The 57,671-nt window shown below is 59.8% G+C and carries 51 protein-coding genes and 1 pseudogene (1 of these 52 cut by a window edge); 30 read left to right on the forward strand and 22 right to left on the reverse strand.

What is annotated here, in order from left to right; translation table 11 throughout:
* Positions 1 to 79 precede the first annotated feature (79 nt).
* Entirely contained in the window at positions 80 to 313 is a 234-nt protein-coding gene (locus J3D60_RS18560) for a hypothetical protein (protein WP_253492302.1), read from the reverse strand.
* Between the two features lie 41 nt (positions 314 to 354).
* Entirely contained in the window at positions 355 to 861 is a 507-nt protein-coding gene (locus J3D60_RS18565) for a hypothetical protein (RefSeq protein ID WP_253492304.1), read from the reverse strand.
* Between the two features lie 620 nt (positions 862 to 1,481).
* Between J3D60_RS18565 and J3D60_RS18570 the strand changes: the two genes are divergently transcribed.
* From J3D60_RS18570 to J3D60_RS18590, 5 genes are read left to right on the forward strand one after another with little or no spacing between them, the layout of a single operon-like run.
* Positions 1,482 to 4,175, forward strand: a complete 2,694-nt coding sequence (locus J3D60_RS18570) for a DEAD/DEAH box helicase family protein (protein WP_253492306.1) — start codon at positions 1,482 to 1,484, stop codon at positions 4,173 to 4,175.
* Positions 4,176 to 4,190: 15 nt separating this feature from the next.
* The gene (locus tag J3D60_RS18575) at positions 4,191 to 5,930 is read left to right on the forward strand and encodes a type I restriction-modification system subunit M (protein WP_253492308.1); all 1,740 of its coding nucleotides are present in this window, start codon (positions 4,191 to 4,193) and stop codon (positions 5,928 to 5,930) included.
* Positions 5,927 to 7,525 carry a restriction endonuclease subunit S gene (locus J3D60_RS18580; protein WP_253492310.1) on the forward strand — a complete coding sequence of 533 codons (1,599 nt, stop codon included), beginning with the start codon at positions 5,927 to 5,929 and terminating at the stop codon, positions 7,523 to 7,525. Before J3D60_RS18575 ends, J3D60_RS18580 begins: the two co-directional genes overlap by 4 nt.
* The gene (locus tag J3D60_RS18585; RefSeq protein WP_253492312.1) at positions 7,522 to 9,300 is read left to right on the forward strand and encodes a restriction system-associated AAA family ATPase; all 1,779 of its coding nucleotides are present in this window, start codon (positions 7,522 to 7,524) and stop codon (positions 9,298 to 9,300) included. The genes J3D60_RS18580 and J3D60_RS18585 overlap by 4 nt, the downstream gene beginning before the upstream one ends.
* Positions 9,300 to 10,388: an HNH endonuclease gene (locus J3D60_RS18590; protein ID WP_253492314.1), complete on the forward strand. Its 1,089-nt coding sequence runs from the start codon at positions 9,300 to 9,302 to the stop codon at positions 10,386 to 10,388. Before J3D60_RS18585 ends, J3D60_RS18590 begins: the two co-directional genes overlap by 1 nt.
* Before the next feature lie 327 nt (positions 10,389 to 10,715).
* On the opposite strand, the gene J3D60_RS18595 is transcribed toward J3D60_RS18590, so the two are convergent.
* Positions 10,716 to 11,141 (reverse strand): VOC family protein, encoded by a 426-nt coding sequence (locus tag J3D60_RS18595; protein WP_027605927.1) that lies wholly within the window; start codon positions 11,139 to 11,141, stop codon positions 10,716 to 10,718.
* Between the two features lie 111 nt (positions 11,142 to 11,252).
* On the opposite strand from J3D60_RS18595, the gene J3D60_RS18600 reads away from it, so the two are divergent.
* From J3D60_RS18600 to pqqE, 10 genes are all read left to right on the forward strand, one after another.
* Positions 11,253 to 12,122: a LysR family transcriptional regulator gene (locus J3D60_RS18600; protein ID WP_065938226.1), complete on the forward strand. Its 870-nt coding sequence runs from the start codon at positions 11,253 to 11,255 to the stop codon at positions 12,120 to 12,122.
* Between the two features lie 36 nt (positions 12,123 to 12,158).
* Positions 12,159 to 12,605: an Lrp/AsnC family transcriptional regulator gene (locus J3D60_RS18605; RefSeq protein ID WP_032883895.1), complete on the forward strand. Its 447-nt coding sequence runs from the start codon at positions 12,159 to 12,161 to the stop codon at positions 12,603 to 12,605.
* A 168-nt stretch (positions 12,606 to 12,773) separates the two neighbouring features.
* Entirely contained in the window at positions 12,774 to 14,456 is a 1,683-nt protein-coding gene (locus tag J3D60_RS18610) for an NAD(P)/FAD-dependent oxidoreductase (RefSeq protein ID WP_253494021.1), read from the forward strand.
* Between the two features lie 10 nt (positions 14,457 to 14,466).
* On the forward strand, positions 14,467 to 15,261 hold the full coding sequence (locus J3D60_RS18615; RefSeq protein ID WP_065938225.1) for a carbon-nitrogen hydrolase family protein: 795 nt from the start codon (positions 14,467 to 14,469) through the stop codon (positions 15,259 to 15,261).
* Between the two features lie 48 nt (positions 15,262 to 15,309).
* Positions 15,310 to 17,679, forward strand: a complete 2,370-nt coding sequence (gene pqqF / locus J3D60_RS18620) for a pyrroloquinoline quinone biosynthesis protein PqqF (protein WP_253492317.1) — start codon at positions 15,310 to 15,312, stop codon at positions 17,677 to 17,679.
* Between the two features lie 159 nt (positions 17,680 to 17,838).
* Positions 17,839 to 17,913 (forward strand): pyrroloquinoline quinone precursor peptide PqqA, encoded by a 75-nt coding sequence (gene pqqA / locus J3D60_RS18625; protein WP_003194766.1) that lies wholly within the window; start codon positions 17,839 to 17,841, stop codon positions 17,911 to 17,913.
* A gap of 71 nt (positions 17,914 to 17,984) precedes the next feature.
* A complete protein-coding gene (gene pqqB, locus J3D60_RS18630; protein ID WP_010207003.1) occupies positions 17,985 to 18,896 on the forward strand; it encodes a pyrroloquinoline quinone biosynthesis protein PqqB in 912 nt (303 codons plus the stop codon).
* Positions 18,897 to 18,907: 11 nt separating this feature from the next.
* The gene (gene pqqC / locus J3D60_RS18635) at positions 18,908 to 19,660 is read left to right on the forward strand and encodes a pyrroloquinoline-quinone synthase PqqC (protein WP_065938223.1); all 753 of its coding nucleotides are present in this window, start codon (positions 18,908 to 18,910) and stop codon (positions 19,658 to 19,660) included.
* The gene (gene pqqD, locus J3D60_RS18640) at positions 19,657 to 19,932 is read left to right on the forward strand and encodes a pyrroloquinoline quinone biosynthesis peptide chaperone PqqD (protein ID WP_027605935.1); all 276 of its coding nucleotides are present in this window, start codon (positions 19,657 to 19,659) and stop codon (positions 19,930 to 19,932) included. Before pqqC ends, pqqD begins: the two co-directional genes overlap by 4 nt.
* Complete coding sequence (gene pqqE / locus J3D60_RS18645; RefSeq protein ID WP_253492322.1) at positions 19,904 to 21,055, forward strand: pyrroloquinoline quinone biosynthesis protein PqqE; 1,152 nt, start codon at positions 19,904 to 19,906, stop codon at positions 21,053 to 21,055. The genes pqqD and pqqE overlap by 29 nt, the downstream gene beginning before the upstream one ends.
* Positions 21,056 to 21,060: 5 nt before the next feature.
* Here the strand turns inward: pqqE and J3D60_RS18650 are convergent, their stop codons facing one another.
* The 4 genes from J3D60_RS18650 to J3D60_RS18665 all read right to left on the reverse strand — a co-directional run bounded on the left by J3D60_RS18650 (position 21,061) and on the right by J3D60_RS18665 (position 23,477).
* Positions 21,061 to 21,219, reverse strand: coding sequence for a YqaE/Pmp3 family membrane protein (locus tag J3D60_RS18650; protein WP_024077743.1), 159 nt, complete (start codon positions 21,217 to 21,219; stop codon positions 21,061 to 21,063).
* A 95-nt stretch (positions 21,220 to 21,314) separates the two neighbouring features.
* A complete protein-coding gene (locus tag J3D60_RS18655) occupies positions 21,315 to 21,635 on the reverse strand; it encodes a DNA-binding transcriptional regulator (protein ID WP_027605937.1) in 321 nt (106 codons plus the stop codon).
* Positions 21,619 to 21,984 (reverse strand): type II toxin-antitoxin system RelE/ParE family toxin, encoded by a 366-nt coding sequence (locus J3D60_RS18660; protein WP_065938221.1) that lies wholly within the window; start codon positions 21,982 to 21,984, stop codon positions 21,619 to 21,621. The genes J3D60_RS18655 and J3D60_RS18660 overlap by 17 nt, the downstream gene beginning before the upstream one ends.
* A gap of 224 nt (positions 21,985 to 22,208) precedes the next feature.
* The gene (locus J3D60_RS18665; RefSeq protein WP_141156155.1) at positions 22,209 to 23,477 is read right to left on the reverse strand and encodes an aspartate aminotransferase family protein; all 1,269 of its coding nucleotides are present in this window, start codon (positions 23,475 to 23,477) and stop codon (positions 22,209 to 22,211) included.
* Between the two features lie 209 nt (positions 23,478 to 23,686).
* Here J3D60_RS18665 and J3D60_RS18670 point away from each other — a divergent pair, with 209 nt between their 5' ends.
* Positions 23,687 to 24,586 (forward strand): LysR family transcriptional regulator, encoded by a 900-nt coding sequence (locus tag J3D60_RS18670; protein WP_027605940.1) that lies wholly within the window; start codon positions 23,687 to 23,689, stop codon positions 24,584 to 24,586.
* A 240-nt stretch (positions 24,587 to 24,826) separates the two neighbouring features.
* On the opposite strand, the gene J3D60_RS18675 is transcribed toward J3D60_RS18670, so the two are convergent.
* The 10 genes from J3D60_RS18675 to bioB all read right to left on the reverse strand — a co-directional run bounded on the left by J3D60_RS18675 (position 24,827) and on the right by bioB (position 37,020).
* On the reverse strand, positions 24,827 to 26,605 hold the full coding sequence (locus tag J3D60_RS18675; protein ID WP_253492325.1) for an acyl-CoA dehydrogenase C-terminal domain-containing protein: 1,779 nt from the start codon (positions 26,603 to 26,605) through the stop codon (positions 24,827 to 24,829).
* Positions 26,606 to 26,727: 122 nt separating this feature from the next.
* On the reverse strand, positions 26,728 to 28,497 hold the full coding sequence (locus J3D60_RS18680) for an acyl-CoA dehydrogenase C-terminal domain-containing protein (RefSeq protein ID WP_253492327.1): 1,770 nt from the start codon (positions 28,495 to 28,497) through the stop codon (positions 26,728 to 26,730).
* 90 nt (positions 28,498 to 28,587) lie between these two features.
* Positions 28,588 to 29,877 carry a diguanylate cyclase gene (locus J3D60_RS18685; RefSeq protein ID WP_115485663.1) on the reverse strand — a complete coding sequence of 430 codons (1,290 nt, stop codon included), beginning with the start codon at positions 29,875 to 29,877 and terminating at the stop codon, positions 28,588 to 28,590.
* 204 nt (positions 29,878 to 30,081) lie between these two features.
* On the reverse strand, positions 30,082 to 31,887 hold the full coding sequence (locus J3D60_RS18690) for a phenylacyl-CoA dehydrogenase (RefSeq protein ID WP_027605944.1): 1,806 nt from the start codon (positions 31,885 to 31,887) through the stop codon (positions 30,082 to 30,084).
* 254 nt (positions 31,888 to 32,141) lie between these two features.
* Entirely contained in the window at positions 32,142 to 32,423 is a 282-nt protein-coding gene (locus J3D60_RS18695) for a pyrroloquinoline quinone biosynthesis protein PqqE (protein WP_065938217.1), read from the reverse strand.
* Positions 32,424 to 32,529: 106 nt separating this feature from the next.
* The gene (gene bioD, locus J3D60_RS18700) at positions 32,530 to 33,210 is read right to left on the reverse strand and encodes a dethiobiotin synthase (RefSeq protein WP_065925413.1); all 681 of its coding nucleotides are present in this window, start codon (positions 33,208 to 33,210) and stop codon (positions 32,530 to 32,532) included.
* The gene (gene bioC, locus J3D60_RS18705; RefSeq protein WP_253492330.1) at positions 33,207 to 34,019 is read right to left on the reverse strand and encodes a malonyl-ACP O-methyltransferase BioC; all 813 of its coding nucleotides are present in this window, start codon (positions 34,017 to 34,019) and stop codon (positions 33,207 to 33,209) included. The genes bioD and bioC overlap by 4 nt, the downstream gene beginning before the upstream one ends.
* Positions 34,012 to 34,743 carry an alpha/beta fold hydrolase gene (locus J3D60_RS18710; RefSeq protein WP_253492333.1) on the reverse strand — a complete coding sequence of 244 codons (732 nt, stop codon included), beginning with the start codon at positions 34,741 to 34,743 and terminating at the stop codon, positions 34,012 to 34,014. Before J3D60_RS18710 ends, bioC begins: the two co-directional genes overlap by 8 nt.
* Entirely contained in the window at positions 34,736 to 35,917 is a 1,182-nt protein-coding gene (gene bioF / locus J3D60_RS18715) for an 8-amino-7-oxononanoate synthase (RefSeq protein WP_253492335.1), read from the reverse strand. Before bioF ends, J3D60_RS18710 begins: the two co-directional genes overlap by 8 nt.
* A 47-nt stretch (positions 35,918 to 35,964) precedes the next feature.
* Complete coding sequence (bioB, locus tag J3D60_RS18720) at positions 35,965 to 37,020, reverse strand: biotin synthase BioB (RefSeq protein ID WP_253492337.1); 1,056 nt, start codon at positions 37,018 to 37,020, stop codon at positions 35,965 to 35,967.
* A gap of 92 nt (positions 37,021 to 37,112) precedes the next feature.
* Between bioB and J3D60_RS18725 the strand changes: the two genes are divergently transcribed.
* The 4 genes from J3D60_RS18725 (at position 37,113) to J3D60_RS18740 (ending at position 41,785) form a co-directional block, all read left to right on the forward strand.
* Positions 37,113 to 37,850: a ComF family protein gene (locus J3D60_RS18725; protein ID WP_065938212.1), complete on the forward strand. Its 738-nt coding sequence runs from the start codon at positions 37,113 to 37,115 to the stop codon at positions 37,848 to 37,850.
* A 52-nt stretch (positions 37,851 to 37,902) separates the two neighbouring features.
* Entirely contained in the window at positions 37,903 to 38,667 is a 765-nt protein-coding gene (locus tag J3D60_RS18730; protein WP_027605953.1) for a TOBE domain-containing protein, read from the forward strand.
* 79 nt (positions 38,668 to 38,746) lie between these two features.
* Complete coding sequence (locus J3D60_RS18735) at positions 38,747 to 40,645, forward strand: PhoX family phosphatase (RefSeq protein WP_253492338.1); 1,899 nt, start codon at positions 38,747 to 38,749, stop codon at positions 40,643 to 40,645.
* 165 nt (positions 40,646 to 40,810) lie between these two features.
* The gene (locus J3D60_RS18740; RefSeq protein ID WP_015886213.1) at positions 40,811 to 41,785 is read left to right on the forward strand and encodes a serine/threonine protein kinase; all 975 of its coding nucleotides are present in this window, start codon (positions 40,811 to 40,813) and stop codon (positions 41,783 to 41,785) included.
* A gap of 16 nt (positions 41,786 to 41,801) precedes the next feature.
* Here J3D60_RS18740 and J3D60_RS18745 read toward each other — a convergent pair.
* Positions 41,802 to 41,888: pseudogene (locus tag J3D60_RS18745) on the reverse strand (outer membrane lipoprotein carrier protein LolA); the annotation flags it as partial.
* 85 nt (positions 41,889 to 41,973) lie between these two features.
* Between J3D60_RS18745 and rarD the strand changes: the two are divergent.
* Positions 41,974 to 42,858 (forward strand): EamA family transporter RarD, encoded by an 885-nt coding sequence (rarD, locus tag J3D60_RS18750; protein ID WP_027605956.1) that lies wholly within the window; start codon positions 41,974 to 41,976, stop codon positions 42,856 to 42,858.
* A 222-nt stretch (positions 42,859 to 43,080) separates the two neighbouring features.
* Here rarD and J3D60_RS18755 read toward each other — a convergent pair whose 3' ends face one another.
* Positions 43,081 to 43,593, reverse strand: a complete 513-nt coding sequence (locus tag J3D60_RS18755; RefSeq protein WP_027605957.1) for a glycine cleavage system protein R — start codon at positions 43,591 to 43,593, stop codon at positions 43,081 to 43,083.
* A gap of 266 nt (positions 43,594 to 43,859) precedes the next feature.
* On the opposite strand from J3D60_RS18755, the gene J3D60_RS18760 reads away from it, so the two are divergent.
* Positions 43,860 to 46,037 (forward strand): malate synthase G, encoded by a 2,178-nt coding sequence (locus J3D60_RS18760; protein ID WP_253492340.1) that lies wholly within the window; start codon positions 43,860 to 43,862, stop codon positions 46,035 to 46,037.
* Positions 46,038 to 46,106: 69 nt separating this feature from the next.
* Here J3D60_RS18760 and J3D60_RS18765 read toward each other — a convergent pair whose 3' ends face one another.
* Both J3D60_RS18765 and J3D60_RS18770 read right to left on the reverse strand, forming a co-directional pair.
* Entirely contained in the window at positions 46,107 to 46,538 is a 432-nt protein-coding gene (locus J3D60_RS18765) for a hypothetical protein (protein ID WP_253492342.1), read from the reverse strand.
* A gap of 118 nt (positions 46,539 to 46,656) precedes the next feature.
* Entirely contained in the window at positions 46,657 to 47,103 is a 447-nt protein-coding gene (locus J3D60_RS18770) for a response regulator (RefSeq protein WP_027605960.1), read from the reverse strand.
* A gap of 246 nt (positions 47,104 to 47,349) precedes the next feature.
* On the opposite strand from J3D60_RS18770, the gene J3D60_RS18775 reads away from it, so the two are divergent.
* The 8 genes from J3D60_RS18775 (at position 47,350) to J3D60_RS18810 (ending at position 56,167) form a co-directional block, all read left to right on the forward strand.
* Positions 47,350 to 49,272 carry a putative nucleotidyltransferase substrate binding domain-containing protein gene (locus tag J3D60_RS18775; RefSeq protein WP_253492344.1) on the forward strand — a complete coding sequence of 641 codons (1,923 nt, stop codon included), beginning with the start codon at positions 47,350 to 47,352 and terminating at the stop codon, positions 49,270 to 49,272.
* The gene (locus J3D60_RS18780) at positions 49,269 to 49,976 is read left to right on the forward strand and encodes a 3'-5' exonuclease (RefSeq protein ID WP_253492346.1); all 708 of its coding nucleotides are present in this window, start codon (positions 49,269 to 49,271) and stop codon (positions 49,974 to 49,976) included. The genes J3D60_RS18775 and J3D60_RS18780 overlap by 4 nt, the downstream gene beginning before the upstream one ends.
* A 100-nt stretch (positions 49,977 to 50,076) precedes the next feature.
* Complete coding sequence (locus J3D60_RS18785) at positions 50,077 to 50,595, forward strand: RNA polymerase sigma factor (RefSeq protein WP_027605963.1); 519 nt, start codon at positions 50,077 to 50,079, stop codon at positions 50,593 to 50,595.
* Positions 50,592 to 51,572, forward strand: a complete 981-nt coding sequence (locus tag J3D60_RS18790; protein ID WP_253492349.1) for a FecR family protein — start codon at positions 50,592 to 50,594, stop codon at positions 51,570 to 51,572. Before J3D60_RS18785 ends, J3D60_RS18790 begins: the two co-directional genes overlap by 4 nt.
* 86 nt (positions 51,573 to 51,658) lie before the next feature.
* Positions 51,659 to 54,097 (forward strand): TonB-dependent siderophore receptor, encoded by a 2,439-nt coding sequence (locus tag J3D60_RS18795; RefSeq protein ID WP_253492352.1) that lies wholly within the window; start codon positions 51,659 to 51,661, stop codon positions 54,095 to 54,097.
* A gap of 63 nt (positions 54,098 to 54,160) precedes the next feature.
* Complete coding sequence (locus J3D60_RS18800) at positions 54,161 to 55,264, forward strand: PepSY domain-containing protein (RefSeq protein ID WP_253492354.1); 1,104 nt, start codon at positions 54,161 to 54,163, stop codon at positions 55,262 to 55,264.
* Positions 55,261 to 55,431, forward strand: a complete 171-nt coding sequence (locus tag J3D60_RS18805) for a DUF4175 domain-containing protein (protein ID WP_253492358.1) — start codon at positions 55,261 to 55,263, stop codon at positions 55,429 to 55,431. The genes J3D60_RS18800 and J3D60_RS18805 overlap by 4 nt, the downstream gene beginning before the upstream one ends.
* Positions 55,432 to 55,537: 106 nt before the next feature.
* Positions 55,538 to 56,167 (forward strand): glutathione S-transferase, encoded by a 630-nt coding sequence (locus J3D60_RS18810; RefSeq protein WP_253492361.1) that lies wholly within the window; start codon positions 55,538 to 55,540, stop codon positions 56,165 to 56,167.
* A gap of 186 nt (positions 56,168 to 56,353) precedes the next feature.
* Here J3D60_RS18810 and creD read toward each other — a convergent pair whose 3' ends face one another.
* Positions 56,354 to 57,671, reverse strand: partial view of a cell envelope integrity protein CreD gene (gene creD, locus J3D60_RS18815; RefSeq protein WP_253492365.1) — the 3' portion only. The gene runs 56 nt beyond the window's last position; only the last 1,318 of its 1,374 coding nucleotides appear in the window; its start codon lies beyond the right edge, outside the window — the gene reads right to left on this strand; it ends in the stop codon at positions 56,354 to 56,356.

Consider the following 57,671-nt stretch of genomic DNA (forward strand, 5'->3'; position numbering starts at 1 on the left):
CAGGGCTTAACGTACGATTTCCCCGAATTCTGTGGACCCCCTAGCTCAGCGAGAGGCTGCCAAACCAGGTCCAGACTCATTAGGCAATAGGGATTTTTTTGCTGAGCGTTCGAGATGCCGGCGATGGAGCAGCAACCAGAAGAGCCTGGCGGCCATCCCCGCCGACGCGCTGTACGCTATCAACCACTTCGGCAGTTTTTGCTTTGCGCAAAATCCTAGAGCTGTTGTTTTCTTCAATGGCTTGCAACACGGCATCGCCCATCAGTTTGAGGGCGCATTCACGGCCGATGGAATCAATTAGTGATTGACGCATGTCTGATACCCCCTAAGGACAAAAACCGTCCAGGCCATGAGCTAACGATACAGCTCGTCGAAAGGCAGCGTAGCGCGGGCGCTCTCAAGAAACCTATGCTCGTGATCAAACTTTTCACGCACGTACTCACCTTCACGATTTCGATAGCCTAGAGCAAGGTCTGTCAGATGCTCTCGATGGATCATGTATGCCGCTGTAGCCCTGGCTTCGCTAGCGTACTCCGAGCCCTGAAAAAGCCTCAACCCTCCCATGGCCAAATCGCTGATTTCGTTTTGCTTTCGCAAGAAGTCGATGAAAAGCTGCTGCCGTTCAGCCAGCTCCGCTTTGACGCCGCGTGGTCGGCCATCCTTGTGCTCGATCCCGAAAATGAAGGCGGCCCCGTTGGACTCAACAAACATTACATCCTTGAACACCTGACACTTGCCGCCAGGCGAACATGCCTTGATATCAGCCACCCATAGCTCGTCGGAACTGCTATCAGGAAATTCGCCAGCAGAGCGTGGGCTAGACGCCGCATAGATTGATGCGGCCTGCATAGATTCAGCCATATGCAATTCTCCTCTTGAGCGGTTCACTGCCCCACAATTGTAGTCTCAACTCAGGCATGTGCGGACATTGCTAATGCATGTGCCCTAACCGCTTCAAAGGTGGGATCCATACCTTGCTCTACCAGGGAGTGGCCAACTTATGAAGCCACTACAAAACATCATCTGGGCGAGCTCCCTGGAATAAACCGCATGCAACGTCATTCTGCCTGCGGGCGCAGTATCCATCTCTGACGCAACACTGAGATGCTTGTGTCAAAAAATGGACGTGAGAAGGGGCGCATGGCTCCGTAAAGGCGCGCACGGCTAACTTGCTCAAACTGCGATCAATTGCACCCAGTTACGTTAGAATCAGCAGCTAGCTGCAGCAGGGTAGGCTCGGTCGTTCTGTATGGGCAGAGGTATCCATGACCTAGATGAACACCCAAATCCGAACAGACCAGCTCCAGCTGCCCATGCGCAAATCTGTAGCTCTGGGCGGTGCATCCGCCGACGGCTTGATCTCACAGTCGCTAAATTGGAAGAGGCGATAAAGAATGTTTCAATCGGAAGCGCAAACAAGATCAGAGCTTGTAGACCAGCAGCTTGCGCAATCTGGCTGGAACGTCAAAGACCCCACACAGGTGGTTGAAGAGTTCAACATCGGCGTGACTCAACCACGCACGACTTACGAAGGTCATCAATTCAGTGACTACGTTTTGCTGGGCAAGGATCGCAAGCCGCTGGCCGTCATTGAGGCCAAGAAGACCAGCCGAGACGCCGCCACAGGCCGCGAGCAGGCCAAGCAGTACTGCTACAACATTCAAAAGCAGTTGGGCGGCGAACTGCCGTTCTGCTTCTACACCAACGGTCACAATATCTACTTTTGGGATCTGGAAAACGCTCCGCCGCGCAAGGTCATCGGCTTCCCCACGCGCGACGATCTGGAGCGCTTCGCCTATATTCGCCGCAATCGCAAGCCGCTGACGCAAGAGTTCATCAACACTTCGATTGCAGGTCGTGATTATCAGATCCGCGCCATCCGTTCCGTACTCGAAGGCATCGAGCAGAAAAAGCGCGATTTTCTGCTGGTGATGGCTACTGGCACCGGAAAAACCCGCACCTGCATCGCCATGGTCGATGCTCTGATGCGCGCGGACCACGCCGAGAAGGTGTTGTTTCTAGTCGACCGTATTGCCCTGCGCGAGCAGGCACTGGCGGCCTTCAAGGAGCACATGCCCAACGAGCCGCGCTGGCCCAATATGGGCGAAAAGCTGATTGCCACGGACCGACGCATCTACGTTGCTACCTATCCCACGATGCTCAACATCATTCGGGATGAGACGCAGCACCTGTCGCCACACTTCTTCGATTTCATCGTCGTCGATGAAAGCCATCGCTCCATTTACAACACCTTCGGCGAAGTACTCGACTATTTCAAAACCATCACCTTGGGTTTGACGGCTACGCCAACCGACATCATCGATCACAACACATTTCAGCTTTTTCATTGTGACGACGGCCTGCCGACCTTTGCCTACACCTTCGAAGAAGCCGTGAACAACGTACCGCCTTACCTCTCCAACTTCCAGGTAATGAAGATCCAGACCAAGTTCCAGATGGAGGGCATTAGCAAACGCACCATTTCGTTGGAAGACCAGAAAAAGCTGATCCTGCAGGGCAAAGAGGTTGAAGACATCAATTTCGAAGGCACCCAGCTCGAAAAGCAGGTCATCAACAAGGGCACCAACACCCTGATCGTCCGCGAGTTCATGGAAGAAGCCATCAAGGACGCCAACGGCGTGCTGCCAGGCAAGACCATTTTCTTTTGCGCCACCAAGGCGCACGCCCGGCGCATGGAAGAAATCTTTGACAAGCTCTACCCACAGCACAATGGCGAGCTGGCCAAGGTGCTGGTGTCGGACGATCCGCGCGTCTACGGCAAAGGCGGTCTGCTCGACCAGTTCACCAACAACGACATGCCGCGCATCGCCATCAGCGTGGACATGCTCGACACGGGCATCGACGTGCGCGAAATCGTCAACCTAGTGTTCGCCAAACCAGTCTATTCCTACACCAAGTTCTGGCAGATGGTCGGGCGCGGCACGCGCTTGTTGGAAACCAGCAAGCCCAAGCCCTGGTGCCTGGAGAAAGATGTGTTTTTGATCCTCGACTGCTGGGACAACTTCGAATACTTCAAGCTCAACCCCAAAGGCAAAGAACTCAAGCCGCAATTGTCGCTGCCGGTGCGACTGGTGGCTCTGCGACTCGACAAGATCGAGAAGGCCAACGACAGCGGCCATGCAGACATTGCCAGTCGTGAAATCACCAAGCTCCGCCTGCAGATTACTGCGCTGCCCAAGGAATCCGTGGTGATCAAGGAGGCCGCCGCTGCCCTAGCAAGGTTGGACGACGACAACTTCTGGATCAGCCTCAGCCACGACCAACTGGAATTCCTGCGCGCGGAAATCAAGCCGCTGTTCCGCACCGTCTCCGAGGCCGACTTCAAGGCCATGCGTTTCGAGCGCGACCTGCTCGAATATTCGCTGGCCATACTGAACGAAGACAAGGGACAAGCGGAAACTATCAAGGAGGGCATCGTCGAACAGATCAGCGAGCTGCCGCTCTCGGTCAGTTTCGTGAAGCAGGAAGAAACCATGATCCGCGCCGCGCAAACCAGCCACTACTGGGCCAAGGCCGATGAAGACGTCTTAGACAATATGGTCGCCAAACTCGGCCCGCTGATGAAATTTCGAGAGCAGAGCACTGGCCAGGAGCAAACCCACCTTGATCTGGCCGATGAACTGCACAAGAAGGAGTGGGTGGAATTCGGCCCGCAGCACGAGGCCGTTAGCATCACCCGCTACCGTGAAATGGTAGAAAGCCTGATTGCGGAACTGACCGAGCGCAACCCAGTGCTGCAAAAGATCAAGAACGGTGAAGCAGTGAGTGCAGATGAGTCCTATGAGCTAGCCCACATACTCCACGAAGAGCATCCGCATATCACCGAAAACTTACTGCGCCAGGTCTATAGAAACCGTAAGGCGAGCTTTATCCAGTTCATCCGCCATATCCTGGGCATAGAAGTGCTCAAGAGCTTCCCGGACGAGGTCAGCGCGGCCTTCGCCCAATTCATCCGCGCCCACACCACGCTCAGCAGCCGGCAGATGGCGTTCCTCAACCTGCTGAAGAACTTCATCATCGAGCGCGAAAAGGTGGAGAAAAAAGACCTCATCAACACCCCCTTCACGGTCATTCACCCACAGGGCATCCGTGGCGTGTTCAGCCCGGCCGAAATCAACGAAATCCTGCAGCTGACCGAACGGTTGTCTGCCTAAATAACAGGGCAACTCATGCTACAGAACAACCGCGACCTCAAAGGCAAGATCGATCTGCTCTGGGACAAATTCTGGAGCGGAGGGATCAGCAACCCGCTCACCGCCATCGAGCAGATCACCTACTTGCTTTTCATGAAGCGGCTAGACGAACTCGATCTCAAGCGCCAATCCGATGCAGAATGGACAGATGAAAAGTATACATCCAAATTTGAGGGTGTATGGGTTCCACCGGAACATAGAACCAAGCGCAGTGGTCGTGAGAGCGCGACGGAGTTAGTCGAAATCCTTGCACATGACCGACACCAGCACGGCATTGATAAACGTACTCTGCGCTGGAGCGAGTTCAAGCGCATGCAGGCCGAAGAAATGCTGCAGCATGTGCAGGGCAAAGTATTTCCCTTTCTCAAAGACCTGAACGGCGCGGAATCCAACTTCACCCATCACATGAAAAACGCGGTATTCATCATCCCCAAGCCCGCTTTGCTGGTGGAAGCGGTGAAGACTATCGACGACATCTTCGCGGTGATGGAGCGCGACTCGCGCGAGAACGGCCAGGCCTTTCAAGACATACAGGGCGATGTCTATGAAATGCTGCTGTCAGAGATCGCTACCGCCGGTAAAAATGGCCAGTTTCGCACCCCACGTCACATAATCAAATTGATGGCCGATTTGGTGCAGCCTCAACTGGGTCACAAAATCGCCGACCCGGCCTGTGGTTCCGGTGGCTTTTTGCTTGGTGCTTACCAGTACATCGTCACGCAGTTAGCCATCAATGCCGGCGCCAAAAACCTCGCGCCTGATGAAGACGGTTTCGTCCGTACCTCAGTAGCCTCAGCCCTCACCGAGAACGCTCAGGCCATTCTGGCCAGCTCACTGTGGGGATACGACATAGACGCCACCATGGTGCGCTTGGGACTGATGAACCTGATGATGCACGGCATCGAAGAACCACACATCGACTATAAGGACACACTCAGCAAGAGCTACACTGAGGAATCCGAATACGACATCGTACTGGCCAACCCACCTTTCACCGGCAGCATCGACAAGGGCGACATCAACGAACATCTTAAACTGGGCACAACCAAGACCGAGCTGCTGTTTGTCGAGAACATCTACCGCCTGCTAAAAAAAGGCGGCTCCGCTTGCGTGATCGTGCCACAGGGTGTGTTGTTCGGCTCCGCAAGTGCGTTTAAAGCCTTGCGTCAGTTGCTGGTCGAGCGTTGCGATCTCAAAGCTGTTATCAGTATGCCCAGCGGCGTGTTCAAACCCTATGCCGGTGTCAGCACCGCCATTCTGCTGTTTACCAAAGTATGGGGGCGGGAAGAAAAGGTTACTCAGCCTGCCACCGGAAATGTCTGGTTTTACGAAATGACTGCAGACGGCTATTCGCTGGACGACAGACGCAGCAAGCAGAAAACACCTGATGGCGACGACAGTTGGGGCGACCTGCAAGACATTATCACCCAATACCATGCTCGCAACTTGGACGCTGTCTCTGATGACAAGAGTGACCGCACTGCTAAGTGCTTCATGGTGCCGCGCACCGAGATCGCTGACGACAAGAATAATTACGACCTCTCGCTCTCACGCTACAAAACGGACGTATTCGTGGAAGTGCAATACGACGCGCCGAGCATGATTCTGGATCGGCTGATTCAGGCTGAGGTGGGCGATATGGACGAGGCAGAGCTCACCAGGTTGCAAAGCGGTATCGTGCGAGAGTTATTGCAGCTTCGGGAGTTGGTAGGATGAAGATGATCCCCCTATCTCAGGCTGTACAAATTAATCCTCGATTGCCAAAGGGCTTCGAGGATTCGAGAGAAATTTCGTTCATCCCAATGGCATCCGTCTCTGAAAACGGAGGAATAACGCATCAGGAAACGCGTAACTTCGGTGAAGTCAAAAAGGGATTTACATATTTTCAGCGGGGCGACGTCTTGCTGGCAAAAATTACTCCATGCTTTGAAAATGGAAAGTCCGCACTTACCGATAATCTTGAGCGTCCAATCGGCTTCGGCTCGACCGAATTTCATGTAATACGCTCTATCCCGGGAAAGTCAGACTCGCGCTTTCTTTATCACCTAGTGCGTAGCAATAAGCTCATGTTCCTCGGTCAAAAATCGATGAAAGGCGCCGCAGGTCACAAGCGCGTGCCGGCTGATTTTTTAGAAGACTTTGAATTTCCAGATTGGTCCACTGACGAACAAATTCGAATTGCCCATTTGCTCAGTAAAGTGGAAGGGCTAGTTGCCCAACGTAGACAACACCTACAACAACTCGACGAGCTGCTCAAGAGCGTGTTTCTGGAATTTTTCGGGGATCCAGTTCTGAATCCCCATCAGTTCCCTATAAAACGGCTTTCGAAGTTTTATGTAGACTCTAAGGATGGCACCAAATGCGGCCCATTCGGAAGCGCTCTGAAGAAAGAAGAACTGGTCGATTCTGGCGTGCCCGTCTGGAACATGGACAACATCACCGCTGACGGTCAAATGTTGCTACCTTTCCGCATGTGGATCACGGAGGAGAAGTACAAAGACCTCTCCGCGTATTCCGTACGGGATGGCGATATCATCATTTCACGAGCCGGTACGGTAGGAAAAATGTGTGTGGCTCGCATGAACGGCCAGCCTGCGGTCATTAGCACTAATCTCATTCGCCTTCGCCTAGGCGCTGAGCTACGGCCCCATTACTTCGTTTCACTGATGCTGTACTGCAAAGGTCGAGTGGGTCGCTTAAAGACCGGCGCTGACGGCGCGTTTACGCACATGAACACAGGAGTTCTGGATTCACTGGAATTCCCGTATCCATCCGTCGAGCTTCAAGACCAATTCGGGAAAATTGCCAGCAAGGTAGAGGGTGTCATATCCCGCTATCAACAAAGTCTCTGCGATCTGGAATGCCTTTACGGTGCTCTGAGCCAGCAGGCATTCAATGGCGAGCTGGATCTGTCACGCATGCCCATGCCGGACAGCCAACTAGAGGAAGAGATAGCCGTGGTAGCAGAAACTTCACACCCTCGCGCCGGCCAAGACCTAGGCATCAACTTGCCCGCCCCCACTAACTTGCTCGATGCGCTGGAAAACTCAGAGCGACGAACGGCATTAATCTCGCAGTGGCTGGAGGCCTACCGTGGCCAGCTGGGGGAGACGCCGTTTTCGGCGCAGCACTTCATGGCGGCGGCGCAAAACCGCTTGGAGGAACTGGACCCGGACAACGACGTCAAGCTGGGCATTAATGACTTCGAGCACATCAAGACGTGGGTGTTCGAGGCACTGGCAGCTGGCAAGCTGATGCAGGCTCTCAACGACGCACGTAACCGTATCGAACTCAAGGCTGTGCATGTATGAAACTGCTGCGCATCAAGATCACCGACCTGGCAGGTTTTCGCAGTTTACCCTGTGGCTTTGAACACCACTTTCGCACTAACCGGACACTCCAGGACGAGCTGGCCGAGCCTGAAGACTTTGCACCTTTCGTCTGTGCAGGTCGCAATGGCAGCGGCAAATCAAACTTGCTTGAAGCGCTGGCAGCGGTCTTTTTCCAGCTTGAAATTTTGCGTGTACGCCGTAGCTTTCTACCAGAGATACTCCAGAACGCAGGTGAAGATTTCTCGCCTGTGGCGTTTGAGTTGGACTACCTGATCCGCGTGCCCGCAGAATACATCCAGCCCGATGGCCCCGTGTGGGCCCAGGTAGGTGTCTGGAAAAATCCCGGCGAATCCGTACGTTTCCAATGGCATAACCAAGGCAACTTCAACACAAGCGTTTACGAAGCATTTGATGGCGACCACGCCGACATTCTGATGCCGCAATACGTGCTTGGCTACTCGTCAGGCGAGAACGAGATTCTCAGTCTGCCGTTCTTTAAGCTGCGCTTCGTGCAGTTCGACGAGTATTGGAATTCGCTGACTCAACAGCTGAGCTATCCTGGACACCCGGAAACACGGCTGGCTTATCTGGACAACGGATTTAGTCAGGCAATTCTGCTCTGCAATCTGCTTTTCCAAGACGATACAAACCTGCAACCATTCCGCGAAGATGTAGGAATCGAGGCGCTTAGGCAGTTTCGCATCATCCTCAAGTTGAGCATTGAGGTGCCTGCTAACCACGCAGCAGAATTGACTTCCGGTGACTACTTTTCCCCTGGATATTCAGAGGATCGCTACTCCACAGACAACCCCGCAATATCACTTGATGCACAAACGGGAGCCTACACAGTCAACCTAATGAGTCTTCTAGAAGGTGATGAACGATCATCAATAATAGAGAAGCTCAAACGTTGCGCCACTTTGAGCCATCAAGATGAAGCATCAGACACACTGTTTCTCGATTACTGGGTAAACGAGGCTACCAGAGAGGCATTTCGCGATAACTTCGACGGAGACCCTCTGAACTTATTTCAAGCTTTTCAAGTGCTACTAGTATTAAACCTTCACTCTGTGAGTAATAGCCTCAAGACCGACATCTATCAATCCAAAAGTTACTACGTGAGTGAAACGGTACCTACGCTGGCTTCAGACGAACGCGCTATGCGTTTCAAAGAAGTTTACCTAAAAAAGCAGAACGTGGTCAAACCAATGCTTCTCAAAGAGCTGTCGGATGGCGAGCACCAATTATTGCACAGCCTTGGGCTGTGCCTACTATTTCGGAATACCAATAGCCTGTTCCTGTTGGATGAACCCGAGACGCATTTTAATCCAGCGTGGCGAGCGAGTTTCATCAGCCGCCTACGTAAATGCTTACAAGGACAAGCCGAAAGTAGTCAGGAAATGCTGATTACCACTCACTCGCCTTTCCTGATATCAGACAGTAAGCCCGGCAAAGTAATGATTTTCGACAAAGACTTGGATAGTGGTGCCGTCAACATTTCTCATCCCGAGTACAACACACTGGGCGCATCGATCAACAAGATTACCATGACAACTTTCGGCAAGCGCGAAACCATCGGTGGACATGCTCAGTCAATCCTCACTGGATTACGGGAACGCTTCGAACGTGGAGAGGAGGTGTCAACTCTAATTACCGAGCTAGATAGAGAACTTGGCGACTCGTTAGAAAAAGTATTGCTTGTCAACACCATGCTCGGCCATGCTCCGCAGGACCGAGAGAAGGGGCAAAACTGATGTTGTTCCCTTATACCTATGTGCCACATCAAATGGAGAAGATGCAAGAGTTCATCGACTACATATTCTTTGGCGTCTGGTGCAAAGCGCCATCTGAAGGTCCGTTCGGTCTGCACCTGTTCGATGGCAACGTTGAACTGCGTGAGGTGATGGAGGCATTTTACTATTCAGATAAAAAAAACGCAGACTTTTTTTATGGTCACGTCGAGAAGATCTTCAAAGGTTTTAGTAATCTAAATCAAAAACAGATTCGGCGGCTGAAATGGTGGTACTGCAGCAATAACAACATCGAACAGCTATGCACCAACCACTCTGGAAGTCATGCCACTCGACATTCTGACATTGAGAGTAAGTTTCCCGTTATCGCTGGCGACATACGCGCGTTCTTTGTCGGCCTCTATGACTTCGATGCTGCGGCCATGACAAAAAAAACTGGCGATATCAATGATCATTATAGGCAATTCGTAAGTACCAATAGCAATGATAAATGTCCCTTTTGCGGCATTAGCGATCTCTTGGGGAAAGACCATACCAAGCGCGAAGCATACGACCACTACATGCCGAAGTCGATCTACCCATTCAACTCTATAAACTTCAAAAATTTGGTCCCAGCCTGCCAACATTGCAACAGTAGCTATAAGAGCAGTAAAGACACGGCGTTTACCGCCAAAGACCCCTGCGGCCTGCAGGAGCGCCGCAAGGTGTTTTACCCATTTTCGACCATACCTTACACAATTAGTTTGCATGTGCTCATCCGGCACGCTGACCACGACAAGCTGACTACTGCCGACATAGGCCTGAACTTCGGCCCAGCGGAGCTGAACGAGCAAATCGAAACTTGGAAAGAAATCTATAGCATTGAAGAGCGCTATCGCGCGAAGCTATGCAGCTTAGATGCAAAGGCATGGGTCGTGGAAGTTATGGATGAATGGCGTTGGCACCAGGAATCAGCAGGCGCGGAAGGTAGAGGCCCTGAAGCGTACCTGCGAGCTGTAGCCCGCCACACAGCCAAATCACCATATACCAATGAGAACTTTTTGAAGTATGGATTTCTGCAAGCCTGTAAAGCAGCTGGAGCTTTTGGTTAAAAAATTAACGCGTATCGCTATCTGCGATAGCTCCAGCCTTGGTCTATGGTAAAAACGGCTGTACCCCGAGGTACGCCAGCGGTACAGTACAGACCTTCGGTTTCTTTCACCAGATTACGCTCAACACCTTTACCTATGATGTTTTCAGCTTTTTGTACCTGCGCTAACCTAAGGCAGGTTTATCTAGATATATCGGGTCGCCCAGCAACTCATAATCCTTTGGTCCACGGTTCAAGTCCGTGTGGGCCCACCAACTCCAAAGCCGCGCATTGCGCGGCTTTTGTGTGTCTGGCCTAGACGTTTTGCGTGGGTGGGTTGCCCACAACCTTACTTCGCAAACAACTGCCCAATATCCCTGAATGCCTTGAACTCCAACGCATTGCCGCACGGGTCGAACAGGAACAAGGTCGCCTGCTCCCCCACCTGTCCCTTGAACCGAATATGCGGTTCCAACACAAACGTCGTCTGCCGCGCCTGTAAACGGTCTGCCAGGGCGTGCCAATCTTCCCAGCCCAGCACCACGCCAAAATGCGGCACGGGTACGTCGTGGCCGTCGACGGCGTTGGTGTGGGCGGCTTCCTGGGAGGCGGTTTTCGGGTGTTCGTGGATCACCAGTTGATGGCCGAAGAAGTTGAAGTCGACCCAGTGTTCGCTGGAGCGGCCCTCCTCCAACCCAAAGACGTCGCCGTAGAAGTGCCGTGCAGCGGCGAGATCGAATACCGGAATTGCCAGGTGAAAGGGCGCGAGTGTCATCAGTTCAAACCTCTATGGGCGTTAGTAAGCCGAGTTTAGCCTTGCTCCCAACGATGAAAAGACGATAGTTTTTGCGTCGAGCTCAAAAAAATTTGATGAATCGGGACATCCATGCTGCGTGAATTGAAGACCTTTATTGCGGTAACGCGCCACGGGACGTTTGCGGCAGCGGGCATGCATATCGGGCTGACGCAGTCAGCGGTGAGTGCCCAGATTCGTCAGTTGGAGCAAGCGCTGGGCGTGCAGCTGTTCGACCGCACCGGCCGCCAGGCCACCCTGAATGCCGCCGGTTTGCGCGCATTACCCTTGGCCAAGGAGATTCTGGAAACCTTCAACCGCATGGCGGTGCCGGTGAATACCAATGAATACCGGGGTGAGTTGAAAGTCGGTGCTATCACTACGGCTCAAACCGGTTTGCTGCCCCAGGCGTTGGTGCGCTTGCGCCAGGCCGCGCCAACGGTTGAGTGCAAGTTGGTGCCTGGTGTCTCCCTGGAACTGTTGAACCAGGTCGACGCTGGAGAGTTGGATTCGGCAATCATCATTCGACCGCCCTTCGACCTGCCCAAGGAGTTGTATGTGCAGGTGCTGCGCAAGGAGCCGTTCGTGTTGGTCGTGCCGAACACATTGGTGGGCGACGACCCTTTGCACCTACTCAACACCCAGCCCCATGTGCGCTATGACCGTGCTTCGTTTGGCGGCCGACTCGTGAGCCGGTTTCTGCGCGAGCAGAAGCTTGAGGTGCAAGTGGCGCTGGAGCTGGATGAACTCGAAGCCATCGTCAGGATGGTGGAGTGTGGCCTGGGCGTAACGTTGATTCCAAAGGCAGGCTTGTGGCTGGAGCGCTCGCCCCAAGTAAGAATAATCCCGCTGGGCAAGCTGACTTTTTTCCGCGAGATCATCCTGCTGGGCCGCTACAGCCAACGTCACCTGCCGGTACCACAACTGTTTGCCCGCTGCCTGCTGGCCGATCCAAGCCTGTAACATGCGTTCCCATTGCCGCCCGTCACGGAGCCCCACGTGCCTGTTCTAGATGAAATCGATCGCCAGTTGATCGCCGCCTTGCAGATCAATGCACGCGAAAGCGTGGCCATGCTAGCCCGGCAGTTGGGCATTGCGCGCACCACGGTGACGTCGCGCCTTGCGCGCCTGGAGAAAACCCAGGTGATCACCGGTTATGGTGTGCGCCTGGGTCAACGCGTGGCAGATGGCGGCTTGCAGGCCTATGTGGGGATCACCGTGCAACCGCGGTCGGGCAAAGAAGTGCTGCGCAGGCTGAGCGCCATGGCCCAGGTTCAACAATTGTGCGCGGTCAGCGGCGAGTTCGATTACGTGGCCTGGTTGCGCACCGATTCGCCGGAACAGCTCGATCAATTACTGGACCAGATCGGCAGTGTCGATGGCGTGGAGAAAACCACCACATCGATCATCCTCAGTAACAAATTGGATCGCGGCCAACCAATCTGACCACCTAATTCGTCACTATGACTAAAAACAATTCATTCCGACGACACTTTGCGTCTTATTAACGAACGCAACGCTCCCTAAACTGGCTGCCATCTTTTCCTATACTCAGCGGGTTACTTCCCGCCGAGTCGTCAGCAAGGGCCCGCCATGAGCATTCCGTCCAGCACTATCAGCAAGACCAATCGCCACCCTGCCGACGGTAAAAAACCCATCACCATCTTTGGCCCGGATTTCCCGTTCGCCTTCGATGACTGGATCGAACACCCCGCCGGACTCGGCAGTATCCCCGCCGCCAATCATGGTGCAGAAGTGGCCATCGTCGGCGCCGGTATCGCCGGGCTGGTCGCCGCCTACGAGTTGATGAAGCTGGGCCTCAAGCCCGTGGTGTATGAGGCCTCGAAGATGGGCGGCCGTTTGCGTTCCCAGGCCTTCGAAGGCGCCGAAGGCATCATCGCCGAGTTGGGTGGGATGCGTTTTCCGGTGTCATCTACCGCGTTCTATCACTACGTCGACAAGCTGGGCCTGGAAACCAAACCCTTCCCCAACCCGCTGACGCCGGCTTCCGGCAGTACGGTGATCGATCTCGAAGGCCAGACCCACTACGCACAAAAGCTGTCCGATCTGCCTGCGCTGTTCCAGGAAGTGGCTGACGCCTGGGCCAACGCCCTGGAAGCCGGCTCGCAGTTCGGCGATATCCAGCAAGCCATCCGCGACCGTGATGTGCCGCGCCTCAAAGCGCTGTGGAACAAGCTGGTGCCCTTGTGGGACGACCGCACCTTCTACGACTTCGTCGCGACCTCCAAGGCTTTCGCACAGTTATCGTTCCACCACCGCGAGGTGTTTGGCCAGGTAGGTTTCGGCACCGGTGGCTGGGACTCGGATTTCCCCAACTCCATGCTGGAAATATTCCGCGTGGTCATGACCAACTGTGACGATCACCAGCACCTGGTGGTCGGCGGCGTAGCCCAGGTGCCGATGGGCATCTGGCGCCATGTGCCGGAACGATGCGCCCACTGGCCCGCCGGTACCAGCCTGAGCTCGCTGCACCGCGGTGCACCACGGGCCGGGGTAAAACGCATCGCCCATGCTGCCGAGGGCCGTTTCGCGGTGACCGACAACTACGGCGATACCCGCGAATACGCGGCCGTGCTCACCACCTGCCAAAGCTGGCTGCTGACCACCCAGATCGAGTGCGATGAAACCCTGTTCTCGCAAAAGATGTGGATGGCCCTGGACCGTACGCGCTACATGCAATCGTCAAAGACCTTCGTGATGGTCGACCGCCCATTCTGGAAAGACAAAGACCCGGAGACCGGCCGCGACCTGATGAGCATGACCCTCACCGATCGCCTCACGCGCGGCACTTACCTTTTCGACAACGGCGACGACAAACCAGGGGTGATCTGCCTGTCGTACTCGTGGATGAGCGACGCGCTGAAAATGCTCCCGCAGCCCATCGACAAACGGGTGAAACTGGCGCTGGACGCCTTGAACAAGATCTACCCGAAAGTCGACATCAAGGCGCGCATCATCGGCGACCCGATCACCGTGTCCTGGGAAGCCGACCCGCATTTCCTCGGGGCCTTCAAAGGCGCGTTGCCAGGTCACTACCGCTACAACCAGCGCATGTATGCGCACTTCATGCAGAAGGACATGCCCGCTGAACAACGCGGGATTTTTATCGCCGGTGACGACGTGTCCTGGACTCCAGCATGGGTGGAGGGCGCGGTACAAACCTCACTGAACGCGGTATGGGGCATCATGACCCACTTTGGTGGCAGCACTCACCCCGAGAACCCGGGGCCGGGTGATGTGTTCGATGAGATCGGGCCGATTGCCCTGGCTGACTAAGGAGTTGAACATGCGCGTCGCCCTGTACCAATGCCCACCGCTGCCGCTGGATGTCGCAGGCAACCTCAAGCGTCTGCACCAACTGGCGCATGAAGCGTCCGGCGCCGACGTGCTGGTGCTGCCGGAGATGTTCCTCACCGGGTACAACATCGGTGCCGAAGCCGTGGGGGCCTTGGCCGAAGCTCAGGACGGGGAGTCTGCACAGGCGATTGCCGAACTGGCGCAAAGCGCCGGCCTGGCGATTCTGTACGGCTACCCGGAGCGGACCGAAGACGGGCAGATATACAACGCCGTGCAGTTGATCGACGCCCACGGCCAGCGCCTGTGCAACTACCGCAAGACCCATCTGTTCGGGGATCTGGATCACTCGATGTTCAGTGCCGGCGACGATGATTTCCCGCTGGTGGAACTCAACGGATGGAAGTTGGGGTTCCTGATTTGCTATGACCTGGAGTTCCCGGAAAACACCCGACGCCTGGCCCTGGCCGGTGCCGAGCTGATCCTGGTGCCCACCGCCAATATGGTGCCGTTCGACTTTGTCGCCGATGTCACCGTGCGGGCGCGGGCCTTCGAGAACCAGTGCTACGTGGCCTACGCCAATTACTGCGGGCACGAAGGCGATATCCAGTATTGCGGGCAAAGCAGCATTGCCGCACCGGATGGCCAGCGAATCGCCCTAGCGGGCCTGGATGAAGCCTTGATTGTCGGGACAGTGGATCGACAATCGATCCTCGACGCCCGCGCCGCCAACCATTACCTGCAAGACCGGCGTCCCGAGCTTTACGGCCCGCTGCACAAGCCCTGATTGAATGGGTTTGTTAGCATAGGCACTTGCCCCGTTCTGGAAGTGCCCATGCCCGCCCCGGCCCACCTTTATCCCGTTCATCTAACCCTGGCCAATGGCTTGCGGGTTTCCCTGCGCCATGCACCGCGCTTAAAACGTTGCGCGGCGGCGCTGCGGGTGGCTGCCGGTAGCCACGACGTGCCGTTGGCCTGGCCGGGGCTGGCGCATTTTCTTGAGCATTTGGTGTTTCTGGGAACCGAGCGATTTCCTGCAGGCGAAGGGCTGATGGCCTACGTGCAGCGCCACGGCGGCCAAGTGAATGCAAGCACCCGCGAACGCACCACGGACTTCTTCTTTGAACTACCGGTTTCAGTCTTTACGCACGGGCTGGAGCGGCTGGCGGACATGCTGACCCATCCGCGCCTGACCCCGGAAGATCAACGGCGCGAGCGCGAAGTGCTGCACGCTGAGTACGTCGCCTGGTCCCAGGATGCCAAGGCACAGCAGCAGGTGGCACTGCTCGAAGGCTTGGCAGCGGATCATCCGCTGCGCGGTTTTCACGCGGGCAACCGTGACAGCCTGCCGGTGGAGCGCGAGGCGTTTCAGCAAGCACTGCGGAAATTCCACACGCATTTCTATCAAAGCGGGCAGATGACACTGAGCCTCGCCGGCCCGCAACCGCTGCAAGAACTGGAAGCCCTGGCGCAGCGGTTCAGCGCGCAACTGGTCGCTGGCCCCTTGCATCCGCAGGCCTCACCACCGGCCTTGATGCAAGGCCAGGCTCGGCGCTATCAACACATCGACAACAACCACCTGCACCACATCATCACCTGTGACGCGCCCCGTGAAGCCCTGGATTTCCTCTGCACCTGGCTCAATGCCTCTGCGCCGGGCGGGCTGCTCGCCGAGTTAAAAACCCGACACTTGGCCAGCGCCCTGCAGGCATCGGTGCTGTACCACTTCGCCGGACAAGCCGTGCTGGACATCGACTTTACACTCGACAGCAAGGACGAACCGACCACACCCATTGAGGCGCTGCTGCACGACTGGCTGAGCTTTTTCGCACACAGCGATTGGACGCCACTGCGCGAAGAGTTCGCCCTGCTGAACGCTCGCCAACAACAGGTCCAGGGCGCCCTGGCATTGGCTCGAAACAACAGCGAAGACCTCAGTGAACTGGGCGTCGCCGCGCTCAAGGCCCTGCTTGATTCACTGCACTTGCCGCCCGCCGAACACCGTTGGCAACTGCCCCCGAACAACCCGTTCCTGCGCCCACCGGTCAAAGAAGAACGCGCCGGCCTGATCCGTGGCCAAACCAGCGCTCACCGAGGCTTGCGCACGTTTGCCCAGGATCGTTCACGGGGGCGAAGGGACGTATCGGCGCTGACCTTCAGCCAGGCCTTGGCGGATGACGGCGATGAAGGTGCGCTGTATGTGCAGTGGCGCTTCGACGCGCCAGCGCCTGCCGGGCTGGAAAACACCTTGCAGCCATTGCGTGAATATGCGCGCCAGGCGGGCGTCGAATTATCTCTCGAAGCCACCGGCCATGATTGGCTGGTGAAGATGACCGGGCTGCACGAGCCGATGCCGGCCGTGCTGGAGGCGTTGGCGCAGCGCCTGAACCTGCCGCAGGAAACTGCCCCGGCACCTGCGCCCATGATCGCTATCCGGGAACTGCTCCAGGCCCTGCCCGCGTGCTGCGCCACCGGCCGTGCCGACGCCAGCGAACAGCCTGGATCCTGGGCCACTGCCCGCTGGCACGGCCTGGGGCTGAGTCTGCCCGCCGCATGTGAAACGTTGATAAAGGCAGCCGCCGCCCGTCTGCCTGGGCAACCTGCACACTTCGAACCTTCTCTGCAACACCTCGGTGGTCAACGTGTGTGGCATACGGTTAAAACTGACTCAACCGAAGCCGCCGTGCTGCTGTTTTGCCCGGCACCCAGCCAATCCCTGGCCGATGAAGCCTCATGGCGGCTGCTTGGGCACCTGCTCCAAGAGCCGTTTTACCAACGCCTGAGGGTCGAGTTGCAGTTGGGCTACGCCGTATTCAGCGGTGTCCGACAGATCAACGGGCAAACCGGCCTGCTGTTGGGTGTGCAATCACCCAGCGTTTCACTGGCAGGTATCGTCGATCACCTGCAAGCCTTCCTGAAACACCTACCGTTGTTGATCGACAGCAGCGATGACTCGGGCAATCACGCCTTGGCGCAGCAGTTCTGCGCCGCGACGTTACCGATCACCCAAAGCGCCGAACTGCTTTGGCATGCGCGCCTGGCGGGCCATCCGTCGGATTATCTGTACCAGCTTCAACAGCTGATCCAGGCCCGCACACGGGAGGACCTGCAACACGCGGCCCAACAGCTGCAGGACGCGACCGGCGGCTGGCGCTGCATCGCCAACGGCCCACCTGTCGACGAGAGCTGGCAACCAGCGAGCTGATCATTGCCAACCCTGCAACAGGCTTTTTCCACCAAGACAGCGCTAACTTGAGAAGAATTGCGTAACATTCCCACGCACACATCTGAACATCTCCGACTGGAGGTGGACTATATGTATTACTTGGTAGTAAACGTCCCATCCCTTCGTAGGAGTAAGAATATGACCTGGTCCAAACCTGCTTACACTGATCTGCGCATCGGCTTCGAAGTCACCATGTACTTCGCCAGCCGCTAAGCCGCTGGGTAATACAACGCCTCGGTTCGCCCGGGGCGTTTTTGTTTTGAGCTTTGCTTGATGGAGCGGCCATGTTTGTCCAGATTCTAGGTTCCGCCGCTGGCGGCGGCTTCCCGCAGTGGAACTGCAACTGCGTGAACTGCGCAGGTTTTCGTGACGGCAGCCTGCGGGCGCAGGCGCGGACCCAGTCGTCCATCGCCATTTCCGACGATGGCGTGAACTGGGTACTGTGCAATGCCTCGCCGGATATCCGCGCGCAACTCCAGGGTTTTGCGCCGATGCAGCCCGGCCGCGCACTGCGCGACACCGGCATCAGTGCCATCATCCTGATGGACAGCCAGATCGACCACACCACCGGCCTGTTGAGCCTGCGCGAAGGTTGCCCGCACCAGGTGTGGTGCACCGACATGGTCCACGAAGACCTGAGCACCGGCTTCCCGCTGTTCACCATGCTCACCCACTGGAACGGCGGCCTGGCCTGGAACCGCATCGAGCTGGATGCCAGCTTCACCATCCCGGCCTGCCCCAACCTGCGCTTCACCCCGCTGCCACTGCGCAGCGCCGCGCCGCCCTACTCACCGCACCGCTTCGACCCGCACCCTGGCGATAACATCGGCCTGATCGTCGAAGACCTGCGCACCGGCGGCAAACTGTTCTACGCCCCGGGCCTGGGCAAGGTCGACGCGCCGTTGCTGGAGATCATGGCCGGCAGCGATTGCCTGCTGGTGGACGGTACGATGTGGGACGACGATGAAATGCAGCGCCGTGGCGTCGGCACCCGCACCGGCCGCGAGATGGGCCACCTGGCGCAGAATGGCCCCGGCGGCATGCTCGAAGTGCTGGAGCAGTTGCCCAAGCAGCGCAAGGTGCTTATCCACATCAACAACACCAACCCGATCCTCGATGAAGACTCTCCCGAGCGCGCAGAACTGGTGCGGCGCAATGTCGAAGTCGCTTACGACGGCATGAGCATTGAATTGTAGGAGCAGACGACATGACTGACACACCATTGAGCACCGCCGAGTTCGAAGCCGCCTTGCGGGCCAAAGGCGCCTTCTACCATATTCATCACCCGTACCATGTGGCGATGTATGAAGGCCGTGCCACCCGCGAGCAGATCCAGGGCTGGGTCGCCAACCGTTTCTATTACCAGGTGAACATCCCGCTGAAAGATGCGGCGATCCTGGCCAACTGCCCGGACCGCGAGATCCGTCGCGAGTGGATTCAGCGCCTGCTCGACCACGATGGCGCACCGGGTGAGGATGGCGGCATCGAAGCCTGGTTGCGCTTGGGCCAGGCGGTCGGCCTCGACCCCGACCAGCTGCGCTCCCAGGAACTGGTGCTGCCCGGCGTACGCTTTGCGGTAGACGCCTACGTCAACTTTGCGCGCCGCGCCAGCTGGCAGGAAGCCGCCAGCAGCTCGCTCACCGAGCTGTTCGCGCCGCAGATCCACCAGTCGCGCCTCGACAGCTGGCCGCAGCACTACCCGTGGATCGACCCCACCGGCTACGAGTATTTCCGCACCCGCCTGGGCCAGGCGCGGCGCGATGTTGAGCATGGGCTGGCAATCACCTTGCAGCACTACACCACCCGTGAAGGCCAGGAGCGCATGCTGGAAATCCTCCAGTTCAAACTCGACATCCTGTGGAGCATGCTGGATGCCATGAGCATGGCCTACGAACTGAAACGCCCGCCGTATCACAGCGTGACCGAGCAGCGGGTGTGGCATAAAGGGATCACCCTATGAGCTTCGATCGCAGCAGAAAACCAACCTGGCGCCAGGGCTACCGCTACCAGTACGAACCCGCGCAAAAAGGCCATGTCTTGCTCTACCCCGAAGGCATGATCAAGCTCAACGACAGCGCCGCGCTGATTGGTGGCCTGATTGACGGTGAGCGCGACGTGGCGGCGATCATTGCCGCGCTCGAAGAACAGTTCCCCGGCGTACCTGAGCTGGGTGACGACATCGAGCAATTCATGGAGGTCGCCCGTGCTGAGCACTGGATCACCCTTGCCTGAAAAACCCGCCATCGGCCTGCCGCTGTGGTTGCTCGCCGAGCTGACCTACCGCTGCCCGTTGCAATGCCCGTATTGCTCCAACCCGCTGGACTTTGCCGAGCAGGGCAAGGAACTGAGCACCGAGCAGTGGATCAAGGTATTTCGCGAGGCCCGCGAGATGGGCGCGGCGCAACTGGGGTTTTCCGGCGGTGAGCCGCTGGTGCGCCAGGACCTGGCCGAGTTGATCGCTGAGGCGCGCAAGCTGGGGTTCTATACCAACCTGATCACCTCGGGCATCGGCCTGACCGAGCAGAAGATCAGCGACTTCAAGAAAGCCGGCCTGGACCATATCCAGATCAGCTTCCAGGCCAGCGACGAACAGGTGAACAACCTGCTGGCCGGTTCGAAAAAAGCCTTCGCGCAAAAGCTGGAAATGGCCCGCGCAGTGAAGGCGCATGGCTACCCGATGGTGCTGAACTTCGTCACCCATCGGCACAATATCGACAAGATCGACCGCATCATCGAGCTGTGTATTGCGCTGGAAGCGGATTTTGTCGAGCTTGCCACCTGCCAGTTCTATGGCTGGGCGCAACTCAATCGCGTGGGTTTATTGCCGACGAAGGAACAACTGGTGCGCGCCGAACGCATCACCAACGAATACCGCGCCAAGCTCGAAGTCGAAGGCCATCCGTGCAAGCTGATCTTCGTGACACCGGACTACTACGAGGAGCGCCCGAAGGCCTGCATGAACGGCTGGGGCAGTATCTTTCTGACCGTGACGCCGGACGGCACCGCCCTGCCCTGCCACGGCGCCCGACAGATGCCGGTGCAGTTTCCCAATGTGCGCGACCACAGCATGCAGCACATCTGGTACGACTCTTTCGGGTTCAACCGCTTTCGCGGCTACGACTGGATGCCCGAGCCGTGTCGTTCGTGCGATGAAAAGGAAAAGGATTTCGGTGGCTGCCGTTGCCAGGCTTTCATGCTCACGGGGGATGCGAGCAACGCCGACCCAGTGTGCAGCAAGTCCGAGCAGCACGGCATCATCCTCAAGGCGCGGGAAGAAGCCGAGCACGCTACCCAGACCATCGAGCAACTGGCCTTTCGCAATGAGCGCAATTCACGGCTCATTGCAAAAGGCTGACGGGCTCAGCGCTTGGCGATGATGTACACAGCGTGAATGATGCCTGGGAAGTAACCGCACAAGGTCAGCAGAATATTCAGCCAGAACGCGCCAGCGAAACCCACTTGCAGGAACACACCCAGTGGCGGCAGCAGAATGGCGATGATGATACGAATGAAGTCCATGGGTCAGCTCCAGAAAATCGGCTCGTGTGAGCCGTGTAGCTAATCGACCTTGGGCGTTCGTGAGGGTTCAGTGGGATCTGGCACCGGGCCATCCTTCAGGCCAGAATTTCTAACCCATGCTTTTGCACGATGCTAAGAAGTTTGAGCGCCATGCCGCTGGGTTGCTTCTCGCCAGATTCCCATTTCTTCACCGTGGAGGCGCTGGTATTCAGGTAACGAGCAAACACCGGTTGGCTGACATGGCTACTTTCACGTAGCTGCTTGATCTGTTCGGCAGGTATTTGTTCCGGGACGGCAGAGAAGCACGCTTCGTCGTATTCACGAAGGGTAGTTTTACTAATAGCACCGATGGCATAAAGCGCTTTGGCGGATTGGTGAATGGACTCCAGCGCTTCACTTTCATATTTTTTGGTCATGATGTATCTCCACAAACTCCCTGAGATCCAAGAGCTGCTGGATCTGCGTTTCGTTTAAGCCTTCATAAACTTTTGCCATCGCCCGAAACCAAGCCAAATCTTTCTGACTGATATTGCTTTGGTCTTGCTTGGCGAACAGCAACTGATAAACCCAGTATTGCCTGCCCTTGGCCAACACTATGGAGCGATGCCTATTCTGGTTGAGGCGCTTTTTCCAAACACCGCCTCCCAGATTATCTGCCTGCCCCCTCAGTAATTGGCCAAATGCCTCCCTCAACTCCGAATCGTAGATCCAGGACTTGCTGGCCGCATCAGCAAACTGCCGTGTTTTAAATAACCTAAGCCTCATGGATATCCCTTCCCACAAACATACCACCCAGTGGTATAGATTAGAAGTGGAGCAACCCGTGCTCCGTCGACAGTCCTTACCGACGCACGCTAAAAAGCCATTGTTTTCACAGGCGATCAATCAACGCTTTCAATCCAAAAATTTCACACGCAAAAAAACGCCCCCAGCCGAAAAAATCAGGCTGGAGGCGCCGCGTATACCGCGAGACGGTTCAGGAATGTGGGTTAAACGGCGATGCCCTTGCGGCATTGCAACTGGGCGGTGCGCACCCGGGAAAAAGCGCGGGCCAGGCGCAGGAGCATTTCGTCGATGTTGCTTTTGCTCACCGTAAGCGCCGGGGTGAAGCGCAGGCAGTCAGGTTGCGGGGCGTTGAGGATCAGGCCTTCGTGCAGGGCGGCTTTTACCACTGCATCTGCAGAATCATCCGACAACGTCAGGCCCCACATCAGGCCGTGGCCGCGCAATGGGCCCTGATCGTAGCGGTAGGCCAGCCGGGCAAGGCCTTCGCCCAGGTAAAGGCCGGATTCACGTACGTGTTCCAGGAAGCCGTGCTCCAGCACCGTATCGAGTACCGCCAGCCCGGCCGATGCCATCAATGCGTTGCCATGATGGGTACCTTCCAGCTCACCCACATCGAAGCAACAGGCGTTGCCGCGCGCCAGCAGCGCAGCCAACGGGACGCCGCCGCCCAGGCCTTTGCCGAGGGTGATGATGTCGGCTCGCACGCCGTATTGCTGTTCGGCAAGCAAGGTGCCGCAACGGCCGAGGCCGGTTTGTACTTCGTCGAGGATCAGCAGGATCCCCAGTTCGCGGCACAGCCGTTCAACCCCCTTGAGGTAATGTTCCGTCGCGGGGATCACACCGGCCTCGCTCTGGACCGGCTCCAGCAGGATGGCGACTGTCTGTGCATCGACCGCTGCATGCAGGGCCGGCAGATCGTTGAACGGCACATGGCTGAAGCCGGGCAATTGCGGTTCAAAGCGGTTTTCCAGATTGCCGGCCGACGCCGCCAGTGCGGCGAAACTGCGCCCATGGCAACCATTGCTCGCGCTGATAATGCGGTAGGCCCCGCCGCGATGCAGTTGGCCCCACTTGCGCGCCAGCTTGATCGCCGCTTCGCAGGCCTCGGCGCCACTGTTGAGCAGGTAGGCCTGGTCGCTGCCGGTTCGATGGCACAGGCGGTCGACAAGATTGAGTTGAGCGCGGTTATGCAGCCCCATGCCTGGATTGATCAAGGCCTGGGTCTGGTCGGCAAGGGCTTTGATCAAGACCTGCGGGCTGTGGCCGAGGCTGTTGGCAGCGTTGCCCTGGCTGAAATCCAGGTAGGCACGCTCGTCGCTGTCCCACAGCCAGGAGCCCTGGCCACGTACGAATACCTGAGGCGGCCTCGCCACGGTGGGCATCAGCGCCTCGCTGGACAGCGTATCGGGTGAAGCCTCCAGCACCAGGTCGTCCAGGCTGGGCACGGGGCGACGCATATTGAAGAGATTCACAGCTTGCCCCCAGTGGCAACCGGGCCTTGGTCGGTTTTCCCTGCAATCACTGTCTGCGGGTGTGTTGCCTTGCCTATGTAAACGCCATCAACATAAACGCTGTTCATTGCCCGATCCGGCCCTGTAAGCCCTGCGAATAGGCGCTAGACTAGGCGCCTCGGGGGCCACCGGCCATTTCGATTTTCCAGCTTTTTCGATAAGTAAACCTTATGGATTTTAAGCAACTGCGTTATTTCGTCGCGGTGTATGAAGAAGGCCATGTGGGCCGTGCCGCTGAACGCCTGTCGATCTCCCAGCCGGCGCTTTCACAACAGATCCGTCAGTTGGAGCGCAACCTCGATGTGAGCCTGTTCGAACGCAGCAGCAAACGCCTGCTGCCCACCCTGGCCGCCCATACCCTGTACAACCATGCCTTGCCGCTGATCGATGGCATGCAGCAAGCCGTCGAAGCCTTGCGTAACTTCAAGGGCCAGGCCATGCGCACCCTGGCCATCGGCGTGCTGCAAACCGTGCACACCAGCCTGGTCCCGCAAATGCTCGAGCGCGTGCGCAAGGCCCAGCCGCACCTGGTGGTGCAGATCTACGAATTGACCGGGATCGAGATTGAACGGCGGTTGCTTAACGGCTCGCTGGACATCGGCATCAGCTATCTGCCGCCACGCCAGCCGGGGCTGCACGGCGTGTTGTTGTATGAGGATGAGCTGAAGGTGGTCATCCCCGAGGACCATCCCCTGCGCGAATTCAAGAAAGTCTCGCTGAAACAGGCCGCCGAACTGCCGATGTTGTTGCTGGGGGAAGAGTTCCAGGTTCGACAGATCTGGCAGGGTCAGTTATCCAACCTCGGACGCCGGCCGCAGGTACAGGCGGAGTTGAATACCATGGTGGGGATTCTCGACAGCTTGCCTAACACCAAATTGGCCACGGTGCTGCCGGGACGCTCCCAGGACGAACACAACAGCCAGTCGCTGCTCTGGAAGCCCTTGAGTGAACCCAGGGTGCCGTTAAAGGTAGGTTTGGTGTGTCGCGATGTACAACGCCAGCAGGCAACCATGGCGCTGCTGCGCACCTTGCTGGAAGACGTGATGAATGCGCCGCAGGCCCTGCCCTGAAATTCGGCGCCTGACTTTTTCGCAGGCAAAAGAAAACCCCGCCGAAGCGGGGCTTTGCAGACTGTTTCCCTGACATCCATTTCACTCCGCCATCCTGGCAGAATCCTACGTGTCCGTGTTGTTGCTTTGCGCTTCCTGCGCGACGTCCATGTGAAGTAGATTATCCGTGGATCCAATTTGGCGATAGAGGACGATTAGCAGTACGTCATGTAAGAGAATGCTTACACGCCCTCCGAGCCCTTAGAACAGTGCCTCATCCAGCAAAAACAAGGATTCGCTACCGGCTTTTACCGACGCACTCAGCGAGTGAATACGTGGCAACAGACGCGCAAAGTAGAAGCGCGCGGTGCCCAGTTTGCTGGCGTAGAAGTCTTCCTCAGCCTCCTTGCCCAACGCGGCCTTGGCCATGCGTGCCCACATATAGGCGTAGGCCATGTAACCAAATGCATGCAAATACTCCACCGAGGCTGCGCCGATCTCGTTCGGGTTGGTCCTGGCGCGATCGAGCACCCAGGCGGTCAACTCGTCCAGGTTGTCCACCGCCGCGCTCAGCGGTTGGCTGAACTCAGCCAGTTCGGGCCCCGCCGAGGCGATGAACTGGCGGATCTCGTCGGCGAACAAGGTGTAGAACGCACCGCCGCTGCCGACGATCTTGCGTCCCATCAAATCCAGTGCCTGGATGCCGTTGGTGCCTTCGTAGATCTGGGTGATGCGTACATCACGCACCAGTTGCTCCTGGCCCCATTCGCGAATATAACCGTGGCCACCAAACACTTGCTGGCCGAGCACGGTGGTTTCCAGGCCCAGGTCGCTGAGGAACGCCTTGGCGACCGGCGTCAACAAGGCCACCAGGTTATCGGCCCGCTCACGGGCAGCGGCATCGTCACTGAACTTGGCGATGTCCAACTGCGTCGCCACATAGGTGGAGAACGCGCGACCGCCTTCGTTGGCGGCTTTCATGGTCAACAACATACGGCGCACGTCGGGGTGGACGATGATCGGGTCGGCCACTTTGTCTTTGGCCTGGGCACCGGTCGGCGCACGGCTTTGCAGGCGGTCCCGCGCATATTCAATCGCGTTCTGGTAGGAGCGCTCGCCGGACGCCAGGCCCTGGATACCCACGCCAAGGCGCTCGTAGTTCATCATGGTGAACATCGCCGCCAACCCACGGTTGGGTTCGCCCACCAGGTAACCCACGGCTTCGTCGAAGTTCATCACGCAGGTGGCGGATGCCTGGATACCCATCTTGTGTTCGATGGAGCCACAGCTCACCGGGTTGCGCGCGCCCAGGCTGCCGTCGGCGTTGACCATGAACTTCGGCACCAGGAACAGCGAAATCCCCTTGGGGCCGGCCGGTGCGTCCGGCAGCTTGGCCAGTACCAGATGAATGATGTTCTCGGTGAGGTCGTGTTCACCGCCAGTGATAAAGATCTTTGTCCCGCTGATCGTGTAGGAACCGTCTGCCTGCGGCTCGGCCTTGGTGCGGATAATCCCCAGGTCGGTACCGGCGTGCGCTTCCGTCAGGCACATGGAGCCTGCCCACTCGCCGGAATACATCTTCGGCAGGTAGATGGCCTTGAGTTCCTCGCTGGCGTGGGTGTTGATCGACACGCAGGCGCCGGAGGTCAGCATCGGGTACAGGCCGAACGCCAGGCTTGACGAGTTGATCATCTCCTCGACTTGGGCCGATACCGCCTTGGGCATGCCCATGCCGCCAAACACGGGGTCGCCGCCTACGCCGACCCAGCCACCTTCAGCGTAGGTCTTGTAGGCCTGTGGATAACCCTCCGGAGTAAACACCGCGGTGTTATCCCAACGGCAGCCCTGTTCATCGCCGCCGCGGCTGAGCGGGGCGATGGATTTGGCGGTGACCTTGCCGGCTTCTTCGAGGATGGCCTCTACGGTCTCGGCGTCAACGCTGTCTGCCAATGCCGGCAATTGGGCCCAAGTGGTGGCGACCTCAAAGACTTCGTTGAGGACGAAGCGCATATCACGCAGCGGCGCTTTGTAATCAGCCATGGCAAACCTCGTGAGAACGTGAAAAGTGATTCGATAGGATCGGTTTTACAGGCTCCGAGTGTACCCGAACAACTTTTCAGACACATAGGGTCCACTTGTGACTGATTGGTATTTTTAAGTCATTACAACGCAAACGACTCCGCAGGCAGACTCATCAGGCATTCGCTGCCCGCTTCCACGGCGGCGCGATGGGTTGCGGTACGTGGCAGCAGACGCTTGAAGTAAAAGTCGCAAGTGGCCAGCTTGGCTTTGGCAAACTCAGTGTCATCCTGCGCCAGCGCGGCAATGGCCATCCGCAGCCACAGGTAGGCGAGGATGATGTAACCGCTATACATCAAGTAATCCACCGCCGCTGCGCCCACCTCATCCGGGTTTTTCATCGCGGCCATACCGACCTGGGTGGTCAGCGCGCCCCATTCCTGATTCAGTTGATTGAGCTGCGCCACATAGTCCTTGAGCTGCGCATGTTCGGCATTCGCCGCGCAAAACTTATGCACGATTTTGGTAAAGCCGCGCAGCAGCCTGCCCTGGCTGCCCAGCACCTTGCGCCCCAGCAGGTCGAGGGCCTGGATGCCGTTGGTGCCTTCGTAGATCGGCGCAATCCGCGCATCGCGCGCCAGTTGTTCCATGCCCCACTCACGAATGTAGCCATGGCCGCCGAATATCTGCATGCCGTGGTTGGTCACCTCCAGCCCGGTGTCGGTCATAAAGGCTTTGCAGATGGGGGTGAGGAACGCCAACAGGTCTTCGGCTTCCTGACGCTGGCCAGCGTCGCTGCTCAGGTGCGCGGTATCGAGCAACTGCGCAGTGAAATAGGTGAGTGCGCGGTTACCTTCGTTGAAGGCTTTCATGGTCAGCAGCATACGGCGCACATCCGGATGCACGATGATCGGGTCGGCGGCTTTCTCCGGGGCCTTGGCGCCGGTCAGCGCGCGCATTTGCAGGCGGTCGTTGGCGTACTTGATCGCGCCCTGGAAGCTCGCCTCGCCGTTGCACAGGCCCTGCATGCCGGTGCCCAGGCGGGCGTGGTTCATCATGGTGAACATGCAGTTGAGGCCCTTGTTTGCCTCGCCAATCAAAAAGCCCTTGGCGCCGTCGAAGTTGAGCACGCAGGTGGCCGAGGCCTTGATGCCCATCTTGTGCTCGATAGAGCCGCAGTGCACCGCATTGCGCTCAGCCGAATCCACATGGAACTTGGGCACGATAAACAACGAGATACCCTTGGTGCCCGCCGGCGCATCCGGCAGCTTGGCCAGCACCAGGTGGATGATATTGGCGCTCATGTCGTGCTCACCGGCCGAGATGAAGATCTTGCTGCCGGTGATCGCGTAGCTGCCATCCGCCTGGGGCACGGCACGGGTCTTGATCAGGCCCAGGTCGGTGCCGCAATGGGCTTCGGTCAGGCACATGGTGCCGGTCCATTCGCCTGCGGTGAGTTTGCTCAGGAACGTGGCCTTCTGCTCTTCGGTGCCGTGGGCGTGGATCGCCGACATCGCGCCGTGGGTCAGGCCCGGATACATGCCCCACGAGGTGTTGCTGGAGCCGATCATCTCGCTGAGCACCAGGCCCAACGATTGCGGCAGGCCCTGGCCGCCGTAGGCCGGGTCTGCCGCCACACCGTGCCAGCCGCCCTCGACGTACTGGGCGAAGGCTTCCTTGAAGCCCTTGGGCGTGATCACCACGCCATTGTCGAAATGGCAGCCCTCTTCATCCCCACTGCGGTTGAGTGGCGAAAGCACGTTCTCGCAGAATTTGGCGCCTTCTTCGAGGATTGCACTGACCATGTCCGGGCTGGCGTCCGTGGCGCCCAGGGCAGCGTAGTGGCCGTGGAAATCAAACACGTGGTCGATCAGAAAGCGCATGTCGCGCAGGGGAGCTTTGTACTCAGGCATGGCGATGTCTCCGGCAGCAGATCCTTTCAACCTACTGCCGGCCAGCGCCTCGGACAATCATTGTAGAACCGCTGAATACAGCGCCATCACTCAACCGGCAGCGCTCTGCATGCGCACCGCGCCACGGCGGGTCTGCCCGGCCGCAACCACACAGTTACGCCCCGCGCCCTTGGCGGCGTACAGCGCCTGGTCGGCGGACTTGAGCACTTCTTCCGCCGTGCGCTGGTCGATCTGGCGTTCGGCCACGCCGATGCTGACCGTCACCGACACACTCGACGCGCCGCTGCCCGCCCGGCGTTGACGGCCTTGTTGATCATCCTGGGGCCGGTCCGAGTTGCGCAACTTGATGTCGTAGTTGGCGACGATCTCGCGGATTTCCTCCAGGTGCGGCATGCACTCATCCAGGGTCTTGCCGGCAAACACCACGGCGAATTCTTCACCGCCATAGCGGTAGGCACGCCCACCCCCATTGACCTTGGACAGCTTGCTCGCCACCAGGCGCAGCACCTGGTCGCCCACATCGTGGCCATGGGTGTCATTGAAACGCTTGAAGTGATCGACGTCGGTCATCGCCAGCACATAGTTGCGCCCCAGCCGCTGCATGCGTTCGTTCAGGGCACGGCGCCCCGGCAGGCCGGTCAGTTCGTCGCGGAACGCCATTTGATAAGCCTCGTGGGCCACGCCGGCGGCGATCATCAGCATGACCTGGCTGCACATGATGTTCAGGGTGAACGGCAGGATGAAGGTCTGCGGCAACATCCAGAACATCCCCAGCAACCCGACCAGTTGCGCCGCATGCAGCGGGCGCGGCTGGTACCAGTATTGCGCCGCCAGAGTGAGGAAGCCGATCAGGAACATCGGGTATGACAGCTGGATCAGGCTCATCCAGGTCCCATGCAGGGCGGGCCAGCGTATCTCCGCCAGCCAGTTCAGCAGTGCCTGGGGATAACTTTGCTCCAGGGCCAGCGCGACGCTGCCGATTGCCAGCAGCACCGCACAACGGGCAACGAAATCGCGGAACAGATGGGTCTTCTCCTGCCACAGCGCGTAGATGCTGAACAGCAACGGCAATAACAGGCAACACAGGTGAAACACCACGGCCGCGTCTTCGCGCACGCGGCCATTGTCGCGATAGAAATCGGTCTGGGTATCGAGCAGGAAGTAGGCGATGTACACCGTGATCATCAGGAACAATTCACGCTGGCGGCGATAAACCGCGCAGTACGAACCGCCCAGCAACAGCACCAGGGTCGGCAACACATTGAACAGCGAGGTGAAAAAGACGCTGAGGTCCTTGACGTACGCAGCCGAGAGCCCGGCCAGCAACAGCAGCAACGAAGGAAGAAAGTGACTGAAACGTAAAGCAGACACGCGTGACAAGGGTAAAACTCCGACCCGCAAAAAGTAGTGGCACTGTGCCTTGATGCGAACAGTTAAGCACACCTTGCCCGTCATGTATCACATTGCCATCACTGTAACGGCAGCCGGAGAAAATCCCTGAGCGCTGCACTGTGTTTTTTATCCCCCAATGAAAAAACCGCCGCTCCCAAGGGAAGCGACGGTTTCAGATGAACCCGGTAAGGCTTAGTAAGCCAGGCCGAAGTCTTCTTCTTTCATGTCCATCAGGTTACTGGCGCCCGACAGCATGGTGGCCACGTGGGTACGGGTCCGCGGCAAGATGCGCTGGAAGTAGAAGCGCGCGGTTTGCAGCTTGGCGGTGTAGAACGCTTCTTCGCTGGTACCGGCGGCGAGTTTTTCGGCAGCCAGGCGCGCCATGTCGGCCCAGAAGTAAGCCAGGCAGGCGTAACCGGAGTACATCAGGTAATCCACCGAAGCGGCACCCACTTCTTCGCGGTCTTTCATCGCGGCCATGCCGACCTTCATGGTCAACTCGCCCCACTCTTTGTTCAGCGCAGCCAGCGGTGCCACAAATTCCTTGACCGCGTCGTTGCCTTCGTTGGCCTGGCAGAACTTGTGCACGATCTTGGTGAAGCCCTTGAGCGCTTCGCCCTGGGTCATCAGCACTTTGCGGCCGAGCAGGTCCAGTGCCTGGATGCCGGTGGTGCCTTCGTACAGCATGGAGATACGGCTGTCGCGAACGTTCTGCTCCATGCCCCACTCGGCGATAAAGCCGTGGCCGCCATAGATCTGCACGCCGTGGTTGGCGGATTCAAAACCGACTTCGGTCATGAACGCCTTGGCAATCGGGGTCATGAATGCCAGCAGGCCGTCGGCCTGTTTCTTGGCCTCGTCGTCGGTGCCGTACTTGACGATGTCCACTTGCTTGGCGGTGAAGTACACCATCGCACGGTTACCTTCGGCGAAGGCTTTCATGGTCAGCAGCATGCGGCGCACGTCGGGGTGCACGATGATCGGGTCGGCGGCCTTTTCCGGCGCTTTCGGGCCAGTCAGGGAACGCATCTGCAGGCGATCGCGGGCGTATTTCAGGCCGCCCTGGAAGCCGATCTCGGCGTGGGCCAGGCCTTGCAGCGCGGTGCCCAGGCGAGCGGTGTTCATAAAGGTGAACATGCAGTTCAGGCCTTTGTTCGCCGGGCCGATCAGGAAACCGGTGGCCGCGTCGAAGTTCATCACACAAGTGGCGTTACCGTGGATACCCATCTTGTGTTCCAGGGAACCACAGCTCACGGCGTTGCGCGCACCGATCGAGCCGTCGGCGTTGGGCAGGAACTTGGGCACGATGAACAGCGAGATGCCTTTGGTACCGGCCGGTGCGTCCGGCAGGCGGGCCAGCACGATGTGGACGATGTTGTCGGCCATGTCGTGCTCACCGGCCGAGATGAAGATCTTGGTACCGGAGACTTTGTAGGAACCGTCAGCCTGAGGCTCGGCCTTGGTGCGCAGCATGCCCAGGTCGGTACCACAGTGTGGTTCGGTCAGGCACATGGTGCCGGTCCACTCGCCCGATACCAGCTTGGTCAGGTAAGCCTCTTGCTGCTCGGGGGTGCCATGCTCGGAAATGGTGTTCATCGCGCCATGGGACAGGCCCGGGTACATGCCCCACGACCAGTTGGCTTCGCCGACCATTTCGCTCACGGCCAGGCCCAGGGATTCCGGCAGGCCTTGGCCACCGTGCTCCACGTCGTGGGCCAGGCTTGGCCAGCCGCCTTCGACGAATTGCTTGTAGGCTTCTTTGAAACCAGCAGGGGTTTTTACGCCAGACTCACTCCAGGTGCACCCTTCGATGTCACCCACGCGGTTCAACGGTGCCAGCACTTGCTCACAAAACTTGGCGCCTTCTTCGAGAATGGCGTCAACCATGTCCGGGGTAGCGTCCTGGCAAGCCGGCAGGCTCTGATAGTGCGCTTCATAGCCGAGCAGTTCGTCACGAACGAAGCGAATATCACGCAAGGGGGCCTTGTAGTCAGGCATAGCGATAAACCTCTGCTGATGTATCTGGAATGAACAACCGCGTGGATTTGTTATGGCGGTCAAACAGGTGTTTGAAACATACGTTTACGACCTGGGGATGTCAAGCGTCGTCCAGACACCGTTTGTCATGACGCGGGTCAATGGCAGGCATGGCGAGGCCTGCGGCGGGATGCCACAAGGGGTTCAGAAGACAATGGAGAATTGCGCAAGCACGACCAGCCTCAGGAAGAAGCCGGTCGTGAGCAAGGAGGGGGTTAAGCGAAGGTGTCGATCAGGGTACCGAGCATTTCGTCTGAAGCCTTGGCGACCTTGGCGCCCAACTCCACTTGAAACTTGCCTTGGGCCATTTCAACCATATTGCTCGCCGAATTCGTCGGCTGGGCGCGGTCATTGGCTTGCAACCGGTCGCTCTGTGCGTCCGACGGCTGGGTGGTCGCGGCGCTGGCAATCCTGCCGGCGGCCTGGTCGACACGGCTCTGCCCGGCCTGAATGGTGCTCAGCCCCGAGTAAAACGCGCTGCTGCCAGAGATTTCCATGGCTTGAACCTGCCTTTAGAGAATCGTGAAGTTGAATTGAAGCAGACATACTGGCAAAAAGCCCGTTAAAAACACTAATGGCATAATGCCGTGCCGATAGCCAGAATCAGTCAAGCAGGTCCAGTTGCAGGTACTCAGCTACCGCCTCGGCGCCGGCGTGCTTGAGCTTGGGCACTCGGCCCAGGCATGGTGCGGGCAAACGCTCGGCCAGGGTCGCGAGGTTTTCTTCCAGACGAGAGGTCTTGGGGTCGATGATATTCGCCACCCAACCGGCCAAGGGCAAACCGTCCCGGGCGATGGCTTCGGCGGTGAGCAAGGCATGGCTGATGCAACCCAGGCGCACGCCCACCACCAGGATCACCGGCAGTTGCAGCGCCATGGCCAGGTCCGACAGGTTGTCCTGGTCAGCCAACGGCACCCGCCAACCGCCTGCGCCTTCGATGAGGGTGAAATCCGCCTGACGCGCCAGAATCTGCTGCATGGGTTTCAACAACGACTGCACCGTCAGCGCGACGCCGGCCTCCCGCGCGGCCAGATGGGGCGCGATGGCGGGTTCGAATGCCACCGGGTTGACCTCGGCATAACTCAACGGCAATGAACACTCGGCCAGCAGTGCCAGGGCATCGGCGTTGCGCAAGCCCTTGGCCGTGACCTGGCAGCCGGAAGCCACGGGTTTTCCCGCCGCAGTACTTTTGCCGGCTAGCCGAGCGGCGTGCAGCAGGCCGGCGGCGATAGTGGTCTTGCCGACATCCGTATCGGTGCCAGTGATGAAATAAGCGGCGCTCATAGGGGCTTCTCCAGGACGGCGTACACCACTTGATACGTGGCCGGCAGTCCCTCGGCCTGACGGAACTGCTCGTAGGCGTCTACCAGTGCAACAATCCGCGCACGGCCCGTCAACCCTCCCGGGCGGCCCGGATTGAGATTATGCGCCCCCAGCGCCTTGAGCTCATGGGTCAGGCTGCGCACATCCGGGTAATGCAGCACATGGGGACGTCGGTCCAGGCTGACCACGCGCAAACCACTGGCCGCGCACAACTGCTGGTACGCCTCGAAAGTGCGGAAGCGATTGACGTGCACCAGGCCATCCGCCGCCCGCCAACTTTCGCGCAACTCATCCAGCGTCCCGACGCACAAACTGGCGAACGCCAGCACGCCACCCGGTTGCAGCACGCGATAGGCCTCGCTGAGCACCGCCTCGAAGTTCGCACACCACTGCACCGCCAGGCTGGAAAAGATCAGCCCGCAGTTGCCATCCTTCAAAGGCAGACGCTCGGCATCACCCGCGATGAAATACTCAGCACCGCCCAAAGGCCGGGCGTGATCGAGCATCCCCTCGGCAATATCCAACGCCACACCTTGGCTGGCGGGCAACAACTCGCCCAACACGCGGCTGAAATAACCGGTACCGCAGCCCATATCCAGCCAGCGCCGTGGCGCACACGCTGATGGCAGGCGGGCCAGCAGCCCATGCCCCACCGCTCGCTGCAACTCGGCGACGCTGTCGTAACTGGCCGCCGCACGGGAAAACGACGCCGCCACCTGGCGTTTGTCCGGCAAGGCGCCCGGCAGGGAGGGATGGGATAAATCAGTCATCGACGCACTCATGCAAAAAAGCCTGGATGGCCCCCGCCACACCGTGGGGGTCTTCCAGAAGAAAAGCGTGACCAGCCTGTTCAATCAGGCCGATTTCCACATCCGGCAGCAGCCTCAGCAGGTCGCTGGCGGCTTCGGCGGGCACCAATCCGTCCATGCCGGCGAACAGGTGCAACTGTGGGCCGCGATAAGTCAGCAAGGCTTCGCGGGTATCCAGTTGGGCCAGCAGTTCCAGGCCGGGCATCAACACGCTGGACGCTGAATGCGGCGCGCCACTGACCAGCAGGCGCGACAGCCCGCGCGGGTCTTCGGCGCCCTTGGCGCACAACAGGCCGAAACGCTTGAGAGTGACTTGGGAGTCGGCATGGCAGCCGGCCAGGAACGCATCGAAGGTCTCGGCGGGCATCCCATGGGGCCAGCCGTCGTGGGCAACGAAACACGGGTTGCTCGCCAGGGTCAGCAAGCCGCAGCAACGCTCGCCGCGCCGCGCCGCCAGTTCGGCAGCGAGCATGCCGCCCAGGGACCAACCGCCCAGCCAGGCGTTGTCGGGCAGGGTAGCGTCGAGTTCGTCGAGCCATTCATCGAGGTCGCTGGAAGCAAGCGCCGGCAATGGCTCGACCTGCACCTGCAGGTGTGCGTCCAGGCCACGCAAGGCGGCGGCCAAAGGCTCCAGCGGCGATACGCCGAGCCCCCAGCCGGGCAGCAGGATCAGTCGATCACGCATGGTCGGGCTCCGTGGCGCCAAGCAAGCGGAAACACTCTTCCAATGCGTTTAACAATAGCTGCACCTGCGCTTCGCTGTGGGCTGCGGTCAAGGTCACGCGCAAACGCGCGCTGCCGGCAGGTACGGTGGGCGGGCGGATCGCCGTGACCATCAGGCCGCGCTCACGCAGCATCCGCGACAGGCGCACGGCCTTGGCACTGTCGCCAATCAGGATCGGCTGGATCGGTGTAAAGCTGTCCATCAAGTCCAGGCCAAGTTGTTCAGCGCCCTGGCGAAACTGACGAATCAGCCGGTCGAGGTGCTCACGCCGCCAATGTTCGGTGCGTAGCAGCTCCAGGCTTTTCAGGGTGGCGCAGGCCAGCGCCGGCGGTTGGCTGGTGGTGTAGATATACGGCCGGGCAAACTGGATCAGGCTTTCGATCAGGTCCTCACTGCCCGTGACAAACGCGCCCGCCGTGCCGAACGCTTTGCCCAGGGTGCCGACCAATACCGGCACGTCGTCCTGGCTCAAGCCGAAATGCTCGACGATCCCGCCGCCGTTAGCACCGAGCGGACCAAAGCCATGGGCATCATCCACCATCAACCAGGCGCCTTTGGCCCTGGCTGCACGGGCCAATGCCGGCAGGTCGGCCAGGTCGCCGTCCATGCTGAACACACCATCGGTGACCACCAGCGTATTACCGGTGGCTTTCTCCAGGCGCTTGGCCAGGCTGATCGCGTCGTTGTGCAGGTAGCGATTGAAGCGCGCACCGGACAGCAAGCCGGCATCCAGCAGCGAGGCATGGTTGAGACGGTCTTCCAGCACCGTATCGCCCTGCCCCACCAACGCTGTGACCGCACCGAGGTTGGCCATGTAGCCGGTGGTAAACAGCAACGCTCGCGGGCGGCCGGTAAAATCGGCCAGCGCCTCCTCCAGTTCATGGTGCGGCGTGGCGTGACCCACCACCAAGTGCGAGGCACCGCCGCCCACGCCCCAACGGGACGCCCCGGCGCGCCAGGCCTCGATCACTTGCGGGTGATTGGCCAGGCCCAGGTAATCGTTATTGCAGAATGCCAGGAGGGGTTGACCGTCAACCACCACCTCCGGGCCTTGGGGGCTCTGGAGCAGCGGGCGTTGACGGTAAAGGTGTTCGGCACGGCGGGCGGCGAGGCGCGCGGAGAGATCAAAAGACATGCAGGCCTCGGGGTGGCAGGTGCAACTTCGGTCAAAACAGGTGGGGATCAAACAACGGCGTTATAGAACTGCTCGCTGCTCTTCTGCTCCACCAACGCCTGTTCGATGGCCGCCTGGTGCACTTCATCCGCATGCTCTTCACGGGCTTCCGGCAGGATGCCCAGGCGCGAGAACAGTTGCATGTCCTTGTCGGCCTGAGGGTTGGCGGTGGTCAGCAGTTTGTCGCCGTAGAAGATCGAGTTGGCACCGGCAAAGAACGCCAGGGCCTGCATCTGCTCGTTCATGGCTTCGCGCCCCGCCGACAGGCGCACATGGGATTGCGGCATCAGGATGCGCGCCACGGCCAGCATGCGGATGAAATCGAACGGGTCGATGTCCTCGGCATTTTCCAACGGTGTGCCGGCGACTTTCACCAGCATGTTGATCGGCACCGACTCCGGATGCTCCGGCAGGTTGGCCAACTGGATCAGCAGGTTGGCGCGGTCGTCGAGGGTCTCGCCCATGCCGAGGATGCCGCCGGAGCAGATCTTCATCCCCGACTCACGCACATAGGCCAGGGTTTGCAGGCGCTCGCTGTAGGTACGGGTGGTGATGATACTGCCGTAGAACTCCGGCGACGTATCCAGGTTGTGGTTGTAGTAATCCAGGCCGGCCTGGGCCAGGGCTTCGGTCTGGTCCTGGTCGAGACGGCCGAGGGTCATGCAGGTTTCCAGGCCCATGGCCTTCACGCCTTTGACCATCTGCAGCACATAGGGCATGTCTTTGGCCGACGGGTGTTTCCAGGCGGCGCCCATGCAGAAACGGGTCGAACCGATGGCCTTGGCGCGGGCGGCCTCTTCGAGGACCTTCTGCACCTCCATCAGCTTTTCTTTTTCCAGGCCCGTGTTGTAGTGGCCCGACTGCGGACAATATTTGCAATCTTCCGGGCAGGCACCGGTCTTGATCGACAGCAGTGTCGACACCTGTACACGGTTGGCATCGAAATGCGCGCGGTGCACGGTCTGCGCCTGGAACAACAGGTCATTGAACGGCTGCACGAACAACGCTTTGACTTCGGCTAAAGACCAATCGTGACGCAAGGTGGCGGTGGTGCTGGCGCTCATGGGCGATTCCTTGATTATGCTTTGGCAAGCGCTGCGGGAAGGGCAATACCCACAGGCACGACACGGATGCTCGGCATATTTAAGGAAGATTCATGCACTGTCAACCAAGCAACAAACACGAAGTTTACATCTGGTCAAAAAACATACAGAAATGTTTAATCTGCGACGAGACGACTGAAACCGCCGACTGTGTGTGCAACGTCTGCGAAACCGAGCTGCCCTGGCTGATGGAACATTGCGAAATCTGCGCCTTGCCTTTGGCGATGGACGGCCTGGTCTGCGGCCAGTGCCTGAGACAACCGCCCGCCTTTAAACACGTGATCGCCCCCTGGACCTACAGCTTTCCGGTGGACACCCTGATCAGTCGCTTCAAGCACCAGGCACGCTGGCCCCTCGGGCATATGCTGGGGCGTTTGCTGGGGCACTACTTGCAACATCGCTTCGACAACCACTCACTCACCCGCCCGGACATGCTGCTGCCGGTGCCCATGGCCCGCAGGCGCCTGCGTGAACGGGGCTATAACCAGGCGCTGATGCTGGCGCGCTGGCTCAGCGCCGACCTCGACCTTCCCCACGATGAACACCTATTGCAACGCCCTTATGAAACCGTCGCGCAGCAAGCCCTCGACGCCAAGACGCGCAAACGCAACCTGCTCAACGCCTTCGCCCTGGCCCCCGGTGCCGAGGTGCGCGGCCGCCATCTGGCGCTGGTGGACGACGTGCTCACCACCGGCGCCACCGCCCACAGCCTGGCGCGGTTGTTGATCAACGCCGGAGCGCGACAGGTAGACGTGTACTGCCTGGCCCGCACGCCAAAGCCTGGCACTTGACTCTCATGCCTCGCGGCTGCAACGTCCGCTCATCCCACCACAGCGAATGCCCATGTCCCTACCGACTCTGCTCAGCCAACATATTGTCCGCCGCCCCCAGCGTATCGCCCTGCTGGGGCATATCGCCGAGCAGGGCTCCATCACCCGCGCCGCCAAAAGTGCGGGCTTGAGCTACAAGGCCGCCTGGGACGCCATCGACGAACTGAACAACCTGGCGCAAAAACCCTTGGTCGAACGCAGTGTCGGCGGCAAGGGCGGCGGCGGTGCCAAACTCACGGCCGAGGGTGAACGGGTGTTGCGCCTCTACCAGCGCCTGCAAGTGTTGCAGGCCGAAGTGCTCGGTTCGGACGAAGCCGCCAGTGACTTCAACCTGCTCGGCCGCTTGATGCTGCGCACCAGCGCCCGTAACCAGTTGCATGGTCAGGTCATTGCGATTGAACAGCATGGCCGCAACGACTTGATTCACTTGCAGCTCGCCGGTGGGCTGACCCTGGCGGCACAAATCACCCATGACAGTACGCAACGGCTGGAGCTGGAGGTCGGCGTGGAAGTTGTCGCGCTGATCAAGGCCGGCTGGCTGGAATTGCTGGCGCCCGACAAACCTGCAACACCTGGACACAATTGCATGAGCGGAACCGTCGACGCGATTCTTGCCGCCGAGGACGGCCCCAGCGAAGTGCGCATCGCCCTGCCCAATGGCCAGGTTTTATGCGCCTTGGCGCAGCCCGCCGCGCTCGAGGCCCTGGGCGCCGCCGCTGGCAGGACGCTCCAAGTGCAATTTGCCGCCAGCAATGTGCTGCTCGGCACGCCGGTCTGAGCCGAGTAGCTCTTCAAACTGCAACAATTTCGTCACGCCCGCTCCTTATGGTGTCTGCAAAAACCGCAGGGAGCCTGACATGAACCTATTAGAAGAAAACCAAGCCACCGACCTCGAACAGATGGTCGGCCTCACCCGCCGCCGCTTCATCGGTGCCGGCGCCCTGTGCGGTGCCGCGATGTTCCTCGGCGGCAACCTGCTGAGCCGCAGCGCCCTGGCCGTCAACGCCGCCTCCGCCAGCCCGCTGCTGGGCTTTACCAGCATCGCCGCGGCCACCAGCGACACCATCACCCTGCCGCCGGGCTACAGCGCTTCGGTACTGATCAGTTGGGGCCAGCCGCTGCACAAGAGCGCGCCGGCCTTCGACCCGTCCGGCAACGGCACCGCCAAGGCCCAGGAACAACAGTTCGGCGACAACAACGACGGCATGAGCCTGTTCGCCTTCCCCGGCGACGACAACCGCGCGCTGATGGCGATCAACAACGAATACACCAACTACCGCTACCTCTACGCCCACGGCGGCGCGCCGCAATCGGCCGAAGACGTGCACAAGGCCCAGGCCAGCGAAGGCGTGTCGGTGATCGAAGTACGGCGCAAGGGCGATACCTGGCAGTTTGTCCAGGACTCGCGCTACAACCGCCGCATCCACGGCAACTCGCCGATCCGCCTGAGCGGCCCCGCCGCCGGCCACGAATGGTTGAAAACCAGCGCCGACAAGTCGGGCAAAAAAGTCCTCGGCACCTTCCAGAACTGCGCCAACGGCAAGACCCCATGGGGCACTTACCTGACCTGTGAAGAGAACTTCACCGACTGCTTCGGCAGCAGCAACCCACAACAAACCTTCGATGCCGGGCAGAAACGCTACGGCGTGGTGGCCGCCAGCAAAGAGATCAACTGGCACCTGCACGACCCGCGCTTCGACCTGGCCAAGAACCCCAATGAACTCAACCGCCACGGCTGGGTCGTGGAAATCGACCCGTTCGACCCGCAATCCACCCCGGCCAAACGCACCGCCCTGGGCCGCTTCAAGCACGAGAACGCCGCCCTGGCGCAGACCCGTGACGGCCGCGCCGTGGTGTACATGGGCGACGACGAGCGCGGCGAGTTCATCTACAAGTTCGTCAGCCGCGACAAGATCAACCACAAGAGCCCCAAGGCCAACAAGGACCTGCTCGACCACGGCACCTTGTACGTGGCTATCTTCGATGCGGGCGATGGCAACGCCGATCATCCGAAGGGCAAAGGGCAATGGGTCGAGCTGACCCATGGCAAAAACGGCATCGACGCCAGCACTGGCTTCGCCAGCCAGGCCGAAGTGCTGATCCACGCGCGCCTGGCCGCCAGTGTGGTCAAAGCCACGCGCATGGACCGCCCGGAATGGATCGTGGTCAGCCCCACCGACGGCCAGGTCTACTGCACCCTGACCAACAACGCCAAGCGCGGCGAAGACGGCCAACCGGTGGGCGGACCCAACCCGCGTGAGAAAAACGTCTACGGCCAGATCCTGCGCTGGAAGGCCAACGTCGATGACCATGGCGCCGCGGACTTCAGCTGGGACCTGTTTGTAGTAGCCGGCAACCCGGGCGTGCATGCCGGCACGCCAAAAGGCGGCTCGTCCAACATCAACCCGCAGAACATGTTCAACAGCCCCGACGGCCTGGGGTTCGACAAGGCCGGGCGCCTGTGGATCCTCACCGATGGCGACTACAGCAACGCCGGCGACTTCGCGGGCATGGGCAATAACCAGATGCTCTGCGCCGACCCGAGCACCGGTGAAATCCGTCGTTTCATGGTCGGGCCGGTGGCCTGTGAGGTGACGGGCATCAGCTTCTCGCCGGATCAGAAAACCCTGTTTGTGGGGATTCAGCATCCGGGTGAAACCGGGGGATCGACGTGGCCGGAGCATCTGCCGAATGGCAAGCCGCGTTCGTCGGTGATGGCGATTCGGCGGGATGATGGCGGGATAGTCGGTGCCTGATAGACCGCCCCACTGTAGGAGCGGGCTTGCCCGCGAAGATCGTCAACGATAACGCAGCGGAACCTGACACCCCACTGCGCGCTCAGGTTTTTCGCGAGCAAGCTCGCTCCTACAGCGTTACCATACCCGGCCGGACGCGGCGCCCTGCTGCGCGCAGGAGTTCGCATGGCCCATCCGTTTGAAACCCTCACCCCCGACCTGGTACTCGACGCTGTCGAAAGCATCGGTTTTCTCAGCGATGCCCGCGTTCTGGCGCTCAACAGCTACGAAAACCGCGTGTATCAGGTGGGCATCGAAGACTCCGAACCGCTGATCGCCAAGTTCTACCGCCCCCAGCGCTGGACCAACGAAGCGATCCTCGAAGAGCACCGTTTCACCTTCGAGTTGGCCGAGTGCGACGTGCCGGTGGTCGCGCCGATGATTCATAACGGCGAAAGCCTGTTCGAACACGCCGGTTTCCGCTTCACCCTGTTCCCCCGCCGTGGCGGCCGCGCACCGGAGCCGGGCAACCTTGACCAGCTTTATCGCCTTGGGCAACTGCTCGGCCGCTTGCACGCCGTGGGTTCCACCCGCCCGTTCGAACACCGCGAAGCCTTGGGTGTGAAGAACTTCGGTCACGACTCGCTCAATACGTTGCTCGAAGGCAATTTCATTCCCAAGAGCCTGCTGCCAGCCTACGAGTCCGTGGCCCGCGACCTGCTCAAGCGCGTGGAAGAGGTCTACAAAGCCACGCCGCACAAGAACATCCGCATGCACGGCGATTGCCACCCCGGCAACATGATGTGCCGTGATGAGATGTTCCACATCGTCGACCTCGACGATTGCCGCATGGGCCCGGCGGTGCAGGACTTATGGATGATGCTCGCCGGTGATCGCCAGGAATGCCTGGGCCAGCTGTCGGAACTGATGGACGGCTACCAGGAATTCCACGACTTCGACCCGCGTGAACTGGCGCTGATCGAGCCGCTGCGCGCGTTGCGCCTGATGCACTACAGCGCGTGGCTGGCACGGCGCTGGGATGATCCGGCTTTCCCCCACAGCTTCCCGTGGTTCGGCAGCGAGCGGTATTGGGGCGACCAGGTGCTGGCGCTGCGCGAGCAACTCTCAGCGCTCAACGAAGAACCCCTCAAACTCTTCTGAAATCGCCGCTCGCTCCTGTAGGAGCGAGCTTGCTCGCGAAAAACCTGAGGGCGCCGCGTGCAGTCAGGATGCCCGCGTTATCGTTAACGATCTTCGCGAGCAAGCTCGCTCCTACAGAAGGGTAATCCCATTGGTTGACAAATATCCTTACAATCGCCCTTTGTTAGCTGCCTAAGCAAGGATTCCGCATGCAAGCCGCCAACCCCCGCAAGGGGTACATCCTGGGCCTGAGCGCCTATGTCATCTGGGGTCTGTTCCCGCTCTACTTCAAAGCCATCGCCAGTGTGCCCGCCGCCGAAATCATCGTGCACCGGGTGCTGTGGTCAGCGCTGTTCGGTGGTTTGCTGCTGATGGTGTGGAAGCACCCGGGCTGGTTCCGCGAACTGCGCGACAACCCCAGGCGCCTGGCAATCCTGGCACTCAGCGGTTCGTTGATCGCCGGTAACTGGCTGACCTATGTGTGGTCGGTGAACAGCGGGCGCATGCTTGAAGCCAGCCTGGGCTACTACATCAACCCACTGGTGAATGTGCTGCTGGGCATGCTGTTGCTCGGCGAGCGCCTGCGTCGCCTGCAATGGGTGGCCGTGGGGCTGGCCGCAGTGGGTGTGGCGCAACAGGTCTGGCAGGTGGGCAGCTTGCCGTGGGTATCGTTGGTACTGGCACTGACCTTCGGTTTCTACGGCCTGATCCGCAAGCAGGCGCCGGTCAAGGCGCTGCCAGGGCTGGTGGTGGAGACCTGGATGCTGGTGCCGATTGCGGTGGCCTGGTTGTTGTTCAACCCGTCGGCCCACAGTGCGCAACTGGCGTTCTGGAGCACATCCGAAGCCTGGTGGCTGGTGGCGGCCGGACCGGTGACGTTGATCCCGCTGGTGTGCTTCAACGCCGCCGCACGGCATTTGCCCTACACCGCCTTGGGCTTTTTGCAGTATGTGGCACCGACCCTGGTGTTGCTGGAAGCGGTGCTGCTGTTCGGTGAGCACCTGGCGTCAAGCACGCTGATCGCGTTTGCCTTTATCTGGGCCGGGCTGGTGGTCTACAGCGTCGATGCCTGGTTGAGCGTGCGCAAACGCTGATCAAATAACGTACAAACCTCTGCAAGCCCCAGCCGGCCAGGCTTGCAGAGATCAACCCCAAGGTTATCCACAACCTGGTCCCCGCCATTTGTGCACAAGCCCTTGAAACTGCTCGTTTTTTGCTCAGTTGGCGCAGAAGCCCGGTAGACGTGGCCTGGCGCCGGGTCTCTACAGGTTATCCACAGGCCCATGCAAGATTTCCATGCATAACCTTGGGGGTGGTTATTCCTCGCTGTGCAGTTCCACCATCAGATCATCCGCCAGGGTTTCCAGGGATTCCTGCAACGCCTCCAAGGACAAGCTCGACGGCACCTGCAACAGCGCCTCGGCGCTGAACAGCGGGTCACCGCTCATCGGTGCCGGGCGTACATCGGTGCTCAAGCGCTCCAGGTTGACGCCCTGCTTGCTCAACAGCGCCGTGATCTCGCGCACGATGCCCGAGCGGTCGTTGCCCAGCAGCGTCATCACGATCGACTTGGACGCCGATGCCTGGCCACTGCTGCCCTCGCCCACCAGCACGCGAATACCGTGTGTGGATAAATCCTCCAAAGCCCCCACCAAGGCCTGACGACTCTCGGCAGGCACGCTGACCCGCAGGATCCCGGCAAACTGCCCGGCCATATGCGCCATTCGGCTTTCCAACCAGTTGCCGCCGTGGGCCGCGATATTCTGCGCGATGCGTTCCACCAGGCCGGGTTTGTCGGCGGCGATAATAGTGAGTACAAGATGGTCCATGGCGAAGCCCTCTGAATTCAATCTACAAGGTGGACCCGGGGGCCCGCGAAAACAAATCGTGTACCATTTTTATATTTATCTGGAACAATCCAATAGTTTTTTGAGAACATCCGGTTCTCCGCTGTGACCGTACGACCAAAGTGGGTCGCTAAACGACGTATTTAGTCTAATTTTCACAACCGCAAGTCATCATGTAGTATGCCCTCCCGTGCACTACATAATGAAAATCCGAAACAGCGCATTAGCTCCGCAGAGTGAGGCAAGCAATGACTGAACACGTTCAAGTCGGTGGCCTGCAGGTCGCCAAAGTCCTGTTCGACTTCGTGAACAACGAAGCCATTCCCGGTACCGGCATCACTGCCGACCAGTTCTGGGCCGGTGCCGACAAGGTCATCCACGACCTGGCACCGAAGAACAAAGCCCTGCTCGCCAAACGCGACGATTTCCAGGCGCGGATCGATACCTGGCACCAGACCCACGCCGGCCAGGCACATGACCCGGTGGCCTACAAAGCCTTCCTGCAAGACATCGGATACCTGCTGCCAGAAGCCGCAGACTTCCAGGCCTCGACCCAAAACGTCGATGACGAGATCGCCCGCATGGCCGGCCCGCAGCTGGTGGTGCCGGTGATGAACGCCCGCTTCGCCCTCAACGCGTCCAATGCGCGCTGGGGCTCGCTGTACGACGCCCTGTATGGCACCGACGCCATCAGCGAAGCCGACGGCGCCGAAAGGGGCAAGGGCTACAACAAAGTGCGTGGCGACAAGGTGATCGCCTTCGCCCGTGCCTTCCTCGACGAAGCCGCGCCGCTGAGCGCCGGCAGCCATGTCGACTCCACCGGCTACAAGGTCGTCGACGGCAAGCTGATCGTCAGCCTCAAGGGCGGCAGCAACAGCGGCCTGCGTGACGACGCCCAGTTGATTGGTTTCCAGGGCCCTGCGGCCGAGCCGATCGCGATCCTGCTGAAACACAACGGCCTGCACTTCGAAATCCAGATCGACGCCAGCACCCCGGTTGGCCAGACCGATGCCGCCGGTGTCAAAGACGTGCTGATGGAAGCCGCACTCACCACCATCATGGACTGCGAAGACTCCGTCGCCGCCGTCGATGCCGATGACAAGGTGGTGATCTACCGCAACTGGCTCGGCCTGATGAAGGGCGACCTCGCCGAAGAAGTGGCCAAAGGCGGCAAGACCTTCACCCGCACCATGAACGCCGACCGCGTCTACACCGGCGTCGACGGCCAGGACGTGACGCTGCACGGCCGTTCGCTGCTGTTCGTGCGTAACGTTGGCCACTTGATGACCATCGACGCGATCCTCGACAAAGACGGCAACGAAGTACCGGAAGGCATCCTCGACGGCCTGCTCACCAGCCTGGCGGCGATCCACAGCCTCAACGGCAACAACACGCGCAAGAACAGCCGCACCGGTTCGGTCTATATCGTGAAACCGAAGATGCACGGCCCGGAAGAAGCCGCGTTCACCAACGAGCTGTTCGGCCGCATCGAAGACGTGCTGAACCTGCCGCGCAACACCCTCAAGGTCGGGATCATGGACGAGGAGCGCCGCACCACGGTCAACCTCAAGGCCTGCATCAAGGCCGCCAGCGAGCGCGTGGTGTTTATCAACACCGGCTTCCTCGACCGCACCGGCGACGAGATCCACACTTCCATGGAAGCCGGCGCGATGGTGCGCAAGGCGGCGATGAAGGCAGAAAAATGGATCGGCGCCTACGAGAACTGGAACGTCGATATCGGTTTGAGCACCGGCCTGCAAGGCCGTGCGCAGATCGGTAAAGGCATGTGGGCGATGCCCGACCTGATGGCGGCGATGCTCGAACAAAAAATCGCCCACCCACTGGCCGGCGCCAACACCGCCTGGGTGCCATCGCCGACGGCCGCCGCACTGCACGCGCTGCACTACCACAAGGTCGACGTGTTCGCGCGCCAGGCCGAACTGGCCAAGCGCGAACGCGCGTCGGTGGACGACATCCTCACCATTCCCCTGGCCAGCAACACCGACTGGTCCGAGGAAGAAATCCGCAACGAACTGGACAACAACGCTCAGGGCATCCTCGGCTATGTGGTCCGCTGGATCGACCAGGGTGTGGGCTGCTCGAAAGTGCCGGACATCAACGACGTCGGCCTGATGGAAGACCGCGCGACGCTGCGTATCTCCAGCCAGCACATTGCCAACTGGCTGCGCCACGGCATCGTCAACGAAACCCAGGTCATGGAAAGCCTCAAGCGCATGGCGCCGGTGGTGGATCGTCAGAATGCCGGGGATGCGCTGTACCGTCCGCTGGCGCCGGATTTCGACAGCAACATTGCGTTCCAGGCAGCGGTGGAGTTGGTGATTGAAGGGACTAAACAGCCGAATGGCTATACCGAGCCGGTGTTGCACCGTCGGCGCAGGGAGTTCAAGGCCAGGAATGGCTTGTAATTAACTGGAATTAAAAAGCCCTGGTCGAAAGATCAGGGCTTTTTCAATGCGCTCCGAGCAGCAGGACTGTCACGTATAGGAGTTTCTGAAAGTGCCATTGAGCACAACAAAAGACCCGTCTCCCTTCCCATAGCGTACGTTCAGCAGTACGCCAGTGTGTTCAAAGGCCGTACCGAATTGAGGCCGTTCGACCGAGAGCCAAATCGTCCCTTCTATCGCTGAATAATACAGTTCGCCATCCGGTGCCCGGTACCACGGTCTAAGATCCTTCGCGTCGAAGGTGTGAAGGCCATTCGGTACGTCGTGGCCATACCGCAGGTCGATGCGTTCTGAATCAGCGCCTAATATTGCAGTCCACGATAGGGCTCCAATCACTTCTTTAGCCTGAAAAAAGCGAGCAGCTTGATTCTCAAGAACCAGAATATGGGCACTACCCTCTTGAGCATTGGTTCGGGCTTTTTGTAATTCCGTATCGTCGATAGGTGTTTTTTCAGTACTCATAATGAGTTCCTTTTCAGTGGTTATGAAGATGGATCAATACTCCATGCAAGCTGAACCACTAAACACCCAATGCTTCATGAGCTCTACTGTCAGAATTGACAGTTTCGACAAACGGAAACTACTGCGCCATCCCCAGCTCCCGCTTCACCAGCTTCGCCAACTTCACGCTGTCGATCGGCTTCAACAGAAAATCCACCACGCTCAAATGCATCGCATCAATCACATCCGGCGCTTCGGCATCCCCCGACATGATGATGATCGGCAGCGCCGCGCGGGTGGATTCGCGCACTTGCTTGATCAACTCCAGACCATTGCTGGGTTTCATGCGCAGATCGGTGATCAACAAACCGATGGAACTGCTGGACTTCAATAAATCCCACGCGGCCTCGCCACTGTCAGCCGTCATGCAGCGAATACCGTCCAAGCCCAGGATCTCCGCCAGCAGTTCACGCGCGTCCTTGTCGTCGTCAACAATCAATACGCGTTGTGGCGGTAGATCAGGCTCCAGCATCACGGCGCTCAGCGCCTCGCGCTCGGCATCACTTAAAATATCGTGGTCGGACATACGTTTCTCAGCGGTTTTCGACAATCTTCCAGCACACTCGTCAGACATCTGCGGAAGGGCGTTCAATGTGCACTTCGTCGGAAAGTTTGCCTAGTGGGTGTTCTACGGGGTTTGGACGATAGTCGTGTAAGGTTTTTCCCTAGTTCTGCGGCGTTTTCATCGACCTAGACTTACGTCCAATGGGCACCCGCCGCTCAGGAGTCGACCATGGAGGACGATAACGACAAAAAAATTGCGGTCATGGTTATGAGTAAAGCTGATGCCTTCGCCCAGGCGGGAAAAACTGCTGTATTGCAGAACATCCACGGCACCCTGCAGTTCCTGCAACGCTTCCCACCGTTCAACCAGATGGAAAACGCGCACCTTGCGTTTCTGGTGGAACAGTGCCAACTGCGCTTCTTCGGCCCCGGCGAGAGCATCCTCAAGCCGTCGGGCGGGCCGGTGGAACACTTCTACATCGTCAAGCAGGGCCGCGTCGTGGGTGAACGGCCGGACGCCACGCAAGCCACCTTCGAAATCACCACCGGTGAGTGTTTCCCCCTCGCGGCGCTGCTAGGTGAGCGCGCCACCCGCACCGAACACAAGGCCGCTGAAGACACCTTCTGCCTGCAACTGAACAAGCCGGCCTTTATCAAGCTGTTCGCGCTGTCCAGCCCGTTCCGCGACTTCGCCCTGCGCGGTGTCAGCAGCCTGCTCGACCAGGTCAACCAACAAGTGCAGCAAAAAGCCGTGGAAACCCTCGGCACCCAATATTCCTTGAATACCCGCCTGGGCGAATTGGCCATGCGCCATCCGGTCACCTGCAGCCCGCAGACACCGTTGCGCGAAGCGGTAACGCTGATGCATGAGCAGCAGGTGGGCAGCATTGTGATCGTCGATGAACACAAGGCGCCCCTGGGCATTTTCACCCTGCGCGACCTGCGCCAGGTGGTGGCCGACGGCACCGGCGACTTCAGCCAGGGCATTGAAGGCCATATGACCCAGGCGCCGTTCTTTTTAACGCCGGATCACAGCGCCTTCGACGCGGCCATCGCCATGACCGAGCGGCATATCGCCCACGTCTGCCTGGTCAAGGACCAGCGCCTGTGCGGCGTGGTGTCCGAGCGCGACCTGTTTTCCCTGCAACGGGTCGACCTGGTGCACCTGGCCCGCACCATCCGCAATGCGCCACGGGTAGAGAACCTGGTAGCGCTGCGCGGCGAGATCGGCCAACTGGTGGAGCGCATGCTCGCCCATGGCGCGTCGTCTACCCAGATCACCCACATCATTACCCTGCTCAACGATCACACCGTGTGCCGGGTGATCGAGTTGACCCTGGCCGAAAAAGGCGACCCGGGCGTGCCGTTCAGTTGGCTGTGTTTCGGCAGCGAAGGCCGGCGCGAGCAGACGCTGTACACCGACCAGGACAACGGCATCCTGTTCGAAGCCAGGGACGCGGTGGAAGCCGCCGAGATTCGCGAGCGGTTGCTGCCCCTGGCACAGCAGATCAACCAGAGCCTGGCGCTGTGCGGGTTCAGCCTGTGCAAGGGCAACATCATGGCCGGCAACCCCGAGTTGTGCCTGTCGCGGGCGGAATGGGCGCGACGGTTTGCGGCGTTTATTCGCGAGGCGACGCCGGAGAACCTGCTGGGCTCGAGTATCTATTTCGACCTGCGCGTGGTGTGGGGCGATGAACGCGGCTGCGAGCAACTGCGCCAGGGCATTCTCGACCAGGTCGGGGATAACCGGCTGTTCCAACGCATGCTGGCCGAGAATGCCTTGCGCCAGCGCCCGCCCGTAGGGCGTTTCCGCGATTTTGTGCTGACCCGCAAAGGCGCGGAAAAGGCCACCCTCGACCTCAAGGTGCAGGGCCTGACCCCCTTTGTCGACGGCGCACGCCTGCTGGCCCTGGCCAACGGCATCCACGCCAATAACACCCTGGAGCGCCTGCGCCAGCTGGTGGTCAAGGAAGTGATCGAGCCCCTGGACGGCGCCGCCTATGAAGAGGCCTATCACTTTATCCAGCAAACCCGCATGCAGCAGCATCAGTTGCAGACCCGCGAGAACCAGCCGTACTCCAACCGAGTCGACCCCGACAGCCTCAACCACCTGGACCGCCGCATCCTGCGTGAATCCCTGCGCCAGGCCCAGCGCCTGCAAAGCAGCCTGACCTTGCGGTATCAGCTGTGAGCTTGTTTGACTGGCTGCGCACGGCCAAGCCCAGACTCGATACCGCGCAACAACGGCGCCTGGAACAACTCCCCAGGCCCGTAGTGTTGGGCGACAGCACGTTGCGCAGCCAACGCTGGGTAGTGGTGGACCTGGAGACCAGCGGCCTGAATCTCAACCGTGACCAGGTGCTGTCCATCGGCGCGGTGGTAATCGAGGACGGCGCGGTGGATTTTTCCCAACTGTTCGAGCGCACCCTGCACCGCGCCGGCACCAAACTCAGCCCCAGTGTGCTGATCCACGGCCTCGGCCCCAGCGCCATCGCGGCGGGCAGCGACCCGGCCGAGGCCCTGCTGGACTTCATGGAGTTCGTCGGCGACAGCCCGCTGCTCGCCTTCCACGCGCCATTCGATCAACACATGCTGGGCCGCGCCCTCAAGGACAGCCTGGGTTACCGTCTGGCCCATACGTTTCTCGATGTAGCCGACATCGCCCCGCTGTTGTGCCCCGAGGCGCATATCCGCGAGGCCGGCCTGGACGACTGGATCAACCACTTCAACCTGCACGTGGGCGAACGCCATCACGCCAGCGCCGATGCCCTGGCCACGGCGGAGCTGATGCTGATCCTGTTCAGCCGCGCGCGTCAGCAGCAGATCGACACGCCTCAGGCGCTGCAAGAGCGCTTGAGCCAATGGAAACGGCGCAGGCACGCGCCATCATTTTAATGTCATCTCCCGACGGACGCCAATTGCACCCGCCCCACGCCTCTGACACAATCGCGAATAATTCTCGTTAGTTTAAAACTTTTATTTATTCGGTGATGCCTTGTCGTCGGTCCAGAACCCACACAGTGAGCTTGTTGGTGCGTTGTATCGCGACCATCGTGGCTGGCTGTTGGCCTGGCTGCGGCGCAATGTGGCCTGCCCGAGCCGTGCCGAAGACCTGAGCCAGGACACCTTCATGCGCCTGCTCGGCCGTGACGAGTTGCGCGAGCCCCGCGAACCACGGGCGTTTCTGGTGGCCATCGCCAAGGGCTTGCTGTTCGACTACTTCCGCCGCGCGGCCCTCGAACAGGCCTACCTCAGCGAACTGATGCTGATCCCGGAAAGCGAACACCCGTCGCCGGAAGAACAGCAACTGATCCTCGAAGACCTCAAGGCCATCGACCGCCTGCTCGGCAAACTGTCGAGCAAGGCCCGCGCCGCCTTCCTCTATAACCGCCTCGACGGCCTGGGCCATGCCGAAATCGCCCAGCGCCTCGGGGTGTCGGTGCCGCGTGTGCGTCAGTACCTGGCCCAGGGCATTCGCCAGTGCTACATCGCCCTGTATGGCGAGCCGCTGTGAACGTGATCAGTTCCAAGCCCGTGTCGGCCCGTGTCCTGGATGCGGCGATTGCCTGGCAGTTGTCCCTCGATTCAGGTGATGACAGCGCGGTGGAGCGCGAAGAATTCAGCAAATGGCTGGCCAGCGATGAGGAGCACGCCCGTGCCTGGCGCCAACTGGGCATGCTCGACCAGCGTTTCAGCGTGGCGTCGGGCCCGGCGCGGGCGGCGTTGTTACAGTCGCGCGAGGGCATTCGCCAGCGCGTGCGCAAGCTCGGCAGCGGCCTGGCGAGCATTGCCCTGGTGTGCGGCCTGGCATTGTTTGCCGGCGAGCGCTACGTGCCGATCCATTATTGGCTGGCCGACCAGCGCACCGCCACCGGGGAGCAGCGCACGCTGAAACTGGCGGACGGTACGTTGATCAACCTCAACACCCACAGCGCCATCGACGTGCGCTTCGATGAGAAGCGCCGACTGATCGTGCTGCAGGAAGGCGAAATCCTCGTCGAAACCGGCCACAACGATGCGCGCCCGTTTTATGTGCAAACCCGCGACGGCAGCCTGCGCGCGCTGGGCACGCGGTTTATCGTCAAACGCGAAGACGACGCTACGCGCCTGAGCGTGCTGCAATCAGCGGTGGGCGCCCAGCCTGAGGCGCTGCAGCACGAACAGGTGTTCAAGGCAGGCCAGCAGGTGCTGATGCGCAGTGACGGCCTCGGCCCTGCACTGGCCGTCACCCCCGCCAGCGATGCCTGGACCCGCGGCATGCTGGTGGTCGACAACGCCCGCCTGGGCGATGTGGTGCAGGAACTCAGTCGCTACCGCACCGGCCATCTGGGTGTGGATAAAACCGTGGCGGACCTGCGCATCACCGGCAGCTTCCCGCTGCACGACACCACCCTGGCGCTCAACGCGCTGCTGCCCACCCTGCCGGTGCAGATCGAACAGCACACGCCGTGGTGGGTGACAGTGGTCGCCAAGACACCTGAGGCCAAATAAAAAATATTTTCCACCGGCCCTATCACTTTTTAAATCTCGCTCGGCACATAGGCAATTGCGAATTACTTCCATTCAGGAGCCGCCCTATGTCCCGCACGCTAGACACCTTGTTGCGCCCCAGCCTGTTAGCCGTGGCCATTGCCCTCAGCGCCCCGCTGGCCAGCACTGCGCTGATTGCCGCCGAACAAGCCTCCAGCGTGCGCGCCTACAACCTGCCGGCCGCTTCATTGGCCAGCACCCTGAACCAGATCGCCAGCCAGGCCGGCCTGGCACTGACCCTCAACCCAGCGTTGGCCTCGGGCAAGACCTCGGCCCCGGTCCAGGGCCAGTTCGATGCACCGGGCGCACTGCGTGAAGCCTTGCGTGGCACCGGCTTGCAGCTGGAGCAGAGCAGCGCCGGGACGTATACGCTGGTGGCGGTTCCGGAGGGGGTGATGGCGCTGCCAGTGACCAATATCACAGGGCAAGGCGGCTATGAAAGCGCATGGGGTCCGGTGGACGGTTATGTCGCAACACGCACCGCAGCCGGCACCAAAACCGATACACCGATTGCCGAGCTGCCGCGCTCAGTCACAGTAATCACTCGCCAGCAGATGGAAGACCGCTCGGTTCTCAACCTCAACGACGCATTGCGCTACACCGCAGGTGTGCAAAGCAGCGGCTACGGCTCCGACTCGCGCAGTGACTGGCTGCTGGTACGCAGTTTTGTCCCGACCCAATTCCTTGACGGCCTGCCGTTACCCAAAGGCAACTACGCCACACCGAAGATCGACACGTGGAACCTGGAACGCATTGCCGTCCTGCGCGGACCTGCATCCTCGGTTTACGGCCAAACCCCACCCGGCGGTCTGCTGGACATGGTCAGCCGCCGCCCCCAGGCCGAAAGCTCGAATGAAATCGAAGTGCAGGCCGGCAGCAACAACCACAAACAGATCAACTTCGACAGCACCGGCAAGATCGACGACGAGGGTCAGTTCCTCTATCGCGTCAGCGGCGTGGTGCGCGACAGCAACACTGCCGTGGATCACATCCCGGACAAACGCTACAACATCGCCCCGAGCCTGACCTGGAATATCAACGACGACACCAAGCTGACGTTGCTCACCCAGTTCACCCGTGACGATACCGGTATCACCGGGCAGTTCCTGCCATTGCAAGGCACCAAACTGAGTTCACCGGCCGGCAAGATTTCCCATCACAAGAACCTGGGTGATCCGGACTGGGAATTCTACGACCGCACCTACTACGCCCTCGGCTACGCCTTCGAAACGCGCCTGAACGATACCTGGCAGTTCCATCAGAACCTGCGCTATACCAAGAACGATCTGTCGTTCCAGGGCATCACTGCCGGTGGCGCATTCTTTCCGAATGGTCCTGAAGTGGCGGTCGACGCCGACGGCAACGTGAGTCGCTCCGCCGGCAAGGTCGATGAAAATATCGGTCAGTTCGCCGTCGACAACAACTTCCAGGCCGACTTCCAAACCGGTGTGGTCAACCACACGCTGTTGCTGGGCCTCGACCATCAGCGCTCCACCAGCGATGCCCGCTGGCTGTGGGGCTCTGCAGGAGTGCCGACGATCAATTTCAACCGTCCGGTGTACGGGCAGGACTTCTCCAAGGTCCAGTACTTCACCATGTACGACTACACCCAGAAGACCCAGCAGACCGGCCTGTACGTCCAGGACCAGATGGCACTCGACAACTGGCGCCTGACCCTCGGCGGCCGTGAAGACTGGGTGCATACCGGCACCACTTTCCACAACCTGAATGACGCAACCAACACTCAGCGTGACAAGCACTTCAGCGGCAACGCAGCACTGAGCTACGTCTTCGACAACGGCATCACCCCGTACCTGTCCTACGCCGAATCATTCCAGGCCGGCTCAGGCACCCAAGTGGGCAGCACCGGGGCATTCAAACCCACCGAAGGTAAACAGTACGAAGCCGGTATCAAGTACCAGCCTCCAGGCACCAAGGCACTGTTTACCGCTGCCGTGTTCGACCTGACCCAGCAAAACACCTCAGTCACCGAGGGCAGCATCACTCGCCAGGTGGGTGAAGTGCAGGTGCGCGGCCTGGAATTGGAAGCCAGTGCCGACGTCACCGAAAGCCTTAAGCTGGTGGGTTCCTACACCTATAACGACAGCGAAATCACTCAAGGCGTAGCCGCTGAAAAAGGCAACCGCCTCAACCAATTACCTCGCAACCAGGCCACAGGCTGGGCTGACTACACATGGCGCAGCGGGCCACTCGACGGTTTTGGTGTGGGTGCGGGCGTACGTTACGTCGGCGACACCTACGGCAACGCTGCCAACACCGACTTGGGCCATGTAGGCTCCTACACCGTTTATGACGCCTCGGTGCATTACGATCTCGGCCGCTTGAACAGCACCATGAAGGGTGTGACCGTGGCCGTTGATGCCAAGAACATCTTCAACAAGGACTACCTGTCCACCTGTGATGGTTTCTACTGCTACTACGGCGACCAACGTAACGTGGTCGCCAGCGTGAACTACAAATTCTAAGACGGTGATAAACCGCTGATGAAGGGCCGCCTGAACTGCGGCCCTTTTGCCTTTGGAGCCGTGATGAAAAGCAAAACCATCCGCCGCTGGTCCTTCATCCACACCTGGACCAGCCTGATCTGCACGGTGTTCCTGCTGCTGCTCGCCCTCACCGGCCTGCCGCTGGTGTTTCACCACGAGATCGACCACCTGTTGGGCAACGAGCCCGAGCTGGCGCAGATGCCTGCCGATACGCCACAGCTCAACCTCGAGCAACTGGTGAGCAAGGCCCAGGCCCATCGCCCGGGCGAGGCCATGCAATACCTGGCGTGGGATGAAGACGACAAGAACGGTGTGATCGCGATCATGGCCGCCACAGCGGGGGCCGAGCCCAACTCGTCCCACACTTTCATGCTCGACGCGCGCACCGGTGAGGCGGTCGAGATGCCGTCGGCCAATGGCGGGTTCACCCTGTTCCTGCTGCGCCTGCATGTGGATATGTTCGCCGGCCTGCCGGGCAAGCTGCTGCTGGCGTTCATGGGCATTCTGTTTGTGCTCGCGATTGTCTCGGGCACGGTGCTGTACCTGCCGTTCATGCGCCGCTTGAAGTTCGCCACCGTGCGCAAGGACAAGTCCAGGCGCCTGCGCTGGCTCGACCTGCATAACCTGATCGGCGTGGTCACCCTGACCTGGGCGCTGGTGGTGGGCGTGACCGGCGTGATCAGCGCCTGTGCCGATTTGATCATCGCCGCCTGGCGCACCGACAGCCTCAGCGCGATGATCGAACCCTACAAAAACGCCCCGCCCCTGACCCAACGCGCCCCCGCGAGCGAGCTGCTGAGCATCGCCGCCAAGGCCGCGCCCGGCATGCAGCCGGACTTTATCGCCTTCCCCGGCACACGCTTTTCCAGCGAGCACCATTACGCGGTGTTCATGAAGGGCAGTACGCACCTGACCTCGCACCTGCTCACGCCGGTCCTGATCGACGCCAGCACCCTGGCCGTCACCGCCATCGCCGAACGGCCGTGGTACATGGACGCCATGGGCATGTCGCAGCCACTGCACTTCGGCGACTACGGCGGCATGCCGATGAAGATCCTCTGGGCAGCGCTGGATGTGCTCACCATCATCGTGCTGGTGAGTGGGATTTACTTATGGATCGTGCGGCGCAAGGCGGGCAAGGCATGAAGCCAAGGCAATCGAGTTTCTGGAAGGTATTTGGCATTCCCCTGGGGATTGGCCTGCTCAGCGCCGCCGGGTTGTTTGCGGCGTTGCTGGGGGATGGGCTGTGGGATTCGTTGAGTTGGGTGGGGTTGGGCATCCCCGCGCTGATCGGCGTATGGGCCCTCCTGTAGGAGCCGGCTTGCCGGCGAAAAACCAGAGAACACCGCGTCAAAGCAGACGCGCTGCGTTATCGTTAACGTTCTTCGCGAGCAAGCTCGCTCCTACAGAGGAAAGCCCATGTCTGTGCCTAGCATGACCTTGTTCCACAACCCCGCGTCACCGTTCGTGCGTAAAGTCCGCGTGCTGCTGGCCGAGACCGGCCAGCAGGACCGCGTCGCCCTGCACGGTTGCATGCCGACCCCGGTCAACCCGGATGCGCAGCTGGTGCAAGGCAACCCCGTGGGCAAGATCCCGGCCCTGCGCCTGGCCGACGGCAGCGTGCTGCACGACAGCCGGGTGATCCTCGATTACTTCGACCACCAGCACGTCGGCAACCCGCTGATCCCCCGCGATGGCTCGGCCCGCTGGCGGCGCCTGACCCTGGCTTCGATGGCCGACGGCATCATGGATGCCGCCGTGCTGGTGCGCTACGAGACCGCCCTGCGCCCGGTGGAAAAACACTGGGCGCCGTGGCTCGACGAACAGCGCAACAAGATCCACCGCGCCCTCGCCGAGCTGGAACAGGACGCCATCGCCGAGCTGACCAGCCACTTCGATATCGCCTCGATCAGCGTAGCCTGCGCCCTGGGTTACCTCGACTTCCGCCATCCGGACATGCATTGGCGCTCGGACAATCCCAAGCTGGCCGCCTGGTACGCCGAGGTCAGCCAGCGGCCTTCGATGCTGGAGACCCAGCAGCCCGTGTGACGTTCACACCGACCCAATGTGGGAGCGGGCTTGCCCGCCATCGCGGTATGTCATTCAGCACAGCTGTTTCTGAACCACCGCTATCGCGGGCGAGCCCACTCCCACATTGGACGGTGATGGTATTGAGGAATGTGGCGATCCTTGCGGCTAACTGCGCCCCCACTTGCTGATCCTCCCGCAACCCGATCATTGCACCGCCTCCAGGTCGAACTGCAGGGGCTCGGCCGCCTTGCGCTTGCCCACGCCGTACCAATCCAGCTTACGCGTCAGCACCATCACCGTCCCCAGCAGCCCGAACAGCAGCAGCGAGCCCATCAGCAGTGCGTAGTCCTCGGCACTCAACAGCCCGTACAGCAAGCCATACAGCGCCGCCAGCCCCGCCGAAAACCCCAGGCCATGGGCAACGCTGCGCAGCACGTGGCACACGTAGAACCCGATCAACAGCACACAGGCACTCGCCGAAATCAGGTAAGCCAAGGCAAAACCCAGGTGCTCGGACAACGACAACAACAGCAGGTAGAAGAACGCCAAGGCAACACCCACCAATGCGTACTGGACGGGGTGCACCGCCAGGCTCTTGAGCACTTCGAAGAGGAAGAAACCGGCAAAAGTCAGGGCGATAAACAACAGCGCGTATTTGATCGCGCGGTCGCTCTTGAGGTACTGGTCCACCGGATCGATGAAGTTCACGCCGAAGCTGCGGTTGTTGAAGTCGTTGCAGCCCTGGCCGTCCAGGCAGGTTTGCAGGGCCTGTTCGAGGTTGGTGGAAAAGAATGAGGTCTGCCAGTTGGCCGTGAAGCCGTTGTCAGTCACTTCGCGCTGGGCCGGCAGGAAGTTGCCGATAAAACTCGGATGCGGCCAGTTGGAGGCCAGGGACACCTGACTGGTCTTGCCCACCGGCACCACCTGCAGTTGCTCGGTGCCTTGCAGGCGCAGGTCGAAGGCGAAGTCCACTACAGCCGGTTTCCTGCTGTCCTGCTCCGGCAATGCCACATGCACGCCCTCCCCCAGCCAGTCCACTTGGGAGCCCGGTTCGAACTCCAGGCGCTGGCTGCCCAGCTCCAGCTTCAACGCATTTTCGATGCCGCGAATATCGCTGATCCCCACCGCCAGAAACGCCGGTTCAAAGCGGTAATCGGCAAAGTTTTCGGTGATGCCCAACTGCGCAGGCAGCTCGAAACGCCCACTGATACGGTTGTCGGCATGGAACAGCCGCGCCTGGTAAATCCCCCGTGCGCGCAGTTCGGTCTGCACCTTGCCGTCCAGCTCAAAACGGTCCGGCAGGAAATACAGGCGACCCCGCTCTTCACGGGTGACCTCGTAGCGCTTGTTGAGTTTTTCATTGAGCTTCCACTCGCGCACGGTCTTGCGATACGGCACCACCATCACCGGCCCGGTGAGGCGCTGGGCGTAGCTGGAACTGCGCGCGATGTCCATCAGGACGCCGTCGCGCAGTTGCTGGCGGTCACTGATGATGCCGTTGATCATCAGCAATGGAATCAGC

It is taken from the genome of Pseudomonas sp. S3E17, from assembly GCF_024168685.1.
Lineage (GTDB): Bacteria > Pseudomonadota > Gammaproteobacteria > Pseudomonadales > Pseudomonadaceae > Aquipseudomonas > Aquipseudomonas marginalis.

Coding starts and splice junctions, on each gene's coding strand:
- J3D60_RS18615 (WP_065938225.1), top strand. CDS start 14,467: ATGCGCGTCGCCCTGTACCAATGCCCACCGCTGCCGCTGGATGTCGCA.
- J3D60_RS18770 (WP_027605960.1), bottom strand. CDS start 47,103: ATGTCCGACCACGATATTTTAAGTGATGCCGAGCGCGAGGCGCTGAGC.
- J3D60_RS18660 (WP_065938221.1), bottom strand. CDS start 21,984: ATGAGGCTTAGGTTATTTAAAACACGGCAGTTTGCTGATGCGGCCAGC.
- J3D60_RS18755 (WP_027605957.1), bottom strand. CDS start 43,593: ATGGACCATCTTGTACTCACTATTATCGCCGCCGACAAACCCGGCCTG.
- J3D60_RS18730 (WP_027605953.1), top strand. CDS start 37,903: ATGTCCCTACCGACTCTGCTCAGCCAACATATTGTCCGCCGCCCCCAG.
- J3D60_RS18800 (WP_253492354.1), top strand. CDS start 54,161: ATGAAAAGCAAAACCATCCGCCGCTGGTCCTTCATCCACACCTGGACC.
- bioB (WP_253492337.1), bottom strand. CDS start 37,020: ATGAGCGCCAGCACCACCGCCACCTTGCGTCACGATTGGTCTTTAGCC.
- J3D60_RS18595 (WP_027605927.1), bottom strand. CDS start 11,141: ATGACACTCGCGCCCTTTCACCTGGCAATTCCGGTATTCGATCTCGCC.
- pqqB (WP_010207003.1), top strand. CDS start 17,985: ATGTTTGTCCAGATTCTAGGTTCCGCCGCTGGCGGCGGCTTCCCGCAG.
- J3D60_RS18600 (WP_065938226.1), top strand. CDS start 11,253: ATGCTGCGTGAATTGAAGACCTTTATTGCGGTAACGCGCCACGGGACG.
- J3D60_RS18675 (WP_253492325.1), bottom strand. CDS start 26,605: ATGGCTGATTACAAAGCGCCGCTGCGTGATATGCGCTTCGTCCTCAAC.
- J3D60_RS18795 (WP_253492352.1), top strand. CDS start 51,659: ATGTCCCGCACGCTAGACACCTTGTTGCGCCCCAGCCTGTTAGCCGTG.
- J3D60_RS18810 (WP_253492361.1), top strand. CDS start 55,538: ATGTCTGTGCCTAGCATGACCTTGTTCCACAACCCCGCGTCACCGTTC.
- rarD (WP_027605956.1), top strand. CDS start 41,974: ATGCAAGCCGCCAACCCCCGCAAGGGGTACATCCTGGGCCTGAGCGCC.
- J3D60_RS18650 (WP_024077743.1), bottom strand. CDS start 21,219: ATGGACTTCATTCGTATCATCATCGCCATTCTGCTGCCGCCACTGGGT.
- bioF (WP_253492335.1), bottom strand. CDS start 35,917: ATGTCTTTTGATCTCTCCGCGCGCCTCGCCGCCCGCCGTGCCGAACAC.
- J3D60_RS18765 (WP_253492342.1), bottom strand. CDS start 46,538: ATGAGTACTGAAAAAACACCTATCGACGATACGGAATTACAAAAAGCC.
- J3D60_RS18680 (WP_253492327.1), bottom strand. CDS start 28,497: ATGCCTGAGTACAAAGCTCCCCTGCGCGACATGCGCTTTCTGATCGAC.
- J3D60_RS18575 (WP_253492308.1), top strand. CDS start 4,191: ATGCTACAGAACAACCGCGACCTCAAAGGCAAGATCGATCTGCTCTGG.
- J3D60_RS18805 (WP_253492358.1), top strand. CDS start 55,261: ATGAAGCCAAGGCAATCGAGTTTCTGGAAGGTATTTGGCATTCCCCTG.
- J3D60_RS18565 (WP_253492304.1), bottom strand. CDS start 861: ATGGCTGAATCTATGCAGGCCGCATCAATCTATGCGGCGTCTAGCCCA.
- pqqC (WP_065938223.1), top strand. CDS start 18,908: ATGACTGACACACCATTGAGCACCGCCGAGTTCGAAGCCGCCTTGCGG.
- J3D60_RS18740 (WP_015886213.1), top strand. CDS start 40,811: ATGGCCCATCCGTTTGAAACCCTCACCCCCGACCTGGTACTCGACGCT.
- pqqF (WP_253492317.1), top strand. CDS start 15,310: ATGCCCGCCCCGGCCCACCTTTATCCCGTTCATCTAACCCTGGCCAAT.
- J3D60_RS18710 (WP_253492333.1), bottom strand. CDS start 34,743: ATGCGTGATCGACTGATCCTGCTGCCCGGCTGGGGGCTCGGCGTATCG.
- J3D60_RS18580 (WP_253492310.1), top strand. CDS start 5,927: ATGAAGATGATCCCCCTATCTCAGGCTGTACAAATTAATCCTCGATTG.
- bioC (WP_253492330.1), bottom strand. CDS start 34,019: ATGACTGATTTATCCCATCCCTCCCTGCCGGGCGCCTTGCCGGACAAA.
- J3D60_RS18670 (WP_027605940.1), top strand. CDS start 23,687: ATGGATTTTAAGCAACTGCGTTATTTCGTCGCGGTGTATGAAGAAGGC.
- J3D60_RS18585 (WP_253492312.1), top strand. CDS start 7,522: ATGAAACTGCTGCGCATCAAGATCACCGACCTGGCAGGTTTTCGCAGT.
- J3D60_RS18655 (WP_027605937.1), bottom strand. CDS start 21,635: ATGACCAAAAAATATGAAAGTGAAGCGCTGGAGTCCATTCACCAATCC.
- J3D60_RS18760 (WP_253492340.1), top strand. CDS start 43,860: ATGACTGAACACGTTCAAGTCGGTGGCCTGCAGGTCGCCAAAGTCCTG.
- J3D60_RS18695 (WP_065938217.1), bottom strand. CDS start 32,423: ATGGAAATCTCTGGCAGCAGCGCGTTTTACTCGGGGCTGAGCACCATT.
- J3D60_RS18690 (WP_027605944.1), bottom strand. CDS start 31,887: ATGCCTGACTACAAGGCCCCCTTGCGTGATATTCGCTTCGTTCGTGAC.
- pqqD (WP_027605935.1), top strand. CDS start 19,657: ATGAGCTTCGATCGCAGCAGAAAACCAACCTGGCGCCAGGGCTACCGC.
- J3D60_RS18725 (WP_065938212.1), top strand. CDS start 37,113: ATGCACTGTCAACCAAGCAACAAACACGAAGTTTACATCTGGTCAAAA.
- J3D60_RS18775 (WP_253492344.1), top strand. CDS start 47,350: ATGAGTAAAGCTGATGCCTTCGCCCAGGCGGGAAAAACTGCTGTATTG.
- J3D60_RS18560 (WP_253492302.1), bottom strand. CDS start 313: ATGCGTCAATCACTAATTGATTCCATCGGCCGTGAATGCGCCCTCAAA.
- J3D60_RS18590 (WP_253492314.1), top strand. CDS start 9,300: ATGTTGTTCCCTTATACCTATGTGCCACATCAAATGGAGAAGATGCAA.
- J3D60_RS18735 (WP_253492338.1), top strand. CDS start 38,747: ATGAACCTATTAGAAGAAAACCAAGCCACCGACCTCGAACAGATGGTC.
- bioD (WP_065925413.1), bottom strand. CDS start 33,210: ATGAGCGCCGCTTATTTCATCACTGGCACCGATACGGATGTCGGCAAG.